The following is a 57,671-nucleotide window of genomic DNA, read 5'->3' as shown; positions in this document are numbered from 1 at the left end:
CTGCAATCATTATGACACTGCCCAGCAGTGCGACATTCCGCTTTCCATATCTTTTGATGAACGGCGCTATGAAGAACAAACCGACAAGAATCGGCAGTAGGCTTGCCATGCCAACCAATCCTACGAGTCCGCTGTCCCCGAGGATATACTGGGTATAATAAACGTTCATTCCAGTGATGATACTGTACCCAATAAAGTAGATTAAGGAAAATCCGACTATCATGGCCCAGTATTTATTGCGGAACAAGGCATGTACGGCTTTCTTGAACGGGATTTCCTTTTGAACGACCGAAGGTTTGACTCGCTCCTTCGTCGAAGCGAAGGTAGTCAGGAATAGGGGGACGGACAGTACGGCGAACACCACGAACGTTAAGACCCAGCCTGTTCTGCCTCCTCCGAATAGATTTACGAGCGGCATGGTGGTAAAGGTAACGAATAAGGCACCAGAAATCGTCATGACCATCCGGTAAATATTGACCAATGAGCGCTGGTACGACTCCTGTGTCAGCAAGGAATTAAGAACGCCGTAAGGCACGTTGATGCAGGAGTAAACAATATTCATCAGTAAATAAGTGATATATGCGTAAATCAAAACTCCGGACGTTCCGATATCGGGCACCGTGAATAGCAGCACGCCTGCTGCACCGAAGGGTACTGCCATCCACAGTAGCCAAGGCCGGGCTTTGCCGTGACGTGACTTCGTCTTGTCGACAAGCGCGCCGACGCCAATGTCGACAAATGCGTCCATCAACCGAGCGATCAGCAGAAGCATGCCGACAGCCGCTGCCGACAGTCCGATTACATCCGTGTAATAGAAACTCAGGAAGGTCCCTGCCGATGTCCAGATCAAATTGCTCGCGAAATCACCTACGCTATACCCCAATCTTTCTTTCATTCCAAGCTTTGCCAACTGCTTATCTGCGTCCGCAACGGCTTTTGCCCCGGACATGTTGAGACTTCTTGATAAAACCGCTGTGTCTTCTGAACTCATCCTCGTTTGTGCTCCTTTTAATTCCGGTTCGCTTCATCAAGCGAGGCCAATAGCTCCTCTTCGCTGTCAAGTCCTCTCCGTATGCGGGAAGGCTGCGAGCGGCACATCATTTATTACGACCTATGCCATGTCCGTTTGGGCATTCGAGGTTAGATCCGCGTAGAACGAGTCTTCTTGGAACGTTCCCCTCGAATCATTATGTCGCTGACATAAATAACTTTATCTTTTATTCAAATGATTTATAATACAAAAATTCAACAACTCATGTTTAAAATTTCAATATCTTTTCCACATGAAAGTACATCTATCATTTTCAAGATTTTATTAATTCCATGTAATTTGCTATATCCCTTTCTGACATAGAACCGGTTATAACCTTTAGAACTTTTCCATTCTTATCGATTAAGAATGAAGTCGGAATTGGGGTAATATCATAAGCTTCAGTGACAGCTTGGTCTTTATCCTTCAGAACGGGAAATGTAAGTCCATGTCTTTCAACGAAAGAATCAATGGCAATGTCACTTTCCGCAATATTAACAGCAAATATTTCTATACCAAGATTTTTGTATTGATTATACTGGATCTCCATATAAGGCATTTCCTGCTCGCATGGTTTGCACCATGTTCCCCAGAAATTCAAAAAAACTCCTTTTCCCTTTAAGTCTGATAGCTGAACTTTATTTCCATCCATATCTTCAAGTACAAAATCAGGTGCTTGATCCCCAACCTGAACCTGATTTTTTTCAGTAAAGAATTGTTGATAAAGTGTGTAAGTTATGGCTGAAATCATAATAAGCAGCAGACTCAAGCGAAGAATAAATCTAGTCTTTTTGTTCCTCATTTGAACCTCCATTACTTATTTAGGTGTAAGAATGCAATCCGGCGATTATCAGGTTAACAAAAACCAGGTTGAAAATAATGATTCCAAAACCGATGACTCCGAGCCATGCTGATCTTTCACCTTGCCACCCCCTGGAGAGCCGCAAATGCAAATATCCAGCATAAAATAACCATGTAATCAGAGCCCATACTTCCTTGGGATCCCATCCCCAAAAACGTGTCCAGGCTATTTGAGCCCAAATCATCGCAAAAATAAGTGCGCCCAAAGTAAATAACGGAAATCCGATTGCAACCGACCTATATCCAATTTCATCAACCAAATCAAGCTTAATATTCTTCGTTAATGGCTGAAGAGTCGCAGAAATTCTTTTCCTAAAAATCAGTCTTAGTATTAGGTATAAAAGTAAACCCGTGATAGCAGACCAAATAACTGTATTTAGTTTTCCTGCGTCAATAACAGCCGGTACTTGGGCTAAAGCCTCGATTTTGCCTTCCGTAAGCAACTCGCCTTGATTAGGCCCTATAAGTGAAGGAAGTCTGTAAGTAATCTCCGTCTCTTGGCCATTATTATCGACCCATTTATAAACAGCTTCATAGTGCAATCCTCTAAAAACCAATGTAATCACTATAAAAGCAAGTATTGTCACAATGTAGTACATGATCACCTCAAGCCAGAAGGTTTTCATTGATGGTTTCGTCTGGTCAACTGAACGAAGTAAATAAATAATACCTGCAATAAAGCTGCTGGCTAGGACAGCTGAACCTAGTGCCGTTGTAGTTACATGAATAGCAAGCCAATCCGATTGCAATGCTGGGATTAATGGAGAGGCATCTGTCGGGAACAAGCTTCCATAGGAAATTATTAATAATGTTATCGGCAAAGTGAATAAACCTAAGATTGATACTTTATACAAAAAATAAAGGATGATGAACGCTAACACAAACATCATGGAAAAAGCTGTTACAAATTCGAACATATTGCTCACTGGTGCGTGTCCGGAAGCCATCCATCTTGTGATAAAATAACCCAGATGTGTAACAAATCCTAGAATGGTCACACTAATTGCGACTGCAGCCCATTTACTTGGTTTTTCATATTGTTTTCTCCGATCACGAATAGCTCCGCCAAACAGAAAGGTAGAAACTAAATATAGAAAGAATGCTGAGTAAAGCAAGTTACTGCTAAAAGCGATCATTATTCTCCTCCCTCTAACTAGTTCCGCTTTTCCTGTTTGTTTGGTCAGTTAATTTTTGTAAGCCGGTTTCTTTTAAAATATTGTCTATTTCATTTTGGATACTATACCAATTTTTATTTGTATGGCCTGCAATTAATATAGCGTCACTACTTCTTCTGATCCATATTCTCCGATGGTTCCAGTACATCCCTTGTACTACTCCAAACATGAAAATGGCTCCTCCTAATCCAAGAAACCATAATGTATTGTCTTTACGAACGGTAAGGGCTGAAAGATTTTTCATTTCAACGCTTTCAAATTTCATTTGTAATTGATTATCTCCGCTTGTTTCAATTGTGTTTCGTATGGCAACAAAGCTTTTTTCACCATCCGGGTTTCCCGGAGATATCATGTTAAAATAAAAAGCCGGATTGTCAGGAACTTGTGATCTTGTTGCAGGCCGGCTTTCACGATCAAAATAGAAATTGGGAAAATATGATAAAACCTCAACGATATAATCATTGCCCAGATCATATTCCTTTTCTGGACTTAACAAATTTATCTTAATCTGGCCAATGCTTTTTTCAGTTTTTTTATCAATTAAACGAAAGGTCATCTTATTTAGTTCATTTAATTTATAGGAACTCTGGTATAGAGCAAACGAATCATGTTTTAAAGGCTGGTTCACTTTGATTTGCTCATCTTTCACCTTTACGAGCTCGGGTGTGTCTCCATAAAGGATCTCACCTTTACGTTCATATAAGGTCACATTCGTTTGATAATTTTTAACTACATTTCCATCTCCAACTTGTGAAAGGGCATTTGCAAATACTTCATCCTCTTTATCTTTTTGATAAGTTTCCAAAATAAACTTGTCACTGTTTAAGTAATACTTTGCATTGGTTCCTGGAATAACTTTTGTTTCACCGTCACTAATCCAAAGCCTTTCGTCTACATACATACCCGGTACAAATCTGAGCATTCCTCCAATAAGGAAGATAATAAGGCCAGCATGATTTACATACGGTCCCCATCTTGAAAATCGATTTTTCTCAGCCAGAAAATTCCCGTTTTCTTTTCGAATACGGTACCGTTTATTCTTTAATTTGGATATTACAAATTCTAGCTGTTCATCTGAATTCTCTTTCACTCTTGTTTCACTGAAAAGACGTTGTCTGCGTATGAAGCTTTCATGTCGCGTAACCCCTTGATTTTTCAAAGCAAAATATAATGGAATAACCCGGTCCAAACTCGCGATAACAAGTGATATTACCAAAGCTGCTAGCAGCAGAAAATACCACCAAGATTCATACAGCCTGTTAAAACCTAATTGATAGTATATTTGGCCGAAAAATCCGTATTGATCTTGATAAAATTCTTCCGGTACTACATTTGGAGGAATATACATCTGCTGAGGAAAAATTGTTCCAATCGCAGACGCGATTAATATAAGTGCAATAATCCAGATCCCTACTTTTACGGATGAGAAAAAGTTCCAAACCTTATCCAGTGGTGTTTTATTATACGTTTGGGAACGTCTTGAACTTCCTTCATAACGCATATCCACTGACTTTTCCGAAAGATCTTCACCAACTTGTTTCCCGCATGATTCGCATAGAATTGTTCCGTGTGCATTAACATGACCGCAATCGCAATTTACACGTTCCATTTTAAAAACCCCTAATTAGTAATCCTCATTTTTGAACCTATATCCTTGTTCTTGAGTTCTCCTTTGTCCTGTTTTTGAACAAATTTCAAAGCATAGTGTATACCACAAATATAGATTCCCATGATGGAAAGGTGGTCAATGATAAATTTAATGGCGGAATCATCATTCACCCAGGTACCAAATGGATTATAAATCGTTAGCTTCGTACCAATCTCTCTTTCAAAAGAAGCATATACCCCATAAAATACAATCAACGCTGCAAGAACACGTAAGCCCATGGTGCGAATACGGTTAGTGCCGGTAATTCCCGTCATTCTCCGTACTGAATTGATAATCATACCCCAAGAAAATCCTACGTGTAATGCCATGATGATGAATCCCCAATAGGCTGTCTGAACATGTATTTGCCGGAAGATCGTGTCATCATTTATTTGAATAAAGGTGAATAATTCACTGGATATTAATATTCCACATATCATCATAACGGCCATTGTTACAAGAAAGAGCAGATTGAGTACGATTTGTACAATACGCCGTAGATTATACTTTCCCTTCAGTATCGTACTAAACCACCGTCGATTTAAAAAATTATGGATGACAAATAGTACAAGTACTGAAACGCCGAGGAATTCATGAAATGTATTGCCGGTAATATAATAAGCCATTTCTATTAACATGAGGATTGTCATGGTTAGGTCAATTATCAGCTTGAATAACATCTTAGGATTCAAAGCACTCTCCTCTTTCTATTTTGACTATTCAATAAATTGTTTTTCTTTCATAGCGGCTATACCCTTATTGACGTAAATACATTTTCAGAAGAACGTCCTGAAGTATTCCCGCTTTTTCTTTTTCACCTATTGATCTGCTTTCTTCATTAGATACACCCTCAGAACCATTCAAATGAGCAGGTATCTCACTTACCATCCAGTCCTCTGTAGGCATGGCTGCGATTGAGGTTTCTGTACTGCTGTTCTCTGATTGTGCAACTTCTTCTAAATTAAACTCTTTCATTTGATCCATTGAATTCATAAAGTCATCCCTTTCCTGATTTGCGTGGCAGGAAAAGCAACGGCCAATATCATCTTCAGCCACCTCTCTGTCAGGAGTAAAATGCTGGTATTCCCAATCCCCATTACGTTCTTTGGGCGAGTACTTGGAACCCCAGCCGGTACGCTTTTCCATCACTAAATAATGCTCAATCTCTCCATCCTTATATCCTTCGAGAGTGATTACGGTGCCGTTCGGAAGCTCCTCTCCATTCTGCACGGCTTCAATCGCTTCCTTGCTATTTACATAGATGTTTTCATGAATATCTCCTCGATCGTAAGTCGCAAACACGATCCCCTTTTCAAAATCAGGGAATTGTACAAGGTTTGCCCCAGACCCGATCTCAGCGTATTCCCCAGACGCCCCGGAAGAGTTCTCCTCTTGTTGAGAATTATCCATTGTATCCGTTTGTTGAGGAGTGTCCATTGTATCCGTATCATCGTTGCTACAAGCTGTAAGGATAAGGCAAAGCAGTAATCCAAGTGACAGAATTAATCGTATTTTCATATTGTTTCTTCCTCCTGGTTTCGTTTTATAGTTTCGTTATTCATCTCGTAATGACCAACGAACAAAACTAAGCAATAATAGCTGTAAGTGCATGTTTGTACAAAAGTAGCTCATTCCCAAAGTTAAGCTTTATTCATTCCAGTAGATCCCTCCTACTCGATTACTCAATGCATAAACATAAAAAATTCGAGTGATAATAAAAAAGATCCACACTACAGCTGTTTAAGAACTACCCCTTGTTTTTCAATAACTGTTGGTAAGTATTCACTTCCCATTTTCTTTATAGTTAAACAATACATCAATAAAAAAACTCAATGCATTACTGAACACATGTCTATAATTATAGGCAGATTCAGAATACAAGCAATGGTTAGATGAGCGCGATATGTTGAATAGTTAACAAAGTTATAATAATTGTTAATTATTTTTATGAAAGTTTGCTTCCCACACCATTCATGCCTTCTAATGTTTAAGTAGGGTGGTGCGGAAGGTGCACGTGTACTTGCAAGTTTCCGTCCTTGACTCTACGAATCGCTGATTGATCCGGTTGATCGGCCTTATCCATCCAATCAACGGCCTTGTCGTCGAGACATTCCTGAATGGCGTTCTTCATCTTGTCTTGTTAAAGGGTTAACGCAAGAAACCAGCGCCCATCGGCTACTGGTTTCATTTTGACCGAATTTATTCAATTCTTTCAATTGTAACTGTAAAATCACTACTAATATTTGCAAGCTTTTCTATTCCGGATTCGATCTTGCCTAATTTAATAAGTCCATCTGAATAATGAAAATCTTTATAATAGAAGATCACATTTCCCCAAGGGGAATAATAAGCGAAATCTCCAACGGAAGGATCACTGCCAGATGGCGCATCTTCTGTAGATAAGCTTTTTTCTAAATAACTAATTTTTTCGGTTCCTGCATAATCTTCAAATGTTAATGTTTGCGGGAGTCTACCCAAAAAATCCTTGCTCGTTGGATTATCATACATGTTCACAATCACTTCTTCGTTATCAAAAGTCAATTTTATTCGTACATCTTCTGCAATATCTGAACTTTCATCATCCATTGTAGAATCTTGATTATTCCCTTTGTTTGATTCATCAGTTGTTCCTGCTTGTTCATTGCTTGAATTATTACCTACAGTAACACCGCCATTGATATTAGATCCATCATTATCATTACTGCTGCAAGCAGCGAGGGTCAAGACCATCACCAAAGCGAGACCCAGAGTTAACACTTTTCTCATCATGTTTTTCCCCTTTTGAATTATTTAATGAACAAAAACGAATAGCTGTCGATTCTGTCAGTAAGGATGCTCATTTTGAACTATCTTATGCATCACTTGTATAGCATTTCATTCAACTATAATGTTACCAATCGATTCGTTTTCCATCATTGAAGAACCCCCCATTAGGTCCTTCAGGTCCAATAGTCGCTAACCAAAGGATAGACTCAGCTGCTTGCTTTGGAGTTCTTGGAGCTGATGGTCCACCCATATCTGTACTTACCCATCCCGGACAGACCGCGTTTATTTTGATATCTCCTTTGATTTCTGCAGCTACCAATTGTGTCAATCTATTCAATGCAAGTTTAGATCCAATTCCTCGATTCCCGCCGGTGACAAGAGCAACTCGTTTATCCTGTATCATATAAATCCTCCATTTCTCGATACGTTAAGTGATCAGTAAAACTACCCCATTCATGTGTCCCTGCGTCCTCAAATTACTTGATTAATAGGAAGAAGATCTACCAAATTAACATTAAATCAATAATAATTCTTGATGTATTAATGGACATACGTCTATAATTACAAACAGACTCAGAATATCTGCAATTGTTAAATGACGTGATTTATTAAGAAATGAACATATCTCTAGAAAGCTTGGTGACCCACAATGTCTAAAGTGGATAGAAGAATACTCAAAACCCAAGAAGCATTAAAAAAAGCCGTTATTGAACTGATGTCTGAAAAAAATTTTGATGACATTACTATACAAGATATTTCCGACAGGGCAAATGTGAGCCGCGGGACCATCTACTTACATTACTTGGATAAATATGATCTGCTGGATAAGCTCATGGAAGAACATATAAACAATATGAGTAATTTTTGCGAGTCGGCAACTGAAATGGATTTTATAGAGTCGACTGTACACTGTATGGAATACTTTGAGAGTAATTATTTATTCTTTTCGACGATGTTAGCTAGTGAAGGAGCCAAATATTTTCGTAGTCAGTTCCTTAAGTTTAATATCGAAGAGTTCAGGAAAGATGTGGACATAACAAAAGGAAAAAATTATGGTCGTAATGAAGATGTAATTGTGCAATTTGTTGCAAATGCTTACGTAGGGTCAGTGGAATGGTGGTTAAAGAATGGAATGCCTTATCCACCTCGTGTTATGGCAGAACAAGTGGGAGACTTGTTAGAGCGGATTGTATAATTATTTCCTCCGCTCTACCTTATAATCCATAGAGCTAAAAGATGGGTTAACCAGCTCAACTGGTTGACCCATCTTTTATTTATCGGTTTCACTTAAAGTACCATTGGAACACAAAGCTCTCCACGATCTTCAACACAAGCCTTATCTTTTCTTTAGATTTTCTTTAAAGAAGGACTCGAGCTTTTTGAACGGGATGTACTCCATTTTGTCGTACAGATCCACATGCCCTGCGCCTGGAACAATATAGAGTTCCTTCAATTCGCCCGCCAGCTTGTAGGCGTCTTCGCTGTAGTATCTGGAGTGGGCATTCTCACCTGCGATGAACAGAATTGGACGCGGAGAAATCGTCTCAATCTGTGCGAACGGGAAGTAGTTCATGAGCACCCCGGTGCTGGTAAGGCTCATAGCCGCTGAGCGGGGGTGATATCCCCTAGGCGTACCGTAGTAATCAGAGAACTCTTTGGCTGCTGCTACTTGTGAGGGTTTTAGTTCCACAGCAGTTGGGCTGCCGTATTTTTTCTGTCCGCCCTCAAATTCGGTCCAGCGCTGTTCAGCGACCTCGTCAAGAACTTTTATCCGATCTTCCTTGGTCATCATTTCGCTAGGTACTGGTGCATACCCCAATCCCTCACGGGTGGCGCGGCCCATGTCGTACATACTAACTGTCGCGATGGCTTTCAGCCGGGGGTCTATCTGCGCAGCGTTGATCGCAAACCCGCCACTGGCACAAACGCCGATGACGCCAATACGGTCACGGTCCACAAACGGGCGTGTACCCAAAAAGTCAACGGCGGCGCTGAAATCTTCGACTAACGCTTCCACAGAAGCAATATTGCGTGGTTGCCCGCCGCTTTCTCCATTATAGGAGGCGTCAAAGGCCAGGGTTACAAAGCCCCGTTCTGCCATCTCCTGGGCATACAAGCCGGACGTCTGTTCCTTCACGCCACCGAACGGGTGTCCGACAATGATTGCGGGAGCTTTCTTTGCTCTATTCATGTTTTTAGGAAGGTACATATCTGCGACCAGGTTAATGCCCAGTCTGTTATTGAATGAGACTTTTTCGACTGTCACCTTGTCGTTGGGAGCAAAGGTCTTGTCCCATGCTAGGCTGTTGCTATTGTTGGCATTGCCGACATTGTTGCTGTTGGTTCCATTACTAACATCATTGGCATTGATAATATTGTTGGCACTCAATGTCATGAATAATACGACCACCACAAGTCCTAGCGTTAGAAGTGATCCAGCTTTAAACCATAACTTTTTTCCACGCATAATACATTCCTCCTATGATCATATCTGCGCATTCGCTGCTTTGGTTCGACCACATTCGTTTAGATCTATTTATTCCCCCTTTCTTCACAATAATTAAACACGGATTCATTAATATTCATAAATTCATTAATGAACGCCCGTTTACGATTATGAACGAAAAACAAAATGCTTTCAATTGTTAATTGCTCTCGATTTGTTGAATAGCGAACAAAGTAATGATAATTGTTGATTAGCGATACAATTTAATTTAATTTAGAAAGCGGAATTCTGTATAGCTTATCGTCATTTTCCTGTGGATCACCACGCCCGTCTGTATTATTGCTAATGAAGTATAGGGAGTTATCTTCAATCAGCACATCCCGAATTCTGCCAAGTCCCGTTATTACTTCTCGTTGTTCTCCTGTTTCAAGGTCAAATTCCAAAACTGCAGTTCCTCTTAATGCGGCAACGTACAATTTGCCACCATAATAGCCCATTCCGGATGGTGCCCAAGTTGCTTCATCTCCGGAAGTAATTAACGGTGAAACAATATCTTCTTGTTCCTCATCACCTTCAATAATCGGCCAGCCATAATTTTGACCCGCTTCTATTTTGTTGACCTCATCATTTGCATCGTTACCATGCTCACTTGCATATAACGTGCCGTCAGGCGACCAGGTAATTCCTTGAGGATTTCGGTGTCCAAAACTATAGATGTAGGAATTTGGAAATGGGTTATCATTTGGTATAGAGCCGTCAAGATTCATTCTTAAAATTTTTCCGCCTAATGAACCAAGATCTTGTGCAATATCCGAATCAGACGCATCACCGGCTGTTGCATATAGCTTTCCATCCGCTCCAAATTTAAGCCTTCCTCCATGATGGTAAGAACCGCTTGGGATTTTATCCAGAAGCAGACTCTCTTCTCTCCAAACGTTATTTTCCATGTGGAGTGTAACAATACGGTTAAATTGTCCGGAGTTGTCTTCATAAGTATAGTAAACATAAGCCAGATCGGATTCCGGAAAGTCGGGAGCGAGTACAAAGCCTAATAGCCCTGCTTCTGAAGCTGTCGCAAGTTCTTTCTCGAGTTCTACGCTCTGCCGTTCGGTTTCCCCATTTTCTATTATCACGATGTTTCCTTGTCTTTCTGTCAAATAGAATGTATTTTCAAGTTTCTCAATAGACCAAGGAACCTCAAGATTTTCAGCAATCACTTCCTGTTCTTCAATGGACACGTTTGTCTGTTCTTGTTCTTCTTTTTGCTGCTCATCAACAGAATTTTGCTGTTCATTTACAGAACATCCAGTGATTAAAAGCATTGCTAACATAGATATTTCCAGGATTTTTTTCAACTCTAATCACCTCTGCCTTTATAAATAGTTTTAGAAACGTATAGCTGCATCAAGCTGAAGCGCATCCGCATAGCAGCAATTGTTCCTTTAGCCGGTTTCGGAAGGCCAATTCTACCTCGAACAAAAACACCTTTGTACATCCAATGAACGGTTATTCCGCTCCACCAACCAACGCCTCCCATGAAGTTGCGTTTTGGCAATAACACATTGCTCAATTGTTTCTTGCTGCGCTGGATGCGCATGTGCTCGTTGTGCAATTCGTCAACCTCTTGGGATAACTTCAAGGTTTCCAGGTGCGACAATCCCAACCGTATCCCCGACTCTATCATTTGCTTCCGTTTTGCTTCCAACTCGGTCCTCACCGCTTTCAAATCACTCATGCCGGTATGTCCTCCCCATGACTACCCAACGATATACCTCAACTTCCGAGCAAACGCCTCACCGCAAGTTCTTGTCAACTGTCACTCCCTTTCATAACCTCCCGAAAGAGCTGAAATTTCTGCGTTACTGCCGACAGCTCCTCAGCCCGTAGCTGCGGCGCCGCCAGCAGTAACGGAGAGATCCCGCCACAAATTGAAACGGAACAATGTAAAATTTCATTAACATTTATTTTTAAAGATACGGAATATGCCCCGGCAACCACCGGGGCTTCTTCTATCCTTCATACCGGTATTCTTCTACAATAACTCTCGCTTCCATGGACGGATGAACGGAGCAAAATAGTACTTAACTTGCGACTTCAAATAAATGGTTACGCAGATACGCATCCCTGTTATTTCTTGGATCCCCCTGACCTTATGTGAGCGAACGACCGCTATCGTTCTTGATTGTACCTTACAAAGTGGCGAGATACCTGAGAACTAACTTTGAGAAACCTGAGAATTACCTTAACGTTGGCTGAAATTTCGTGTAAAATTGTAGGGGAAGACGGAGCTCAATGTATCCTCCAGTACCGCTATTCTTCTAAAAAGAAACAGCGGTGGCCTTGTGAACTGCACCCAGGCAAGTAGACAGTACAAAAAAAAATCAATTAAGCAGCCTTAGTCCTGTATTGCATCGGGCTGAGGCCGTTTAATTTCACTTGTAATCGTTCGTTGTTGTAAAAGTGGATATAGGCCTCGATGTCCCGCTCGAGCTCCTCAAAGGTATGGTACGTGTGTTAATTGTATTTCTCGCATTTTAGGGTCCCCCAGAAAGATTCCATTGGACCGTTATCGATGCATCGTCCAACTTGGGACATGCTCTGGGACAACAGGTGGGTTGTTATTTGAACTCCCTAACACATAGGAGACGATGGATTTATCATAAAGGTCCAATATAGCGCTTAAATACGCTTTTTGGCCAGGACCGTACTTGAATTCCGTTACATCGGTAAGCCACATTTCATTCGGTTCATCGGCATGGAATTCGCGGTTTAGCACATTCTCGGCCACCTGCTGCGCCGTGGTGATTGCATATCTTTTTTTAAATTCCGCAAAAATTAAACTTGCAATCTGCACATACCAAAAAACCGTTTCGCGGTAAATTCCGCGAAACGGTTTTTTCAAAATCAGGCGCCCGTGATGCATCACTTTATGGGTTTCTGGAGAAAGCCCATCCCGAGTGTACGTTTGATTTCATGATGCCAAACGAATGTTCACGTTTAATGCATCGGCTTTTCCCAGTCTCCCCTGATTACTATACCTGTCTTATTTGCTCCTGCTTCAAGATCATGGATTTCCTGTGCTGTCAGTATGATTCCAGCGGCTTTTACAGCATCAGTAATATGGGAAGTTTTCATAACGCCGATAATCGGAACGGTTCATTTCGCAATAGCCCAAGCCATTGCAATTTGTACAGAAGTTGCATTGTGCTTATTGCCGATTCCCTTCATTACATGGATCAAGCCTTTCAGTTTCGCAATCACATCTTTATGAAATACCTCACCTCTTCTGGTGCCGAGAACTTGTAACCATAAATTAAAGGCAGCTGCTAATCAACAATTCTCTTCTGACTGTTCGATAATGCACATTTTGCGGCCATTTGACGATTGCAAGCATCCTGTTTACATCTATAATAGTGAATACAAGTTCATTAATCAAACATAGTTGTATAGGATAAACATGTCTCATTGATTATGGATTTGAAAACAAACAGAGGAGTAAATCGAAGAAATGAGTAACACCTGGAAAATTTATATGCTGGCCTTCATTGGCTTCATCGTCGGTACATCGGAGTTTGTCATTGCAGGTATTTTAGATAAAGTCGCTTCCTCGGCTAATATTTCAGTATCGGCGGCAGGACAATTAATCACCGTGTTCTCCATTGCTTATGCGTTTGGTCCACCACTTGTCATGATGGCGGCGGCGAAAATGGATCGCCGTAAGTTACTAATGCTTTCTCTCGCTATCCTTGTGCTCGGCAGCGTTTTGACTGTTGCCCTTTCCAGCCTCGTTTATTTAATTGCAGCTCGCGTTGTACTTGGTGTTGGAACAGGCGTTTTTATCATCTCCGCTATGACTGTCGCGCCAAAACTAGCATCCCATGAACGTCAGGCTAGGGCGATTGCCACCGTTATATCGGGGTTTAGCGCCTCTCTTATTATTGGTGTCCCGATTGGCCGTGTAGTGGCCGAAGCTTACGATTGGAAAGTGATCTTCTGGGGCATCGGACTCATCAGTCTGCTGGCGATCTTCGCCATCGCACGAACGATTCCGGCCTTTGAAGCTGAAGCTCAAGTCCCTCTAAGCAAGCAACTCGCCCTCTTGAAGAAGCCCAACATCGCTATCGCTCTTGGCGTAACGTTCTTCGTCTTTATCGGATACTCGGTGGTCAATACCTTTTTGACCCCTTTCCTGTACACCGTTTCGTCCATGAGTGAACGGGAAATCAGTGTCGTTTTCTTCGCACTCGGTATCGCGAGCTTGATCGGCTCTAAGTTTGGCGGCTTCTTGGCGGATCGGATCGGTGCCACTCGCACACTCACCGGAAGCATGGCCATTCAAGTTGTCGCCCTCGCGCTGCTGTCCACCATGTCTGGATCGGTAGTCGCCACCATCACATTGATTATGCTCTGGACGATCGCCGCATGGTCGTTCGGTACGACCCAGAATTTCAACCTCGCCTCGCTTGCTCCGGATGCTTCCGGTATCATGCTGAGTCTAAACAGTTCCTTTCTTCAGTTTGGCATTGCCGCGGGAGCCGGCATCGGGGGAATTGTCGTGGGAAGCTCATCAATACTAGCGATTTGTTGGATCGGGGCAGCCTCAGTCGCAATCGCCGTGCTTATTTGGGCGATTTCAATTAGTCTTACTCAAACCTCCAGACAAAGTGTATTTGACTGATCCCACAACGAAAGAGCGGCAGCCTTGGACTGGAAATATAAAGTCTGAACTGCACCCCGTCAAGTAGACAGTTCAAAGAATAAAATCAATTAAGCGGCCTTAGTCCTGTATTGCATCGGACTGAGGCCGTTTATTTTCGTTTGATCGTTCGTTGTTGTAAAAGTGGATATAGGCCTCAATGTCCCGCTCGAGCTCCTCAAAGGTATGGTACGTGTGTAAATAGTACTTCTCGCATTTTAGGGTTTCCCAGAAAGATTCCATTGGGCCATTATCGATCTCATCGTCAAACTCGGGACATGCTCTGGGACAATTTATTGTCGTCCAGAAGCTTTTTGAAGACCAAAGATGTATATTGGCCTCGATCGCTATGAAGCATGGGACTGCTTCCTGGAGCTGCTTGCAATGCCAGTTTCAACGTCTGGAATACAAGTGGGTTGTTATTTGAACTCGCTAACGGACAATCCGCCTTCCTGGTAATCTTTCACTGCCTGAAGCTTGAGTTCGGCCGTATAGCTTCGGTTTCGTGTATGACTCTCCAGCCCTTCATAACCATAGAGTTTGTAACGACGCTCCCATTTCATCAGAGTCGTTTTATTAATCCCATAATTCTTTGCTGCAGCCATAAACCCAATTTGTCCACTTGCTACTTCTTCGAGAATTGTGAGTTTCTCGAAAGCACTGTATTTTCCTCTAGACATGAAAAGCTCCCCTCACAGTAACAGGCTTTTATTATTTCACCTGTCTACCGTATGGGGAGCATATCAGTCCTAGACTGCCGCTGTTCTTATTTGATCTATCAGGTCCCGTTAGCAAGAAACTTTAACCAAGGAAGAGTAGTACCGGAAATTACGTAACCGGCAGACAAACACGAAATAACGTGCCTTCCCCTTCCCTGCTTTCCACTTCGATTCGGCCGCCGTGCAATTCCACGATCGATTGGGTGATGGCCAGCCCCAAACCGGCCCCGCCGTACTTTCTTGCCCGCGACGGTTCACCTCGGTAGAACCGTTCGAATAGATGCGGAACTTGAATCTCCTTGATCCCGATACCATTATCTTGGACCGAAAACCTGATTTCCCCGGTGCTTTTTTCCAGGCCGATACGGATATCACCTTTGGATGGATCGGTATACTGAACGGCATTTTGAAACAGATTCAGGATGACTTGTTTCATCTTGTCCGGATCAATAGCAATAGCCGGGTCATCGATCAAATCGAACCGAATCCGCCTCGCTCCGGCGATCATTTGCAACTGTGGCTCCATCTGACGAATAAGTTCGCCAAGGTTGCCCGGAGTCATGTGGACATCCGGACTGCGTTCCATTCTCGCCAAAGAGAGCAGGTCTCCGACAAGCTTATTTAACCGCTCCGATTCGCTATACATGCTTTCTAGCGCTATTTGCAGTTGATCGGGTTTATCCGCGCCCCCCTCGAGAAGTACTTCCAGAAACCCGTGGATCGAGGTCAACGGGGTGCGTAGTTCGTGCGAGGCGTCAGCGATAAAACGGCGCATTTGCTCTTGAATCTCTTTTTCCAAAGCAAACGAGGTTTCAATTCGCTTCAGCATTCCGTTGAAGGCAACAGCCAGCCGGTCGACTTCCACGGGGCCCTGTTTGTTCGGCAAACGCTCATCCAAATTTTCGCTGTGGATTCGTTCCACGGTGTTCACCATATTTGACAGTGGAACCATGGTCCGCTGCAGGACGGGACGGAAGGTAAGCATCCCCACAATCAGTGCGATCAGCGAACCAATCACGATAATGGTTAATAAATTCATCTGCAAAGCCAACGTTTCTGTCAAATCGACGGTTGCTTGAACGATGCCCTTTTCCGCATCTGCAGGGTCGACTAGCTGGAAAATAACCATTTGAACGTTGCTCTTTTCGTCCCGGATGATTTTATAACCATCCGCCATCTTGCCGGTTTCAAAAATTTCGCGGTATTCCTGCTTTGACAGCCGGGGAACCTGTAAATGGTAGTTTGGATCGACGTACAGATCTGATATATTCCCGTTTTTTTCGATGAACGCGATCGTCACCACGTTGTTTTGCAACGATTTAATCGCATCAACATCGTCTTTTTCCCATGAACTGTCCTCTTTCCATCGGATCCAGATCTCGGGTGAGACGGAGCTGATTTGATTTTGAATCCCCCACTCCTTTTTATCATACAAAAACTTCTGCATCGTGAAATATTGAAAAACGCCAATTAAAATAAAAAGTCCAGCCATGATCAAAATGGAACGAGAGAGGAGCTGGAAGCCAAGAGAATTGGGTTCGACACGACGGAAAAAGCGGAACCGGGCCTTCATTGGAAATTCATCCGGTAACCGGAACCCCGAATCGTACGGATCAATTGATGCGAGCGATCCTCAAGCTTTTCCCTTAAATATCGGATGTATACTTCCACGACATTTTCATCTCCGACGAAATTGTGTCCCCATACCGCATCCAGAATGGAAGATTTGCTCATGACGCGATCGTGATTCAACACGAGAAACTTAAGCAGTTCGTATTCGGTGCGCGAAAGCTCAAGCAGGACTTCTTGATACCAGAATTCTCTCCGGCTGTCATCAATCCGGAAAGGTCCCCGAATCACTTCACCAAGTAACTCTGGAAACATGTTGCGCACCCTGGCATGAATACGCGCAATCAACTCTTTTAAGCTGAAAGGTTTGATCATGTAATCGTCGGCTCCCAGATTCAGCGCCTTGACCCGATCATCAACTTCTTCCCTGGCGGTAAGCATGATGATCCCCATCTTATCCATCTTTTTCAACAGATTGCAAACCTCGAACCCGTCCATGCCTGGCATCATCACGTCAAGGACGACAACATGCGGAAGAAACTGCTGAGCCTGGACGACGGCTTCTAATCCGTCTGAAGCGGTCCGCACTTGGAATCCGCCGTTTTGAAGCCCTAACTCCAAAAACTGCAAGATGTTTTTTTCATCGTCTACAATCAACACTCGAATATTGCCTGGCTGCAACAAGAATAATCACCTCTGCCTACGTTATACATAAAGTGGACCATTAAATATAAACTGGTTGCGAATAATAATAATGATGACACCTTAGCGATATGGTTCTTCACGTTTGTTCTCGCCCTGACTTTGCACAGCGACGTCCGCACTCATCGCGAAGATTGTGAGAAACAAGCTGGCTTAAACATCGCATATAAATCAGTGAGGTATCCCCCTTAGGAGATACCTCACTTTGAAGCTTTGCTTTTTTACAGTACCCCAGCGCATAAAAGCGGATTGGCTACATCCAGTTCAAGCCTGGCCGAAGAGAATGTATTAAATTAAAAACCAAAGGAAGCCGATATTGATTTTATTAATAGACATCTGTTTATTATTATAAAAGGAACCAGGATGTTTTCAATCGTTAAATTAACGCGATTTGTTGATTATTAAACAAAACAATCGAAATTATTAAATATCTTTTTTTGGAGCTAATATTTCTATCCTATATAGCCGTGTGGAATTTTATTCAGACAAAAAAGTGTGAATCCCGACAAGATATACGGGATTCACACAGCGGTTTCACTCAAAGTACGATTGGTCGAAGCTCTCTACGCTCTTCAATACAAGCCTTATTTTTTGTTCAGATTTTCTTTGAAGAAGGACTCGAGCTTGTCAAAGGGAATTAAATTCACCCGGTCGTACAGATCCACATGACCTGCGCCCGGAACAATGTAGAGTTCCTTCTCTTTGCCCGCCAGCTTGTAGGCTTCTTCGCTGAACTCTCTGGAATGAGCGTTTTCACCCGTGATGAAAAGCATTGGACGAGGAGAAATCGTCTCTATGTCTTCGAACGGGTAAAAATTCATGAATTTGACGTTGCTGGTAAGCGTCGGATGCGTTGTAAGTTCTGGCGACTGACCTTTAGGGGTGTATTCACCTCTTGGAGTCCGGTAGAAGTCATAAAACTCACGCTCAATGGCGGTAGAGTTTTCATTTAGTTCATGCACTGTCCCGCTGGTGTATTTGGTTTCACCGCCCGTAAACTCCTCATAGCGTTGCTCGGCTGCCTCTGCAATGATCTGCTTTCTTTGCTCAAGTGTCAGGGAATGATTAAGCGCATTACGGTTGGCACCGCCCATGTCGTACATGCTGACTGTCGCAATGGCTTTCATGCGCGGGTCGATCTTGGCTGCGCTGATGGCAAAGCTCCCACTGCCACAAATCCCGAGAATACCAATCCGATCCCTGTCAACAAACGGCCGGGTGCCCAAAAAATCCACCGCAGCACTGAAATCCTCGGCATAGATATCCGGCGAAACAGCATTGCGAGGCTGACCCTCACTCTCTCCCCAGAAAGATAAATCCAAGGACAAAGTAACGAATCCCCGTTCAGCCATTTTCTGGGCATACAGATTCGAACTTTGTTCTTTTACTGCGCCCATAGGATGTCCGACAATGATCGCGGAACTTTTGGTGTTCTTTTTCAAACCTTTGGGAGTATAAAGATTCCCTACAACTTTCATGTCGTATTGATTTTTAAACGAAACCTTCTGCATGGTTACCTGGTCGCTCTTATAAAAGTTGTCTGCTCCATTGGACATGTCCGGCGTGTATGCAGCGCTAACGACGGTCGTGGTTAATACTAAGCCCAGTGCCATAACGGTGAGTTTGAGGAAATGAGCGATAGTAAATTTTTTTTTCATTTTAACACCTTCCAATAAGTAGTTTTTCCTAAAATCCTATCTCCTTGTCTACACTATAACCTCCTTGTCTGAGGACGGAACTGCACTTGCAACTTCGAATTTATGGATACGGACCCGGTTATTTCGCGGATCACCCCCTGACCTTATGTGATGAATGACCGCTTTCGTTATTGATTTTACCTGACAAATTGGCGAGATACCTGAGATTCATCTTCGAAATACCTTAGAATTACCTTATAGTTTTCTGGGATTTATTATTAAACGAAAAGACCGTCAGATAACGGCCCTTAAGTTTGCGTATATCAGAGATGTTGTACCCGAGAACTCGAATCCGCCTTTTCAATCGACAGAGGAATTCCACCGGAATGTAACCGCCGATTGGGAAGGCAGGGTGTAAGCGAACGATTTAGCTTTCCAGCGTACATTGAATGAAGTGGCTTCGGGGCCGGTATTCACCGCGATCAGCACAATAGACCCGTCCGGATTTTCATACGCCACAGTCTCAATACTTCCATCATCATTTGTGGAGTCGATCCGCGTCGCTCCGGACAAGACGAATTTACTGCTGTGACCGATCGCAAAATATTCCACGTTTTTCGTCACTGCGCCGTTTTTCGGATCAACGGTGACTACGCCTCGACAATTCCCGCAACCTCCATTTTTGGGCCCCCCGTCGGGATCAAGGGCAATATTCCATAATAGTACGGACTTTGCCCAATTCCGGGGCGCACCGATAATGAGATTGGACATGAACCAGCTTAGATTATCGCCGAAGTCGGTACTCCACTCTCCCCCGCTGCACTCGGTGAAATAAACATGTTTACTAGGAAAAGCACGGTGAACACTCGTCATCGCATCGGATGTTCCGCCGTAACAATGAAAGGCGGTACCGTCGATATACTGGCTTGCGCCGCTGTCACTGAGCACCTGCCCGGTGTAACTCACCCCTTTGTCCCAATTGTGGTCGAAGGCGATAATTTTAGCAGGAATTCTATTCCTGGTAAAAGCGGGACCCAAATATTCGCGGATAAACATTGCTTGTTCGGGAGCGCTCATGTTCATGCTCGGATAATCCGGGGTGGAAAACTCCGGTTCGTTCTGGACGGTAATGGCATAGATCGGGATGCCATTTTGGGCAAAAGCATGGATATATCGGACAAAATAATTAGCATATGTTTCATAAATACGCGGATCCATATAATTCAAATACCAGCCGTTATAGGTTTGAGAGCCGTATTTCATCCAGGGCGGTGCCGTCCATGGCGTACCGAGCACTTTGATGCTTTTATTTTTGTCCACCGCCGCCTTCAGCAGGCGAATGACCTCCTTGTCTTTCTCAATCGAAAAATGCTGCAGTTCGTAGTCCGTCCCTGAAGGAATATCGTCATACGTATAGCTGCTTGGATTACCGTATTGATCCACTGAATAATCTGACGCCCCTATGGTGTGGCGAATAAAATTCAAGCCGATTCCTCGACTCGTAAATAAATCTTCTATCAAAGCGTCCCGCCCAGCAGACGACATTTTTTGGTTAATCAAATAGGCGGAAGAACCCGTGACCGCCGCGCCAAAACCGTCCATCGTCTGATATCGGACATCCGGGTTTACATCGATGACCTGTAAGGAGTTTCCGTTATCGTCAGCAAACACGGCTGAAGCTTGCGGCGATAACAAATGGGACCGGTCCTCCGTGGTTAACCAAACCTCTGCTTTATATTCGGGAACGGTATTACGATTAACGAGAATGATCAACAGTCCGATTACGAATATAGTGAGAATCCATCCTGTCCGATGGCGCATCTTTTGTTCCTCCATTGAGATTAATTTCATCCCCTTTGGCTCATTCGCTTTGCCAGACAAAATATGATCCGCCTGTTGTCCGCTACAGTTCTGCGAAGCTGTTTTAAAAAAATTTCCCCACAATTATTATTGTGGGGAAAAGCTCAATCTTCTGAAACGAGGGTCCTCAATAAAACGTGGTGCTGGGAATTCTGGCTGAGTTTAATTCGTCTGATTTGTTTTTGCGTCCGCGATATTTTTTTCTCTTATTTTGCATTGCTCACTTCATTGAAGTTTTTGCTAATATCACCGGAAACCGTAATCGAACCTTCCAAGCGAATATCTGTGGAAGAACTACCTACATAGATGGGTACTTCACCGGAAGGCATTACCCATTTATTTGTAGCTTCATCAAAATAAGAGAACGATTTAGGATCAAGTTTGATGGTTACTTTTGTTTGTTTGCCCGGCTCTAATTCAACCTTTTGGAAACCGGCCAATTGTTTCGGAGCAGTGTCTACTTCTGTAGGCAGTTTCCCTGCGTACACTTGCACGACCTCAGAACCTTTTACTTTCCCTGTATTTCTAAGGTTTAATGTTACTTCAAAAGCAGGTTCGTCCGAGTTTTTCGTAGAAGAAACTTTTGCTTTTAAGTTCTTATAATCAAAGCTTGTATAAGAAAGACCATGTCCAAATGAGTATGCTGGTTGAATGCCATTTTTCTCATAACCGCGGTATCCGACAAAGACGCCTTCCAAATATTTTGATTCATCGAAGCCATATGCGCCGTCAAAGGATGTCGGTGTTTCATTAACATTCACCGGGAAAGTTACAGGCAGTTTGCCGGACGGGTTCACATCCCCGAATAATACATCGGCAATCGCATTCCCTTGTTCATCCCCCGGGTACCAAGCTTGAATAATGCCGGCAACGTCATCTTTCCAGTTCATTTCAACCGGATTACCAGTTTCATTGACAACAACAACGTTTTTATTGGCTTTGGCAACTTCTCTGATCAGTTGGCTTTGGTTATTCGGAAGTTTCATATCGGCACGGTCGATCGTGCCCTCGCTTTGATAATCTCTTGTTACGATTACGGCGACATCGGATTTTTTCGCCAACTCAACCGCTGCAGCAATATTACTGTCTACAACATCATCCGCAGGTTTCCAGCCGAAACGCAGCTTGGATTCTTTGTCGCGTCCTGGGCCAGTTTCCATAGGATAATCTGATTTGAAATCAATCTGAATCGGATATTCTTTACCAGCTTCTAAGGTTACCGTTTTTTCTACAGTGTTAAGCGTTTGTCCCGCATTGTCGATAACCAGATTTCCATCGATATACACTTTGCTGGAACCAAGGCTGGTCGTGGAAAGCGTGTAATCACCTGTTTTTGGAACATGGATTACCCCGGTATATCGAATTGAATTGTTCGACGTGACGTTCCAAGGAAGCTTGCCGATTTTAGGTGAATTCGCGTTCAATCCATCATAGTTATAGAAGCCAAGCTGCAAGTTCGGTTGTTTTACCACATTTTCATGTACCGGGTTTCCTTCCATTCTGTCATTATCCCAGTAAACTGCTTTTAGACCTTGCTCATTTGAATCTGCAGATGGGGATAAGAAAGCGGATGGAACAGGCTCTGGGCCAGGCACAAGATCTCCTGCGCCAATAGGATCTGTTCCTGGAAGATATTCTACTTTGATATCTCTTCCTGCACGGTTTTTAATCCCTTCAAGCGGGCTCACTCCATTGGAAGCAAGGACAATGGAACTTCCGCCGCCTTGCGCGGAAGTATTATCCGCATCCGGTCCGATAACAGCAATAGATTTGATTTTATCGGTTTTGAACGGCAAGACATTATCCTTGTTTTGAAGAAGAACCATCGATTGAGCAGCGATTTCTCTGGAAACTGCCCGGTGTGCTACTGTGTCGATTTCATTATTTTGTACAGGATGGTCAAATAATCCTTTATCAAACATTTGATATAAAATACGATATGCGGCTTCGTTTACTCTAGCTTCAGTGACTTCACCGTTTTTAACGGCTTCCACCAATTGATTGCCCCAATGACCCCAAGGTGCCCCGGGCATTTCAATATCCAAACCAGCATTAATGGAACCTGCAGTCGTTTTCGAAGCATAGTAATCACTCTGAACAAAGCCTTTAAAGCCCAAATTGTCTCTCAACAGCTTGTTCATTAAATCTCCATTCTCACAAGCAAATACAGAGTTTAACTTGTTAAAGGAGCACATGACACTTGCTACGTCAGCATTATTAATGAGATTTGTGTAAGGTCTTGCATAGATTTCGTTTAGGGCCCGATTACTGACTTCGACATTATATTCGAAACGGTTCAATTCCTGATTGTTGGCCACAAAATGTTTTGCGGTTGCCATTACAGGGTAGCTTTGGATCCCTTTTGTATAATTTTCACCAAGTACGCCAGCCAGTAACGGGTCTTCACCGAGACCTTCAAAGTTTCTTGCGCCGATAGGAGTTCTGGCAATATCCACGGCAGGCCCGAGCATGCCATTGTGGGTTGTATTAAAAGCCTCATTCCCCATTACATCCCCGTATTCTTTAGCAATTGCCGGGTTCCAGGTTGCAGCCAGTCCAATCGTGGCCGGCATATTAGTCACTTGTCTGCCTCTCAAATTCGGATTCTGAATACGAATGCCGAGCGTTGCATCTGCCAATCGCAATTCAGGAATACCGTATTTGTCTAAGCCTTTATTGTAGAATGCGGCAGCTTCTGGTATATTATCACCGGTAATAAATTCGACTTTGTCTTCTAATGTCATTACGTTAAGCAGCAGCTGAGTACGTTGTTCAGCTGAAAGGGATGTATTCATCCAAGGACGGTCCTGATCGCTAGCAGCCAAAACGGCGGAACTGAACGGCGAGACGACTAAAGCAAAAATAACGGTTAGCATAAGAAGACGTACAAAAGAAAACGACGACACTTTCATTATTTATTCCTCCTCGAGTATAATTCTGACTAAACTTTGGCCAAATACCTTTTTTTCACTCTTTGGGCCCCCTTTTGAAAATAGTTCTAGCTTACAGAATATAACGTTACCGTTTATTCAGATGATATGTAATACAAAAATTCAACTAGTCATGTTTAAAATTTCAACAACATCAATAAGGCGATATGCTTCTCCAGAATTGTTCCCGCCCAGACTTTGCACCATGACGACCGCACCCATCGCGAAGATTGTGAGAAAAAGCTGACTTAAACATCGCATATAAATCAGTGAGGTATCCCCATTAGGATACCTGCATGATTCGTGATACTCGCTTCCCAGCGGCAGAAAGGCAGGTGCCTATCGAAACAACACCCGCAGCCGAGGCAAGGGACAGTATGTCCCTTATTTCGTTTCATCAAAAAAAGAGTTTGTGATCAAACCACCATGTCGGATTTTGACCTCAACATCAACTTGGATATCCGCTCTTGTAAATTCTTCATCCCAATCATCGCGGACCTTTTTAAATTGATCGAAATGCTGCCGCTCCATTTCTTCGCCAAAACCAAAAATATCGACCCCGTAACTCTTTTGCACTTTGTGGATCGTACCTTCAACCATTTTATTAATGTAATCATTTGTTTTCTTCTCCAATGCCTGATAGGTTGCGATCTTCGTTGTATCCTCTTTACATTGATAAGACTCAATACGACCCTCCATACGAAGGCGAACCTTAATATGAGGCTTTTCATTTACATAACGGGCCTTTATCCCGGTATGTGAATGGTAGACCGTCACGATGAATTTCTTTTTATTGCCGCATGACTGCGTAATATTTGTAGTTTTTAATTGGTCTTGCGTCCATAAGTAGCTTCGTATATCTGTTAGGGGTACAAATCCCAGCAGTTTTTCTTTTTTAAAAATACCCATTCCGATAATTTCCAAAATCGCAGGCGGCTTTATTTTTCTGTCAGCCTCCATTGTCCCCCCTTCTTCTATGGGCCCTCTAACGGTCACAGCCGCCATAACCGGCTGACGCCCATTGGATATCATGTCTGCAATGACTGTTTTCAGCATCACATCGGGGTACATCCCCCAATCGCTTTGTCCGCTCTCAAGTTGGCTGCTGAGTTTTTTACTTGCTACCGTATCAATTGGAAAGGCAATACCAAGTATATCTCGAGCTTGAGCCCCCTTTGCCAAAAAGACTTTGGCAGTATCCCTAATCTCCCTGCTTGCTTGAAGGTATTTTAAAAATTCGAGCGTTCCTTCCCGTGCCAAGGCTTCGCCGATGACAATGATCCGCGTATGGGTATATACAAGCCTTCGAGAAAGCCCGACATTCATTTTATTGCTTAGCTCCGCGATGGAGTCGCCTTCTAAGCTATAGAGAATGCTGGGCGAATTTCCACTTGTTTTTTTCACTGAAAATTCGGAAGGGCTCGATAATTCAACGGTAAATTGATACATATGTTGTTTCCCTTTATCGATCGCAATGCCGGTAACAAGGCCGATTTCATTCAGCTCCAAGTTGTCCCAGCATCCCGTTTGCATCAATAAGATTATGGCCAGGCAGACGAAGCGTATTAAGAAGAGTCTCATGAAGCCCCCCCCTTCTGTTGTGGAGGAGAAGGTACCTTCGCGTGGTTGGTCTTGTTCGGAGTTTTCGATTGCAGATAACTTGGCCTCTTTTTGTTCGACCAGATCGGAAAACGGAAAAAAACATCGTCCATATCTTCAACAATGAACGGAGCTATCGGGGCCAGATACGGAACGCCGAAAGAGCGGAGGCTAGCCAAATGTCCAATGATGACGACAGCACCTAATAATACGCCATATAAACCCAGAAATGCTCCAAAGAGGAGCATTAATAATTTTAAAAGCCGTGAAACAGCGGCAAAGTTGTAAATGGGTGCGACATAACTGCAGATGCCAGTTAGTGCAACTACAATGACCATCGCATTTGAAATAATTCCGGCTGATACCGCCGCCTCACCAATAACCAAAGCACCGACAATCGATACCGTTTGGCCGATCGTACGCGGCAACCTTGCACCGGCTTCGCGCAATATTTCAAAAGTAGCTTCCATCATCAGGGCTTCCAATACAGCGGGAAACGGCACACCTTCTCGCTGGGCCATCAAACTCATTAATAAGTCGGTTGGGATCATTTCTATGAAAAGTTGTTACACTGACATATATAGCAGGAAGAAATACAGCAATTAGATAAGCGACGTAGCGAATCATCCTTATGAATGAACTGATCCAAAATTGATGGGAATAATCTTCCGATACTTGAAAAAAATCGGTAATTACATTCGGAATAAGAAGAGCAAATGGGGTTCCATCGACAATTACCACTACTTTTCCTTCTACCAAATTGGCTGCCACACTATCAGGTCTTTCCGTGTTGTATACCGTTGGAAAAGGCGTCCACTTATTATCGGAAAGAAATTCTTCGATGTTACCTGATTCAATGATGGCACTTGTTCTGATCGCTGACAATCGTTTGCGAACTTCATCCACTATTTCATCGTTGGCAATTCCTTCTATGAAACCAATGTTTACGGCCGTGCAAGTATCTTTTCCAATGGTAAACGATTCGAATCGGAGGTTCGGATTTTTGACTCTTCGCCGAATCAAGCTGATATTCGTTCCAAGTGATTCCGTGAAACCATCTTTCGGGCCACGCACAACGGATTGCGTCGTCGGTTCGGAAATCGATCTCATTTCAATGCCGTTTATTTTAATAGCTAACAGCTTTGGAATATGTTTGATGAGCAGAACGACATAGCCCGACAAAATGGACCATACCGCCTCATGTTCATAATAGGCATACTGAAAGCCAATCCCAGCGAAAACTTCTTTGCGATAACACTCTAAATCATTTTCATCTACAATTTGTTTTGGCTGTTGCGAAGCTAATGCGAGTGGTTTCATTACTTGTTCGACAATCAATTTAGAATCGGTCATGCTTTCCAAATAGAAGATTAGTCCCTCCTGGTCACCGATGTGAACCGACTCAGAGCGAAAGTCTGTCGAATCACCGAATATGCCTTGAAAGCGGGTTTTATTCTGGTTTAGGTTGTCCGTGCTTATAGACTCAGATTGCCCCTTCGTAATGAGTTCAGAACTTGTTGTTCGTTGTTCATGACTATGATTCTTTGATGGTGTAAACCATTGTAAAAAATTCATTCGTCGCTCCCTCTTTTCCGAACAGGAAATCTGTTTCTTTGTTTCAGTCTTACCACAAGGAAGGTTAGCAGCGGAATATAAATTTGAAAAGGCATGTGGACGTATGGCGGTAGTATTTTAAACCCTTTCACCATTAGCTCCGCAATATTTTCCGCATGTACAATTGAAGTAAACGCAACAATCATGCTCATGGGAACTACGAAAGGACGGTAAGGTAAGCGAAAGACATACTCCAAACCCTTTAGGCCGATAAAATTAAAGACACAAATTTTAAGCATGATTCCAATCATCATCAGGAATACAACAACTGCATCAATCCGCTCAAAAAAATGAGCAAAGGAAACAAGCCTTGAGATAAACATCAGTGGAAAAGGATAACGGCTCCTAGCCTCGAAGCCCATGACGGATATTTGCAAAAAAACAGTAAAAATGATAATGAAGCTACCTGTGGCCAATGCCGCCATCCCGACCTTGCGTGCATAAGAAAAATGACTTGTGCTCGCCATCAGAACAGTCAAAATAATCGTAACTTCTCCAATTGGGAAGCTAAGAAGAGTAGGAAATATAGCTTTCATGATCGGTTGGATCCCTTCAGCTAATACCGGCTGCACATTACGCAGATCCACTTCTCCGATTACCAGTAGCAATAAGGCGAGGAGAAAAATAAACATAACCATATATGGGAACAACACCTCGGCAACACGCGCAATTACCTCTAATCCAAGATAAAGAAGATAGGAAACAACGAACATCATGACAATAGCGATGACTTCAGAAGGGGTGTTGGGTAGAATCGCGACTCCCATCAAGTCAACAAAATCACGCATAACAAAAGCAGAAAGGTAAAAGAAGTAAACTGAATATGCAATGGTCAATCCAACCGTTACAATCCTTCCATAAGAAACTTCGAAAATGTCAAAGAGGTTTTTACCCGGAAAACGTGATAGCAGGGAATGGAATATCCATAGGAGGATAAAACCAGGTATTGATGCAATGAATACTGCAAACCAGGCATCACGTTTTGCATCGCTACCGATGTTCATGACGATCGCGTCACCCATTTCAAAGATTACGGTTAACACAAACAACTGCCATAACGATATCTTTTCTTTCCACTGCCCCTGCATAACGACCCTCACTTCTACTTCTCAGGCGAATTCAGTTTATTTTTTGAAAGGCGGATGTCATTTACTACACTAAAAACCAACCCTATCCCGCATGCTATAAATATCATCGCTCTTTCTGCTAATAACCCTTGTAACGATTGGATTATGTCTGACTTAGAGGAAGCCATATCGATCCCCGTAATTACAGCAACCATGATAAAAAGAATCATGAAGAAAGCGAATGTAACCATGAGATTTCCACCTGCCAAATGTGTTATTTCATTTTAATGTATCCAAAATTCATGCTTTTACCCGCACTATCTTAAATTGCACAAGAAGCATGTTCAGCAACTCTATATACTATCGAAGTCTTGTCCGAAAACTACTTGTCTTGAAACAAAATAAGCCGTATCCCAAATTGGAAACGGCTTGGAGCTTAATAAAATGAGCAGGCCACCGCAGTGCCTGCTCATCTGTGTATGTTATATAACTATCATGTCCCTCTTAGTTCAACGATTAACTGATAACTATCTGCTAGTCTTCTTCAAACAACCGTTCGCCTTTATGCAGCCTCCAGGCAATTTTAGCCGTATGCGGGAGCTCTCGTGCGGTTGGCGCATGTGCCGCCAAATATCGGGTGCAAGCTAGCAGCATCGTTTCCTTGGCCTTCTCCGCTAAAGAACCTGCTGCCGCTTGCCAGCGGTCATATTCGGCCACTGCTGCCTCAAACATTTGGAAAGAATGGAATTCCGCATCCTCCCGCAACAGCGCATGGCCAAGCGTGTTAAGCAGCGCCCCCGGCTCACCACCGCCATGAATGTAGTCCACCACCCATTGCGCGGCCGGTCCGACCTGCTGTCGCAGATCGAGCAAATCGAGCAACTCCTGATGGTTGGCCGGCGCGGTGGAGCCGGAAGGCTTCGGACGCGCAGCTGCCGGCACGTTTAAGAAACGATCAAGATATACGCTGACGGCTCCGTGAAAAATCGCCCGCTGCAGCAGCGGCTCATCCGATTGCAGCAGCCTTTCATGCACGGCGTGAGCATAAGTGAACGTATGGAGCACTGCAATCCAATCGCCGAAATCGTTCTGCGTATGGAAACGAACGATCCGTTCCGCGGCCGCCAAAGCAACGAGCTGTGCCAATTGTGCCGGAGCTGTTCCCGCGATGAGCAAGTCGCGCAGCAAAGCTATCGTCTGCTCTGGCGTATCGCTCAGCAGCTGCTTCAGCAGCTGCTCTTCCGTATCAGCAGACAGCCGCACATCCGTTGACCCGCCGGCGGGCTTCGCCTGCGCCGCATTCTGCTCCAGTTCGTTAACCGCTTGTTTGATCGGCTCTACGAGGTTCAGCGGCGCCTGCCACTGGTGTAGCTCCTCGCTCCGTGTCGGACGAGCCATCATTGGCACGAGTGAAGTTAAAATCTGTTTCTTTTGCGACACCTCCGCCCACTCCAGCGCCTCAAAAGCTTTGCTGTGGAAATCGAACACATGCCCGCCGTCCAAGTAAAAGTGATCGGTTGCGGCGACAAGCATCATATCCGACAACCGCTTCGTGTCAATGCCTTTCAAAATGGCGGTGATCAGCACTTTCTCAGCGCCCTGTGTATCCCGCACCTCTATGCAGCTGCGATACCACTCGGTCAACCGTTCGAACGGCACGTCCGCCGAAGGCAGAGCCGACAGCAAGTGGCGGGTTCCTCTGCCCGAGCTGCCTCGAGCGACATGGACAAGGCCTTGGTACAAGGCGAGTATTTTACCGTTCTTATCCAGCTTGTCAACGCTTTGCGCCATCGCAGTAAGAATCGTAAGTCCGGCGTTCCAGCCCGTTCCATAGGTCGTTCCGAATTCGATGCCAATGCGGGCGATGTCCTGCTCCGGCACTCCCGCTTCGATCAGTCCGACGACCGCTTTCGCGATGACGATGCCGATATTTTGCTCGAGTCCTTCTTTCAGTTTATGCTGATATTTTGCCGCGCCTCTCGCACTTCTAGGAACCGGATTTACCCACACTTCGCCGCCGTCGACTCGCACCTCATACGACGGAACATCGTCCGCCCACGGATCAAGAGTACCGCCACTGCAGACGTCAAACCGGGCATGATGCCAATGACACGTCAAAATCCCGTCGCACAAGCTCCCCATATGGAGAGGAAAGCCTAAATGCGGGCAGCGGTTGTCCACCGCGTATACATGGTCTTCATGGTAAAAAACAGCGATACCGCCTCGTATAACCTTTGCGCTTTCTTCTTTAAGCGCTTCCAAACTGCCTGCTGAAATCCAGTTTAAACTTACACTCATCCATACATCCTCCTTTATTTTTTCAAGCTGCACTCCAAAGTACAACAATCGTATCCGGTCAGAACCCACTGCGTTCTTTCCATATTTTTATAATACCTTAATTCCCCGGCCATGGAATTAATTAGTTTGGTCAATCACCATGGAAAAGATTTTTGAAGCTTCGCTGCGGATAAGGCTATCCGCCGGGGCAAATAGATTTCCTTGTTTGCCGATCATGAATCCTATTTTTGAATGCTGTTCACGCGAGGCTCCATGCAACGATGTCCTTTGACAGCAAGCTTTTCGACAGATGCAAAAAAAGATCTCCCTAAAAATCTAGAGAGACCTAAGCAGTTACGAGAATTGTTTTTTTGGGTTATACATGGAATTCCTTAGAAAAATAGATACAGAACTTAATATCAAAAATAGAATTCCCCCAAAAACAACGTATTGTATGCCTATTCCTGATATAAATAATCCACATACACTTGTACCAATTGTTACTCCTAAGTTAGCGGATGATAAAAATAATCCATTGGCGAAATCAGGAGCTTCTTGAGCTGCAGATGTAATCCAATATTGATTAATATTAGCTCCTATACCAGCCACTATTCCCCAAAGCAAAATAATTAAGGCCATCGGTACACTGAACTGTCCTATTAAGAATAATACGATATAAACTGCTCCTAATGCGAAAGGAAAAGCTACTACAGTTTTGACGGCGTTTTTAGTAAGCAGCTTCCCCGCGATAATGTTTCCAATAATATTTGCCGCACCGAATATTAGTAACATCAAACTAATTGTGTTCCAAGAAATCTTGGTAATGATTTCTAGATATTCTGCAAGGAAACTATAAACCCCGAATACTGCTCCATTCATTAAAATAACACCGGCAATGGAAAGCCAAGTAATTGATTTTTTTAATACGCTTAGTTGTGCTCCATAAGAAAGTCTTTCCGTAACAGGCATAGATGGTACAAATAGGAGTGTGGCAATGAATACTAAAACATTCACGATAGCAAAGAAATACATTGCCATTCCTAACGAAGTCGCACTCGCAATTAAGCTGGTGACAGGTACACCAAGTACCATCCCTGCAGATACTCCAATAAATACCTTTGATACGGCTTTTGGTGCATCTTCCTTGCTAACTGACGTGGCAGCTACTGTAAAAGCCATTGAAACATAAATCGGGTGAAAGAAGGCTGGAACCACACGAGCAATTAATAATATTGTAAAGTTTGATGTTATTGCAGAGACAATGTTACCCAGAATAAAAATACCGAGTACAAGTAACATTACCTTCTTACGATTTATGCCCGAAAACAATAAAGGCAATGTTGGACCAGATATTGCAACAGCAAGTGCAAAGAGGCTCACTATCAACCCCGCTTTGGTTATACTGACATTAAAGTTATCAGCAATTAATGGCAGTATCCCAATAACGCCCATTTCGGTATTTAGAATACCAAAAACCCCAAAAGTCAATATCAATATAAGCAAATTATTTCGTCTAGCTATCATAATTAAACTCCTTACTTTATTTCTTATTTTAAAGATCTAATATGTTGCGAAATGTATTTCGATAATAAATCATTGGATACACCACTTGTTCCATGTAACTATTCTGCACAATTTTACCTTCCATATTCGACACATGAAAACGATACAGGAAGGACGAATTAAACGCCTTCTTATCAAAAACAGCTCCAGATCGTCCCAGAAAACCGGAGAAAAATAATTCCCCGGTTTTCTAAGGTGTGTTTTGCATCATTCCAACTGGTCTTTTTCGCTTACTTGATTACGGCTGTCTCCAATTCGTTCAACTTCGCCAAATCCTCTGCCAGCATTTCCTCCGTATAAGCCCCCTGCCCGAGAGCAACCAAACATCGAATCGGGAAATACCGAATAATCGCATTCAACATGTCGGGGTTATCAGAGAGCTGATCCACAATCCCGAACTCGGCAAATTTGTCCATACAAAATTTCGCCATTTCAGCTGCCTGAGGGTTATCCAATAAGTCGCCGATCATCGTGTTGCGGTGATATCTGACGGGTAGAGCCGTGCTTCCTTCGACTTTGACTGCGGTTTGCAGCACAATCTGACGCGACGAAGCGCCGATCAGGATGTCGAAAGCGCCGCTTTCCACATGCCAATCTCCAAGCTCCGTATTGTAATAGGAGAACGCTCTGCGATCCAGCACGAATTCAACGGTTTTCTTCTCTCCCGGCTGCAGCTCGACTTTTTTGAAGCCCTTCAGCTCCTTCAACGGACGAATAACAGTGCTTACGACGTCCCGCACATAGAGCTGTACGATTTCCTTGCCGGTGATTTTACCGGTGTTGGTTACCGTGACTTGAACGTTTAATGTTTCCGAATCTTTCATAGAAGTACGGTCCACCCGAAGATCGCTGTAAGCAAACTGCGTGTAACTAAGTCCGAAGCCGAACGGAAAGAGCGGCTCCAGTTCTTTGGCGTCATAGTAGCGGTAGCCTACGAACAGGCCTTCGCGGTACTCGACCTTGTCGCCCTCGCCCGGGAAGTTCAGGAAAGACGGATTGTCACTGAGTTTGACCGGGAACGTCTCCGCAAGTTTGCCGCTCGGACTCACCCGGCCGAATAGCAGGTCAGCCACTGCGCCTCCGAACGCCTGTCCGCCGAGATAGCCTTCCAGCACGGCCTTAGTCTTGTCAAGCCAAGGCATCTCGACCGTTGAGCCGTTGCTGAGCACGACGACAAGGTTGCTCTGGACTTCCGCCACGGCATCGATTAACGCTCGTTGGTTCGCCGGAATCGCCAGATGCGTGCGGTCGTAGCTCTCTGATTCATAGCGCTCAGGCAAGCCGACGAACAACACCGCAACACCCGCTTGCGCCGCCGCATTCTTGGCCTCTTGCTCAAGTGCAGAGTCGACCTCATCGCTGTCCAGCTTATAACCTCGGGCATATTCAATTCGGACTCCGTCTCCTGCCGCGTCTATCAATTCTTTGAGGGCTTCGTCAAGCTTTGTCGGATTGACATGGGAACTGCCGCCGCCTTGATAACGCGGCTTTTCGGCAAATTCCCCGATGACGGCGATCGTGCCCTGCTTTTGCAGCGGCAGAATTCTATCTTCATTTTTCAGCAGCACCATGCATTCCTGCGCGGCTTCTCGCGCCAAACGATGATGCGCCTCGGCATCAAACGACGCATCCTTCTGCCGGTTCCGGACCGCTTTGAAGATAAAGTCCAACAACCGTTCTACCGCTCGGTTTAACGTATCCTCGGACAACTGTCCATTACGTATGGCTTGGACAATCTTGGAATCGCCAACCCCATGGCTGGTCGGCATCTCCAGTTCCAATCCTGCCAGAAGCCCCTTCACGCGCTCATTTACAGCGAACCAGTCGGATATGACAAAGCCTTCGAAGCCCCATTCCTTGCGCAGCACTTCCGTTAGCAGCCATTCATTCTCCGACGCGAATTCTCCATTCACCTTGTTATACGAGCACATCACGCTCCAAGGCTTCGACTGCTTAACAGCGCCTTCGAAGCTGGCCAAGTAAATCTCTCGCAGCGTCCTTTCATCGACAACGGCGTCAACAGTCATGCGGCGGTGCTCCTGATTGTTCGCGGCGAAATGCTTCAGCGACGTGCCGACGCCTTGGCTTTGCACCCCGCTAATATGGCTCGCTGCCAACTCCGAGGATAAATACGGATCCTCCGAGAAATATTCGAAGTTCCGTCCGCAAAGCGGAGACCGCTTGATATTCGCTCCCGGCCCGAGCAGAAGGGCGACATTTTCCGCTTGGCACTCCTTGCCGAGCGCCTCTCCGATTCGAACGATCAGCTCGCGGTTCCAAGAAGCAGCCATACCGGCAGCCGACGGAAAACACGTTGCAGGTACACTGCTATGAAGCCCTAAGTGATCGGCACCTTCCATTTGCTTCCTTAATCCGTGTGGACCGTCCGTCACCATCAGCGAAGGGATGCCGAGCCGCTCGATTCCTTTCGTATGCCAGAAATCAAGCCCCGAGCAAAGGCTTGCCTTCTCCTCCAGCGTCATTTGGGCTACCATCCCTTGAATATCCTCATGTACATTAGAACTCGTCATTTTGATCTCCCTCTTTCCTATTTGTTGTAGTACCCCCGCCAGATTCTATTACGCATGCAGCAAAGTATATAAACAATATGACTTGGTGCTGCTAATTACATTGAACTTGCATATCATCTTGCTTTTCCCCTTCGAAAAACTAATGATATCGCTATAAAAATAACTTTAACGTTTATTCAGATGATCCGTTATACAATTTTTCAACAAATCATGTTTAAAATTTCAACAGCATTTGAAAGGAGAGTCGCCATGAATCGAGGTTCATTACCGAGGGGTCATCTGCTGGCCAGCCAGACCAAGCGGAGTTTTTTAACTGTCCACGTACCGGTTCGCAGATCAGACTCCATTTCTCAGCTATTCATCTTGGATTGGGTGTTTTTTCTCCTACAAGTAAAAAGGCACACCGATATAGGCGTGCCCCTAATATTTTGCTGGAATTAATTTAAATCCTCATCTTGCTGATGTCGATCACAAATCGATACCGTGCATCTGAGTAGTACGCGCTCCAAGGATTCATGATTTCTGTTATTCCAACAGTACGTAGTTCAAAATAAAAACCTTCTATTCAAGACCGACCACTGGATGTGGTACATACGGCTCTTCCAGAAACGCAAACTCTTCCGTACTCAGCTTAATCGAAAGTGCAGCTACAGCGTCTTCTAGATGAGACACTTTCGTGGACCCGATGATTGGAGCAGTAATCGGTTCCTTTTGCAATAGCCAAGCCAACGCGATTTGGGCTCGAGAAACGCCGTAGTTTTCAGCCACTTCCTGGACGCGTTCAACCACTTTTCGGTCTGACTCGGACGTTGCGCCATAAAGCATTTGAGCCACTGGATCGTTCGCTGAGCGAGATGTGGTTTCGCTCCATTCACGCGTTAATCTTCCTTGCGCAAGCGGAGCCCACGGAATCACGCCGATCTTTTCTTCTATGCAGAGCGGCAGCATCTCGCGTTCCTCCTCTCGGTACAAGAGGTTTAAATGATTCTGCATGGATACAAATCGCGTCCATCCGTTTTGCTCTGCAACATGGAGCGCTTTTAAAAATTGCCACGATAACATGGAAGAAGCTCCGATATATCTGGCCTTGCCCGCCTTAACGACGTCGTGTAAGGCCTCCATCGTTTCTTCAATCGGGGTTTGATAATCCCAACGATGAATTTGATACAAATCGACATAGTCCGTTCCCAGTCTTTTTAGACTGTTGTCGATTTCGCTCATAATTGCTTTTCGGGAAAGACCAGCACCATTGGGACCATCATGCATACGATAATAAACCTTTGTAGCCAAAACGATCTCTTCCCGATTTGCGTATTCCTTAAGTGCCCGTCCGACGATTTCCTCACTCGTTCCCGCAGAGTACATATTCGCCGTATCGATAAAATTAATGCCTAACTCAAGGGCTTTCTTGATAATCTCACGACTGTTTTCTTCATCCAGTGTCCATGCAGGGAACCCTCGATCCGGTTCACCAAAGCTCATGCACCCGAGACAAATCCGCGAAACATCCAAACCGGTGTTTCCAAGCTTCATGTATTCGATGTTATTCATCCCCTCAGTACAATACTTCTCATACGACTCACATTGTGCTGATATCGATCACGAAGCGATACCGGACATCTGATGCAAGTACGCGCTCCCAGGCTTCATCAATCTGGTTGGCAGAAACAGTCTCGATCTCAGGAGCAATGTGGTGTTCAGCGCAAAAGTCAAGCATTTCCTGCGTTTCACGAATGCCACCGATCATTGATCCAGCAAACGACCGACGATGAGGGATAAGTGAGAACACTTGAACTGGCAACGGCTCCGATGGCGCACCGACATTGACTAGTGTACCGTCCAGCGCCAGCAACGAAAGGTAGGCATTAATATCGATCGTCGCACTCACTGTATTTACGATGAGGTCGAACGAACCAGCTAATTGCTTAAACGTCTCTGGATCGCTCGTGGCATAATAATGGTTCGCGCCAAGCCGCAAACCATCTTCTTTCTTCTTCACTGTTTGTGATAAAACCGTAACCTCTGCCCCCATGGCATGAGCGATCTTCACAGCCATGTGTCCAAGCCCGCCAAATCCAACAACAGCTACCTTCTTACCAGGAGCAGCTCCCCAATGGCGCAGCGGCGAGTACGTTGTGATGCCTGCACACAGCAGCGGAGCAGCGACGTCAAGTTCAATACCGTCTGGAATTCGGACAACGAAGTCTTCCGTTACGACGATGTGGGTGGAATAACCCCCTTGCGTAAATTGCCCGTACCTGTCGGTAGCCCCATAGGTGCCCGTCATTCCATTGAGGCAATACTGCTCCTCTCCCTTATGGCAGTTATCGCACTCTCTGCAGGAGTCAACCATGCAGCCTACCCCTACCCGGTCGCCAACGGCATGCTTTGTGACATCCGAACCAACCTGAGTGACAATTCCGGCGATCTCGTGTCCTGGAACGAGAGGATAGTTTACCGGTCCCCAATCGCCGCGAGCTGTATGGATGTCAGAGTGGCAAATACCAGCGTACTTAATCTCAATGAGAATATCATGCGGCTGGAGATCCCTGCGTTCGATCGTGGTCAGTTTGAATGGACCTTCAGGACTGAATGTAGCGCGTGCATTAGCTGTAATCATTATATAACCTCCTGCAATTTTTGAATTTATGGTTCTTACAATCCTATTGGCTGTAATCCAGCCAAAAAACACAACAAATCAACTCTTTGTGTTTAATAAACATCTGTTTATAATTATATATAGAACCAAAATACTTTCAATGGTTAAAAGAAAACGATTCGTTGATTATTCAAACAAATCAATAGAATTGTTGATTATCATTTGGAAATTCAAGTTGTCGAGTGAGTGCAACCCTATAGTTTCTTAGTAAAATGGCAACAAAACTTAATAATAATGATACTAATCCCACGAATACAACGTATTGTGTACCCATTTGTGATAGGAATAAGCCTCCTACTGCTGCACCAAAGGTTGTTCCTACGTTACATGATGATATAAATAATCCATTAGCGAATTCAGGTGCTTCTGGCGCCGAAGACATCATTAAATATTGATTAATATTACCCCCTATACCGGCTAAAATACCCCAGATTAACGTGATGATCGCCATTGGTAGGCTAAACTGTCCAAATAAGAATAATAAGATGTAAACAGCTCCCAATATAAAAGGGAAAGATACGACAGATTTGATGGCATTATTCGTAGTAGCTTTCCTGCGACTACGTTTCCAATAATATTAGCTCCACCGTATATAAATAACATGAAACTGATTGTATTCGGAGACATATTCGTAACCGTCTTCAGATACTCAGCAAGATAACTATAAACTCCCAATACGGCTGAATTTAATAAAATGACAGCCACAATGGAAAGCCAAGTCATTGATTTTTTTAATACGGATAATTGTGCTCCATAAGAGAGTCTTTCCTCAACAGGCATAGATGGTACAAATAGTAATGTAGTAATGAATAATGATATTTACAACAGCAAAGAAACTCGCGATGGGTACACCGATTACCATGCCGGCAGACACCCCAATAAATACTTTCGAGACAGCTTTTGGTGCTTCTTCCTTGCTCACAGCCCCAGCAGCTACTGTAAATGCCAAAGAACAATAAACCGGATGAAAAAATGCGGGTAAAATACGAGCAGCTAATGCAAGGGTAAAGTTTGACGTAAATATGGAGACAATGTTCCCCAAAACGAAAACACCAAGTACAAGTAACATGACCTTCTTCCGATTTATACCCGAAAACAATAACGGCAAGATTGGTCCTGACACTGCAACTGCAAGGGCAAAGAAACTCACCAGCCATCCTGCTTTGGAAACACTCACATCATAGTGTTCAGCAATGGAAGGCAATAATCCAATAACCCAGGGGCAATGTCTCACTCACTAAGATCAACAGAAAGTGCATAAGCAAGAGAGATTGCATAATCAACCTTCGTCTATTATTATAGGTGTAAGAAGAATACGTTCAATGGTTAAAAAAACGCGATTTGTTGATATATCAACACAGTAATCAAAACTGTTTATTATCTAAGAAAGTTTGGTGAAATTTACGAATGGCAAAAGTAGACCGGAGAATTCTTAAAACACAAGAATCGATGAAAAAGGCTGTCATTGAACTGATGACTGAAAAAAACTTCGATGACATTACAATTCAGGATATTGCCGACCGGGCAAACATTAACCGCGGAACCATTTATCTTCATTATCAGGACAAATATGATTTGTTGGATAAACTGATAGAAACACACCTGGATGAATTAGGCGAGATGGATGAATGGGCATGTAAGCTGGATTGGAGCAATGGGCTTGTACCTTTTTTTGAGTACTTTGAGAAAAACTTTTTATTTTTTTCGATTATGTTAGCGAGTAAAGGGGCCCCATCTTTTAGAACTCGGCTTCTTGATTATATTATGGAAGGATTTAAAGGTGAGATTGATAGAGAAAGCGGAAGAAATGCGGATTTAAGTGAAGATGTTATGTTACAATATGCCGGGACCGCTTATGTAGGGGTAATTGAATGGTGGATTAGGAATGAAATGCCGTATCCGCCGCAAATCATGGCTAAACAAGTCGGAGCCTTGTTAGGAAGAAGTCTATAGTCCATGTAAAACAATAGCGTCCTGCTTAATTGCTAGGACGCTATCGAGGTTTACTCATCATTTTGGTAAGGGCAAGTTGGAGTAATATTCTGGATTTGTGGGGATTCAATGAATTACTTCCAACCATTGCTCCTGGATCGTACAGACTTTGACCTGTAGCTTGATAGTACGATTGTGCAACAGCCCTTCTTGTCGCAGCCATTTGTGTAAGCTGAATTTTTGCCCAAGAAACGGTTGGGCCATTTGCTATTATTATTTTCGTCAAATATTCAATTTGGTTTTGGTCTGTTACGCTGAGCCCTCTTTTGGCAATGTTCTGAATGACATCAATTGCCCGCCATCTGGAAAACCTGCTAAAATCGTAGGATTCATACAAATTTTCAACTTTTGGCGAGAAGTGAGTTCCGAAATGTCGAATTCCGTCTGATTCGTATGTTTAATTAAGGGCTTCTGATAATATCTAACTTTGGCAGCTACGATATCCCCTCCTGATACTTCTCTAATAGTCGTTTTCCTTTCTTTTCAAACGTTCCTTCAAGCCAATATAAATCTGATCTGGATCATCTGGATTGTATTTCTTGAGAACGGCCTTATTAATCTAATTTCTCTAGCAAAATAATAAGCATTTAAATAAAATCCAAAAGAACGTTTCACATGCCTGTAATATCGCGAATGGCTGTCTGATGCCGTCCGATTAAAACCGCGGAAACCTTGTCCTGTCTGAGCTTTTGCCGATCGCTTTCGGATCTACTCCGATGGCGTAAGATGGTTGGGGACGAAGTTCGTCCCCAATTCGTCCCCATGCAACCGATCAAAACTACAACCTGTACTTCGAGAGGCTTGTTTGCAATTCAAGCGACACTTGCTTAAGACCATCTGTCGAGACCGCTGTTTCCTGTATCGCGAGCATCTGCTCTTGAACAGCGGCAATGACCATCCTACTTTCCTCGAATGCATTCTTGGAGATATCAGCCAGTTCCTTCACAGAAGCATTGACCTCCTCTGCACCTGCCGTCATCTGCTCCGTAGCTGCGGAAACTGCCTGTGCCTGTTCCGATATATCCATAGTAGCTCGCATAATATGGTCGAATGCTTCCCGCGCGGCTCGGATTGACTCGCTGCTGCGTTCAATTTCAGCCTTTCCCACTTCTACGGCGGCGACTGCGATTTGTATATCCATTTGCATTTTTGCAATTATCTCAGAATGTTCACCGTTTGGTTGTGAGGAAAAATAAAGTTGATTAATTGAGGCTCAGTAAAACCAAGGTTTGGGGACAAAAATTGACGGCAACTATATTAAAGTTGTTTAATGGGCTCGACTTTCAATTTTTAGCGGCAGAAATTCCTGAAAATAATGTTCTTTAATCAGAGGTATGCAAAATGTTTTGAATGAAAATAAAGTTGCTTAATAAGTAGTTGCAGTTGAATCCTTTAATAACCGACTGAAATCAGCTTTGAGCTTGAGGCTAGCTGCACGTTCACCGCATCGAACTGTTCGAGTGCCTTTTGTTCACTAATGAATGCCTTCATAACGACGTGCCCACCGTATATCTCTTCTACCTGTCCGTTTAATCGGCCAAGGAACTGTTGTTGATCGTAAAAATGCTTTTGTGATACCCGAACGAGGCCGATGACGAGCAGAAGCGATACCGGCATCATGACGAGGGCGATCAGTATCAGTTGCCAGCTGATCATCAGCATCATTGCAGTGACTCCTGCTACGGTCGCAAATGAAGTAAGCAACTGGGTAAATGTCTGGCTGAGCGACAGTTCCAGCGTATCGACGTCATTCGTGATACAGGATAACACGTCGCCTTGGCTATTGCGGTGGAAATACCCGAGCGGAATGCGATTCATCTTGCGCATCTTTCGCTCGGTATTGTCGCATAACCCAATCCCTCACGGGTGGCGCGGCCCATAACGTACATACTAACAGTCGCGACGGCCTTCAACCGAGGGTCAATCTGAGCAGCGCTAATCGCAAAGCCGCCACTGGCGCAAACGCCGATCACGCCAATACGGTCTCGGTCCACAAACGGACGTGTACCCAAAAAGTCCACAGCGGCGATGAAATCCTCTAGCTACGCTTCAGGAGAAGCAATATTGCTCGGATGCCCACCGCTTTCACCATTATTGAAGGCGTCGAAGGCCAGTGTCACAAAGCCCCGTGCTGCCATCTCCTGGGCATACAAGCCGGACGTCGGTTCCTTCACGCCGCCGAATGAATGTCCCATAATGATTGCGGGAGATTTCCTTGCTCTATTTATGTTTTTAGGAAGATAGATATCCCGACTAATTAAATGCCCAGTCTGTAATAGAATATAACTTTTCCGACAGTCACCTTGTTGCTAGGAGGAAAGGTTTTATCCTATGCCGCTCTGTCTGCTGCGTATGTTACAGAAGTCGTGTATGCAACGGAAGTCATGGCTAAAAAAAGCCAAGCACTCGCGATTTTTTTATCAATTTATACCCTCCAGACAAATTAAGTATTTCCTTATCATTGAACTATAATTAACTATAATTACGCTGTGGTCTTCGCGATCGTAAAGTGCACGATCATAGTATTTTTCTATTGAAATCTTACCTCCTGTCTCGAATGTAATCTACGAACTGCACGTGTTTTTTTATCCATAAATGGTACAGCATAACTAAAACCAACAAGTTGCCCTAAAAAAACTTAAGGCAACTTGCAACGTTAAAAGCTATATTCATTTAGAGAACTTGCTTCGTTGGGCGAATCATAATTTCACTTACAGCAACAGTATCAGGGGTGCTAATTGCATAGGCTACTGCATCGGCAACATCACTCGCCTTCAATCCCACACCTGGTATTTTTGCGTTCTCCTTTATCCAATTACTAGTTGCAGGGTCGTTGACCGTCGTGTAAAGTTCCGTATCCACCATTCCGGGAGAAATAAGAGTGGAACGGATATTATTTTCTCTTTCCTCTTGACGAAGCCCCTCCATAATCGCTCGTACAGCAAATTTTGTACCACAGTAAACAGCATAACCAGGAGTCACGACGTGCCCTAAAATGGAGTCGGTCGCAATAATTTGACCAGATTGCTGTTTTTTCATGACAGGTAATACCGCAGCAATGCCATTTAATACACCCATGATATTGAGATCTAGCACTTGTCGCCATTCATCAAAGCGCGCTTCCGAAATAGGCGCAGTTGGCATGATACCGGCGTTATTATATAGCACATCTACATGGCCATATTTTTTGACTGCCAGTTCAACAACTGCTTGAACTTCCTCTTTTTTTGTTACATCAGCAACAGCATATGAAATTTCAGCATCCGGCAATGTTTCAACAAGAGCTTTCAAGCGATCTTCGCGGCGAGCCGCAATGACTAATTTTGCTCCTTCTTGCGCAAGTTTCTTGGTAGTTGCTTCACCAATTCCACTTGACGCGCCCAAAATAATGACAACTTTCCCTTGAATATTTGACATAAGAGGCTCATGTTCCTTTCTTCAGAAAATAGATTGGTTTGCTATCAGGAGTTGCTTTCACGTGGCACAACCTTTACTGTCGCAGAACGGGCTCGCGTGCTGATCATCGAGTTTAAATAGGGGTCGCCGTTGTATTTCCTACGGTACGCATTGTCAATGAGGTCGTTGATCTGACCAACGATCGGTTCAAAAGCGACTTCCTTCATTATGCCAGCGACAGTGATACGCCCCGCCTTCTGTCGTAGTGCTGCTTGATACCAGCGGGAGTTCTGTCCAAAGTAGGCGCGCACATAAACGGAGTCGCCTACCACAACGGACCAAATCCAAGTCGGGGTGCCATAGGTTACTCCGTCTTCTCTGAACGGGGAGATGTGCAGGTCATCCGCTTCAGCAATCTTTTGCAGTTCTTCTTTCAACCAGGTGCCCATGAATTCATCCTCCTTAAAAACTGACTTATGACGAAACAATCATTGCGTGCCCATGCCGATCAAACGCTCATCTCGCTTCTTGATATGGGACCATTAAGATTACCCATCCCCATTCCTGCGAACTTGTCATTGCATTAATAGAAAGCCGCCGGCGATGCAGGTCGGGCGGCTTCGTCACGAGCCAATAACGTTCTCAATGGAGCTGATGTCGATCACGAATCGATACCGGACATCCTATAATCTATCGTTTCTTTCTACCAATCGATTGGTTTACCATCCCTGAAGAACCCTCCGCGAGGTCCTTCCGATCCCTTCATCACTAACCCGAGGATCAACTCCGCAGCGCGTTTCGGAGTTCTCGGAGCAGATGGCCCTCCCATATCCGAGCTTACCCAGCCCGGATCGACTGCATAAACTTTGATATCTCCTCCGACTTCTGCTGCTGCCAGTCGGGTCAATGCATTCATTGCAAGTTTGGAGATCTTGTACGCACCCGCTTCCGGGGACGACATTGCACTCATGGCGCCATATTCCGAGGAAATATTGATGATCCTTCCAAATCCCCGTTTTTCCATAAGCGGAAGAAATGAACGCATGACATGGTAAACGCCGAAGAAATTCGTGGACATCGTTCGCTCCAGAATCGCAGGATCCATGGTCAACAACTTGGAATTCCCATCCAAATATACACCCGCGTTGTTAATCAATACATCCAAGCGGTGAGCGTTCTCGGTAACGGTCAATGCCGCTTGACGGATGCTTTCTGGGTCCGTGACATCCATGACGACGAACGAAACATCCAATCCGGACTCGGTAAGTCGTTGGGCTGCTTCAGCCCCCTTCTTCGAATCCCTGCTTGCCAACATGACCTTGAACCCCATCGAAGCCAATTGTTGGGCCAATTCATATCCGATTCCCCGATTCGCGCCTGTGACAAGCGCCACTTGCTTATCCTGCAACTTTAGACCCCTCCAATTGTTCAGACATTGAAATTCTTGGATACACCGTCGCGATGCTTAAAATGAGGAACCAAAGAGACTCACGATCAACCCTGCGGTGGAGATGCTGACCTGGTAGTGGTCCGCAATCAACGGCAAGATTCCGATCACGCCCATCTCGGTATTCAAGATACCGAATACACCCAAAGTCAGTATATAGACAATTATATGATTTCGATTAGTCTTCATAGGCCATGGACGTCGAGAGATCTCGGTAGGCATCGATCTGCGACCGGAGGTCAGCAATCTTCTGCTCTGCAATGCCGATCGCGTCGGCGCCTGCAATAAAGCGTCGCGGCGGTTCCGCTTCGCTTGCAATCATGAGGAGCGCCTTGGCGAGCTTGTTCGGATCGCCAGACTGTTGCCCGTTTTGCTTATTAAAAAAGGTCATATAACCGGCTCTACGGTCCGCATAGTCCTCGATTGTCGGATTTGCGAAAGTCGACGATGCCTCCGTAAGAAGTTCCGTGCGGAAGAATCCTGGGTTTACAATGGTCGTATGAATACCGAACGGTGAGACCTCAGGTTGTAGTGAGTCCATCCAACCCTCAAGCGCAAATTTCGATGCAGCATAGGCTGAATTAAACTCGAATCCAGAAATGCCGGCGCCCGAAGAGATCGAGATGATGTGACCGGAACGCTGCTTGCGCATCGCGGGCAACACAGCCCGGGTAACGTTCATCGGGCCGATCAATGCCACCTGCAGCTGACGTTCGATTTGGTCCGGGGCCAGTTCCTCGAAGAAGCCGCCATAGAAGTGCGCGGCATTATTGATCAGCACATCGATGGTACCGAACCGATCGACGGCCGCCTTGACTGCGGACTGTGCATCGACAGGCCGGGTAACGTCCAATTGGACAACCATTAGATTCTCGGCTTCGCCGATCGCCTTGGCCACCGCATCCGGATTGCGGCCCGTAGCCACAACCTTGTGTCCTGCGTTCAAAGCAGCTTTCGCGAAATTGGTGCCCATACCTCGACCTACTCCCGTGATAAACCAAACCTTTTCCATGTTATTCATTCCCTCCAGCCTTCTTCCAAATATATTGTGAATGATAAAGTTTGTTTATTCGACTTACAACGAAGCAAAAAAGCCGAATGGTCTGCTTTGCTTAAGCATCTCTGAGATGATCGGCCGCATGACCAGATCCGCGAACAAATCCCCGACGGCCGAGTTTCGGTTCGCCTTCGCTTTTTTGCATGTTACACAGCCGACCTTATCTAGACAATTAAAAGATCTTGAACATGACGCCCAGTTATGGGTGGTGTGTTAAAACAAATGAGAGGAACGCACGAAATGAGACTACACTAACTATTTAATCTCTTGGGAAAGAAGTTCCTGTCTTAGTTTCATATGCTTCAATTAACTGGTCCTGAGCAGCTGCATCATAGATAACTGAATTAACATTTAGATCTTCCTCACTTTGGAAGAAGTATTTTCCTGTAGCATCCGTGCCTTCTTCGATACCTTCAGCAAGCCAAACATAAGTCATGTATCCAGCACGTAAGTCATCAGGTGTAGTAGTATTACCGTTATGGAATCCCATTAGAGTCGGAACCCATCCTGGTTGAATTGCATTCACTTGAATGTCTGGCCAGTAACGAGATACTGTCATTGCTAAAGTAAGAACTTGAAGTTTAGAATCATTGTAGTTAATATTGGGAGTATCACTTACAATTTCTTCAACTTTAAGATTTCCTCCTAAATGTTGATCTGACGAAATGTAAATCAGATGCTGTGGTTTATTTACTAAACTAGTCAGAATATACGGGGATAAAGAATTAACATTTAACATCTCTTCTGATGGAGCACCGTATACACCTGCATTATGAATAATGACATCGAACGTACCGAATGCATTAATTTGATCCGCCAACTGCCTTGTTTGTTCTAGGTCAGAGAAATCCCCAATAACTACACCAAGTGCTTCTGGTAAGTCTCTTCGAACATCTTCTGCACGACTTTCATTTCTAGCGTGTACGACAACCTCATGACCTCTCTCTATTAGATACTTAGCTGTCAGTTGTCCTAACCCACCTGTTGATCCGGTAACAAAAATTTTCTTTCGATAGGCTTCATCAATTGGCTCGGTGTTTTCTTCTATATATAGGAGTTCTTCAACCACTTCTTCTGTATTGTATGTTCCCAAACCGAATCTCCCTTCATTTTGGCTGTTGTTATTTTCACTATCTCCGTTATCAGGAGTTTCATTATTTACAGTTTCGCTAGGATTTTGATTAGGCTGATTTGATTGAATAAGTGTATTAATAATTAATCCTCCAACAATCACGATAAACAATCCTGCTATTAATAGTTTATATCTCACCATTTTGCCTCCATAGATTTACTAGTATATTTTATTCCATTCCCGTGCCCTTATTTTGCTTGATTTTTTATTTAACAAAAATCTATTCAACTCGTTCTACTGTCACCATTACTGGTTCAGTATTACCTCTCAAAATAGATAAGTCACCCTCAATCCGTCCTAATCGAACAGCACCCGCCCATTCTCCAAGATCAGAATATGTCAGCGAGAGTGCATTGCTCGGTGCATAGTAACTCAAATCTCCAGCTTTTGGTGAATCTCGTTCAGGCATACCTTCCATTGTAATCGATTGTGGTGGTTCTGCGATAAGCTCACGACCTCCATAGTCTTCAAAATCTAGTGTTAGTGGCAACTGTGCAAGGAGTGACTCTGAAGCAGGATTTTCCCATAAGACTGCGGTAAGTGTCTGATCGCCTACCACGATTCGAAGTGTAGCCGAGTTTTCAGTTTCAGAAGAAATCGGAACTTCTTCTGGGTTTTGTTCAACATCTGGAGTTTGATTATTATCAGATTCTTGAGTAGTTCTGATGAATCTCGTTGCTGATAAATAAATAAAGTAAGAGCTTCCTGTGATAAGTATTGCGCAAGCAATATATATGGTAATAACTCTGTTGCGTTTCATGTTTTTTCTCAATGGCTCCTTTACAGTATTAATTAAAAAGTTACTTTGAATTGCATTAATCCTACTCACTACGACACTCTGATATACGAAACAATAAACGTACTATTAGAAATATATCGAATCCAAGGCACTCCTTATATAAAATAGACTCTGAATCAAAGCAGCTTCTGCGAAAAACCGGTTATCTTTGCTGTGTATTATAACGTGCTTTTTTGCGCATAGATAATACTTATATCTTATATCTTGATATGCTTGAAAGGCATTTCTGAATCATGTATTGTAAAACATAAAGGAGGAGAATAGATGGAAGTTAGAGTTTTGCGTTATTTTCTTGCTGTTGCAAGAGAAGGAAGCATTACGGGGGCTGCAGACACATTGCATGTTACACAGCCAACCTTGTCTAGACAATTAAAGGATCTTGAACAAGAGTTGGGAAAAAAGCTATTTATACGCAGTAGTCACAGTATCATACTCACAGATGAAGGAATGCTCTTAAGAAAGAGAGCAGAAGAAATCGTGGAAATGGTCGATAAATTAGAGGCAGAATTTAGATCCATGGAGGAAACAATAAGCGGAGATGTGTATATTGGCGGTGGAGAAACGGACGCCATGAAACAGGTTGCACGCGTTGCAAGGGACTTACAGGTACAATATCCAAAAATACGTTATCATCTCTACAGCGGGAATGAAGATGATGTTACGGAACGACTCGACAGGGGACTTCTTGACTTCGCTATATTAATTCAACCGGCTGATGTGTCAAAATACAATTATATCAATATCCCAGCCAAGGATGTTTGGGGCGTCGTTTTGAGGAAAGACAGTCCTCTTGCTTATAAAGATACCATTCAAGCCGCAGATTTAGTAAATGTTCCGCTAATCTGTTCACGACAGGCTATGAAACAGACATTTTCTAAAAATGAATTTGTGGATTGGTTTGGTGAAGCTTTTGATAAATTAAATGTCGTGGCTACATACAATCTTGCATATAATGCTGCCATTATGGTTGAAGAAGGCAATGGATATGCAATAACTCTTGATAAAATAGTTAATACGTCTGATGATAGTAACCTTTGTTTTAGACCGTTAGAGCCAAGACTTGAAACCGGCTTAAATATCGTTTGGAAAAAGCATCAGGTCTTTTCGGCAGCTGCCGAAATGTTTTTAAACGAGATTCAGGAGAAATTTAGTGGCAAAAACAGTTTTGAACAGAGGAGCTCCAGAACTAAAGAAATTGATCTTACATAAATACCATAATGAAAATGATCAGTCGGTTCAATTACAAAATAGTATCTGAAGAGAGGAATCCATCAGGAAAGTCAAGCATTTTGTGGACGTCAAGGTCATACAGTTATTGGATGACAAGAACAAATATCGTTCCTACATGTTCATTGGCGTTCAGATATAAGTCTTATCGTACGTGCAATGATTAAGGGATAACTCACCCGAGTTGTCCCTGATTTTAAGCTTGTTGCGCTCCGATTACAGAAAACGAACAGAGCCAGGGAGAATGATTGCTCGATTCGAAGGTGGGGCGAGATTGACGTTTACGTAAACGCCCTATTAATAAGGCGTGTTCTTGGTGTAACCTTAATTCCTGTGACGCATATGGGAGCGGCTGAGTTGGCCGATTCGAACCGATAATACCCAATTGAAGTAGCAGCAACAGAGCAAAACTACGATATCCGCCGCTGCAAATAACCACAGACACCACCACTCCCGATAGCAGCATTCCTGTTAGTCCCCTATATTAAATGTGTACCTTGCCTATCATTCCTGCTCCATTCGCACAACCAGCCGTTCCATGGCTTTCGCCATTTCGTCCCGGGGAAGCTTCGTACGCGAGCCGTGACCCGGTAGCACCCATTCGAACGACTCTCGGGCAAGTTTTCTCATCGATTTCGTTTGTTATGTCCACGAGTACCAACAATAATCTTTGTAGGCGCCACGCTCCCGACGGTCCCGATTCCACTCCAAATGGTCACCGGTAAACAGGAACTTAGAGCGATACAACAACACCAAATGGCCCCGAGTATGACCCGGCACCGGGATGATGCGAAACTCGTCCATCCACTCGACTGGTTCCTGTCCTCGGATGACGTGCTCTGACTCCGGCTGTGCGGACAGTTCCGCCTCGTGAATGATCCGCTTTGCCCCGAACCGTTCCGCATACAAAGCGGCATCAGCCACGTCGTCGCGGTAAGTCAGGAAGATCGTATCGATTCCGCCCAACTCCTCCATTTTGCGTACCAGCGACGGCACCCAGCGCGGTGAATCGACCAACCAGTTGCCCCGACCCGGACGATTAATGAAATAGACTGCTGCCGCCGTACGATTGGCTGAGGTGAAGCCGCAATAATAAACATTCTCCTCCATTAGAAGTGGAAAGTCAGCCGTGGTAGCCGCCAAGTCTTCCTTGCTTTCGCTAACGATTGCCGCAGTCGGACATGTGGTTAGAGCATGGCAAGCGTGCCGCCGCTCCGCTTCTGTCGAAGGTTGTTGCGTGACTGCCGAATATCCGCGTACAGCCCGAAACGTCTTCGGGGGCAGCTGTCTGCACGTATCACAGTTGATGCAAGCTGAGTTCACGTAAAAATCGCCGGTACAATGGTGTTGAGCCTGAGTTTCGCTTCCACGTTCTTCCCTCCTTTTTTAATAACGTAATGAATAAAATCAAGGTTGGCTAATAGACAGCACCAAAAGCAGCCTACCCCGTTAGGAATAAGCTGCTCATCACATCCTCCGATATTTACTTCTGCGCACATTGTACGTAAGCCTCCACGCTGCCTTTGCTCCTGTATAGGATGTCCGTGATCTCCGCGAAGGAGAAGCAATCCCCCTGTTTCTGCACATACTCGCGCTCCCGATCGGTCGAAAGGGACAACGGGTCTTCGAGGTCTGCCCGCATTGTTGCCGCTGACAAATGACTGCATCCGAACTGGATCCATGAGTTTCCCTCTCAGATAAGCAGCTCGCCGTTCAACTCCCCGTTTGTTGCCCGGTCGACGGCCGGTATGAGTCCATTCGATAGCGAAATTGACGTCCGAGTTCATGCCTATACGCCAGCGGGGCAGCCTTCTGTAATTCATGCAACGTTTGGTATAACCTGGATGGCGGGCTTTCACCTTCGCATAAAATGTAGCAGCTGCGATTGTCACCGCATTTCCCGGCTTGAATTCGTATAATTCGCGTAAGCTGCAGATGCGACTGCCTGTCGCAAACAAAATGCCCTCTCCATGAAGAGAGGGCATCTAACTCTATTTAATTCTTCAACGACTGGGTAGCCAGCCATTCCATAAGAGTTGTCTGTTTTTCGTTGATCTTTGCTTCGATGTCATTGTTATATACGTAAATCCATGACCAATGTCCGTCATATTCGAATGGCGTGCCGTCTGCCTTTTTGTACAATCCGGAGGTATCGATCACATTATCAAATAAGGACAGATGAACGTTCTTTGCTCCCGCTTTGACTAAACGCTCATAAGTCGGAACTGCGTACTCATAAGCGTTAATGAGCTTATCCGTCTTCGCCGTGATAAACCAAATCGGAAGGCTTTTTATGCTTTGAATGTTTTCATCCTTAATAAGCGTATCCTTCAAAGCCTCGCATGTCGGGAAGGCTGCCGCAAAGTACTTTGGATAATCACGAATCATAAGCATGGTCATGTACCCGCCGTTGGAATCTCCGCCGATATAAATCCGATTTGGATCGATGTCCTTGTTTTTTTTTACATAGGTTTTAATTAATTCTATAAGTGTTTTTTCATACTTTGAAGTACCGTCGCCAATTTCAGTAAAACCATCCATCCAGTAAGTTGGTGTTTGAGGCGCTAATACGTAGGCTCCTCCAAAATAGGATTGAATCTTCTTCGAAGCAAAGTTTACGGCTTTATTTCCGGCAATCGCAATCGTCGGGTCCGTGCCGCCCTCTCCCATGCCATGCAGCCAAATAATCAGAGGATTCTTTTTCTTATCTTTCGCCGGCGTATAGTCTGCATAAGTTAATGTAACGCCGTCATGGGAAGCTTTACCCGTTTTGAAGTCATCAACAAGCTCTTTTATTCCGCCTTTAAACGTATCGACAACCAATCCGGAAACTTTCCCTTCCGGTGTAACGATATCTTTTTGCTGAGTTATCGTATATTTGCTGTCAATCCAATCGTTAAGATATGTTTTCATATTGAAGTTCATGGCTGATCCTAAAGATACTGCCGGACCGATTTCCATTTCCAACATTACGAACTTTTCCTCTTTAGCGGCAGGCTTCCCGTTTTTATCCGCAACATACGCTTTGGTGACTTTTCGGTACCCTTCCTCTAATATAGGGCTCTCCATTCGGTCGTCGATTCTGACTACATGGACTTTGAACGTATCGGTTGTTATCGAGTTTACCGGAATCATCTTCCCAACTTCGATAATTACCTTTGATATTGCAGGTCCCCAATCTTCAACTTCCGTTACCGTTTGATAAGTGTTAGGACTCCGTTTTCTATTCATCGCCATTACCCCCGTGCTGAATGAAAGGACTGTACTTGCTGCTAACGCGCATAACATGGATGTTTTCGGTGCTTTGTGATGCTTCTCATAAAAAGATCAACCTGCCTCCTGCATAGTTTTTGAAAACCCTTACAGGAAGATAATAGATCAATTGTCCCTTTCGATTCACGTCATATTATAGCTTGTTTATCGTCGAAAACTGACATCTTGATTTTTGCGTCCAGCTGCAGTATAAGCATGCACTGGGCAAAGAAAAGAGCATCCGAACAATATAGGTTTGCTCTGATACACACATAAGAAAAGAAGGAAGGCAATCGCCTCCCTTTTTTCTTACCAAGTTACTTCAAGGAATTTACCACTCATTTAATTCTTTCGTGATCTGGTCCCCGCCCGACGATTTCCACTTCTTCACGAAGTCGTCGAAAGCATCGACCGAGCTTGTGCCGTAAATGATCGATGAGTAGGTATCCATCTGCATTTTGTTCAAGAAATCGTTCCGGGACACTTGTGTTTTCGTGGCAGCTCCACGGAACATATTGGGCTTGTTGATATCCGGCTGCTGCTCCTGAACCGCATTCGCTTTACCCCGCATGATCAGCAACGGATCAGTCGGGTCCGAACCAAGGCTTACAGCCAATTGAACTTTGTCGTTTCCTGTGAGCTCTTCGCCCTTTGCCAGCTTAGCGTAAGCTTCCAGCATCTTTTGAGGATAGACGATCGACGTGCCAAACATTTTCCGCCTGGCTTAGCCCGGACATGTTCCATTAGGCTAAGACTCTTTTACTCAGACATTATTCTCATAAATAGGCAGTTGTTTTTCCTATTTCACTTTTACCCATTTCCCTGTTGAATGACTCTCGAGAATCGCATCCGTGATACACATTGATAAATGCCCTTGTTCAAATGTTGCAAAATTAGCTTGATCCTTCAAAGGATCTTTCCCATCCCGGATAAAGGAATAAAAATGTAACATCATATTCTTCAAAGCGTCCGGCCAGCCTTCGTTATGGCCTCCCGGGTGATGAATAGAAGCGCGCGCTTCCGGCGAAAATAAAGATGGGTCTGCCAAAAGAACTTCATTTGCTTTATCCCGATATCCGATCCACAACTTTTCCGGTTCTTCTTGGTTCCAGTAGGCCGATTTATTGCTGCCGTTCAGCTCAAAGCTAAGTCTATTTTTCCTGCCTGCGCTTACTTGTGAAATCGTAAATACACCCTTTGCGCCATCATCAAACCGAAGCAGGACCGATGCGTAATCCTCTGTATGGATCTGGACATCTTCATAACCGGCATCCTCTTGACTTCGTCTTTCATAGGTGGCGACATGATGCTTGGCTTTTTTCCTAACCGGAATGACCGTCGACAGATCGGCAAATACCTCGACGATTTTCTTCCCTGTCACGTACTGAACCGTATCGCACCAATGGGAGCCGATGTCGGCGACTGCCCTTGATTTTCCGCCCACCTCGGGTGCCAACCGCCAGTTAAAATCCGTTTCATAAAGAAGCCAGTCCTGCAAATAGCTGCCATGAATGATATTGATCTTACCCAATTCCTCACATTGGACCATAGATGCGAGCTGCCTCAATATAGGAAATTGTCTATAATTAAAGTTCACTCCATGTACAATGCCGCTTTCCTTTGCCAATTTCAACAGTTCCGCTGATTCGCTGCTTGAAACAGCTAAAGGCTTTTCGGATAATATATGCTTCCCCGATAAGATAACATCCTTATTGATTTGAAAATGAAGATGATTCGGGGTACAATTATGCACCACTTGAACTTCAGAATCCTGGAGCATCTCGTGATAATCTCCGTAAGCTTCTGGAATCCCTAGTACTGCTGCATTCTTTTCGGCATTTGCTTTATCAGATCCAGACAATGCCACCACTTCAACAAACCCTAGTCTCCGGATTGCTTCAATATGAGTTGGGCCGATAAAACCGGTTCCGATAATGCCTACTTTAATTTTTTGCATATTGTTCTCCCCCAAAAAAGCCACCATAGTATGAATGTAAACGTTTAGATTTTAGTTTTTATTTTTTTTTTCAATAACGGCATCGATGATCATTTTGAAAACAGCCAAATCTTTTTTGTAATCTTCCGGTGTTGTTTTCGGAGTTAAGTCCTGCGTAATTACATCATACAAATTTTTAAGTTCCAAGGTATACGGATCTGTTAAGGTCGGCCGGATCACAGATTCAGTATAGTTCTCTCCAACCGTTTCATTGACATACAATTTCGTGGGAAGATGACGGATATATGGCGTATCGTATTGGACTCTGACCGACTTGTTGGTCGAATAAACTTCCACATGCGCATCGAAACGACCTTGACCGTCAATGCCGGTTTCAAAAGTTACAGAAAACTGATCATAATCAAAGATTACGCTAAGAAACGGACTGCCATTGTTTGTAAGTTTAGCTCCAACGACGCCCTTAGGCATGCCAATAGCTTCCCTCATAGCAGAGAGATCGTGACTGGACAATCCGCATAGGAGCCGGTAGAACGAAAAGTAAGGAGAACTGGCATCGATTCCTGTTGCTTCTTTAACCAATCTTTCTGCGCGGTCCTGTTTGTCTTTCTTTAACTCTTCCGGAATGTCATCAAAAAAGACGACATGGCTTGTGGGTTTAACAAAATAGCTGTTCGGTCCAATAATATCCCTTACTCTCGCATATTGAATCTTGTCGAACCCTCCGATTTCTTTCACAGCTTCTACGAAGGAGGAGGCATAACGTCTCATGTAACCGACCATCATTTTCACATTATTTCTTTTTTGTGCTTCGATGATAGCATCTGCTTCCGCTTCGGTGAGAGACATCGGCTTTTCAATCAGTACATGCTTTTTATTGTCGGCTGCCGCAATGGCGCATTCCGCATGATATTCATCGCTGTTCAAGACAAAGACAACATCCAGATCCGCTTGCTTCACCAGTCCGGAAGCGTCTGTATACAGACTATCGACTCTATATTTCTCCCCCATATATGCTACAAGCTTTGGTGAAATATCGCATAATGCCGAGATCCGGTACAACTGAGGCAACGATTCCAAAACAGGCAAATGGAGCACCTGGGCTACTTCTCCAAGACCGATAATTCCGACGTTCAGTACTTTCTGTTCCATGAATGTTCTCTCCTCTTGTAATTAATTTGTCCCTCTTACCCTTTTACGGAACCGGCAGCGGCGCCATAAGCCATGTGTTTCTGTACGAATAACAGGAAGATGAGCACGGGAAGGCTGGATAACCACGACGCGGCGGACAGGGCTCCCCATTCGGTGCCATACTGCTGCATGAACATTTGCAGGCCGACCGGTACCGTCATTAAAGCTTCATTCTTAATAAAGATATTTGCAATGATGTAATCGTTCCAAGTGAGAAGAATCGTAAAAATAGTTACGGCTGCGATTCCAGGCCCCGATATTGGAAGTACGATCCGGGAAAACGTCGTCCAGCGGTTACAGCCGTCCATCCATGCGGCCTCTTCAATCTCTTTGGGTATCGTGTCAAAAAAACCTCTAAACATCAGTATGGCAAAAGGCAAATTTATCGTAGTGTTGATGATAATAAGCGCAGCAAGCGTATCGTTCAGATGCAAAAAACGAAATGTCATAAATAGCGGCAGCATGACGATGACGAACGGAAACATTTGCAACAGCAATAGTCCAATGGAAAATGAACTGGACATGGCGGTGCGAAAACGGGAAATGGCATACCCCGCCAAAGCTCCGACCAGAATGACCAGGAATACAGTCGAAATCGTCACAATTGTACTGTTCAAAAATTGCTGCCAAAACGCGGATTTCTCGTTCACATATATATAATTGTCCAGCGTCCATTTCTCAGGAAAAAGACGGGATGACGTCACGATCTCCGAACTCGGTTTAAAGGAGTTTAAAAGCATCGTTATCACAGGTAAATTGGTGACGAAGGCTGCCACAAAAAGTACGATAAATACGACTCCGCGAGTCAAATTGCTCTTCATGTTACCCCTCCTCACTCATCTTTCTTCTGTACTCTTAATAGAATCAATGCAAGTGTCAACAATACAATCAAACTAAGGATTCCAAGTGCAGCCCCCATACCTGTGGAACTCTTGATAAAGGCATATTTGTAGCTCATGATGATCAAATTTTGCGTGGCATCCAAGGGGCCTCCTTCGGTCAACAGCCACAGGACATCAAAATCGTTAAAGCTCCAAATGCTCATTAAGATCCAGCAAACAAACGTTACGGTTTTTAACTGGGGTACAGTAATCCGGATAAACATTTGCCATTTGTTTGCCCCGTCAATGCTTCCAGCCTCATATAAGTCATGATTGATCGTTTGCAGCGTCGCAAGCAGCGAAACCATCATGAACGGAAAGCTTTTCCAAATCTTCACCATAATGACGGAAAACACGGCCCAATCTTCGTTGCTCAGGAAAAGAATCGGTTCAAATCCCAGCGATTGGATGACGGAATTCACAATACCCGTCTGGTCGCCAATGATTGTACGCCAGCCCGCCATCGATACAACCGATGATATAACCCAGGGAACCAGTAGGGCTACCCGAAATATCCCTCTGCCCGGAATATTCATATTTAAAAGTACTGCCAGAAAAAGACCCAAAAGGTAACTACCAAGTACGGAACAGATCGTGAAGATGACACCAAATTTGAATGCAGCCCAAAACTCGCTCATTTTAAAAATTTCAACGAAGTTCGCAAATCCGATGAACGATCCCGCGTTTAATAATGAACCGTCTTTTAAACTGTAGATGATCCCTGAAATGAACGGATAGATGCTGACTAATGAAATAAAGAGAATCGCCGGTAACATGAAGCGAAGTTGAACCCATTTGATCCCCTGTTGAGTATGCATAATTACCTTCCCTTCTGATAATGTTCTGGAGAATACCCATTCGGGCATTCTCCAGAACAATCAATCGTTTTACTGCTCCTTCATGATTTTCTTGAAGCTTCGTTCCATCTCTATCATGGCGTCGTCTACCGGTTTCTTGGCAATAACTTGCGCGATAATATTTTTAGATGAACCGTCTCCTTCAATCTCATTCAGTTGAGGAAATCCGCCTGCAGCCTTGCTGCCTGTCGTTTTCATGATTGGCAGGTATTTTTCCGTGATCAGCTTCAAATTCTCGTTATTTTGATAGAACGGATCTTGCGTAAAGGAAACGCGAGCCGGGAATGCGCCTGCGCGGCCTTCGGTAAACAGAGCTTTGTTGTTCTCAGACCACCATTTAAGGAAAACTTTTGTTTCCTCCGGGTGCTTGGTACCTTTATAAATCATGATGTTATTAACCCAACCCAGTGTCGCTTTATCACCGTTAGGAGAAGCAAGCGGATCCAATACTCCGATCTTATCTTGCATATCAGGGAATTGACCGGGAAGGGCTAACCCATGGAAATATACTGCCGCTCGGCCGGTTCCGAAGTCTCTCATAGCGCTGTCATCATTGAAACCAAGCATAGCCGGATTAATGGAGCCATCCTTCGCTAGGTCTGATAAGAATTGCAAAGCTTGCTTGTTTAGTTCGTTCATGACGTCGACTTTCTTATTGGAATCAAAAATGCCCCCGCCATTATTCAGCATCATGGTAAACATACCCTGAATGCCCAAATTGTCATTCCCCGGAAGTGCAAGACCATAATTCCCGTTAGTACTCAACATTTTTAGATCCGCTCTCAGCTCATCCCAGTTTGTCGGCAGCGTCGTTATACCCGCTTGTTCAAATAGATCCTTACGGTACCATGGGACGCGAATATCAACTTGCCAAGGTAGTGCAACATAATGCCCGTTATATTTAAGTGCATCTATGCTGCCAGGTACAAAGTCATCGAGTTTGCCTTCTGCGGCCAACTCTTCAATCACATCGTCGATCGGAAGAATGGCATCTTGATCGGTAAATTGAAACGCTTGGTAGCCTGCACCGGTACTGATGTCCGGTTGAGTACCGGAAGCGATGGCACTCGCGAACGTTTGATACCAGTTACTCCACGGCGTAGATTGATATTTGACTTGAATATTAGGGTGTTCTTC

At 44.2% G+C, this 57,671-nt stretch carries 47 protein-coding genes and 5 pseudogenes (2 of these 52 running past the window's edge); 4 read left to right on the top strand and 48 right to left on the bottom strand.

The window, feature by feature from the left end:
• The 8 genes and pseudogenes from MRBLPE1_RS15450 to MRBLPE1_RS15415 all read right to left on the bottom strand — a co-directional run.
• Nucleotides 1-991: the 5' portion of an MFS transporter gene (locus tag MRBLPE1_RS15450; protein ID WP_364146650.1), read on the bottom strand. It extends 422 nt beyond the left edge of the window; 991 of the gene's 1,413 nt are visible here — the first part of the coding sequence; it begins with the start codon at nucleotides 989-991; the stop codon falls past the left edge of the window.
• Between the two features lie 313 nt (nucleotides 992-1,304).
• Entirely contained in the window at nucleotides 1,305-1,832 is a 528-nt protein-coding gene (resA, locus tag MRBLPE1_RS15445; RefSeq protein ID WP_364146648.1) for a thiol-disulfide oxidoreductase ResA, read from the bottom strand.
• 19 nt (nucleotides 1,833-1,851) lie between these two features.
• Entirely contained in the window at nucleotides 1,852-3,027 is a 1,176-nt protein-coding gene (gene ccsB / locus MRBLPE1_RS15440) for a c-type cytochrome biogenesis protein CcsB (protein WP_364146646.1), read from the bottom strand.
• A 13-nt stretch (nucleotides 3,028-3,040) separates the two neighbouring features.
• Entirely contained in the window at nucleotides 3,041-4,675 is a 1,635-nt protein-coding gene (gene resB, locus MRBLPE1_RS15435) for a cytochrome c biogenesis protein ResB (protein WP_364146645.1), read from the bottom strand.
• Nucleotides 4,676-4,686: 11 nt separating this feature from the next.
• On the bottom strand, nucleotides 4,687-5,406 hold the full coding sequence (locus MRBLPE1_RS15430) for a DUF4405 domain-containing protein (RefSeq protein ID WP_364146643.1): 720 nt from the start codon (nucleotides 5,404-5,406) through the stop codon (nucleotides 4,687-4,689).
• A 64-nt stretch (nucleotides 5,407-5,470) separates the two neighbouring features.
• Complete coding sequence (locus tag MRBLPE1_RS15425; RefSeq protein ID WP_364146641.1) at nucleotides 5,471-6,232, bottom strand: cytochrome P460 family protein; 762 nt, start codon at nucleotides 6,230-6,232, stop codon at nucleotides 5,471-5,473.
• A gap of 681 nt (nucleotides 6,233-6,913) precedes the next feature.
• Nucleotides 6,914-7,480: a cyclophilin-like fold protein gene (locus MRBLPE1_RS15420; RefSeq protein WP_364146639.1), complete on the bottom strand. Its 567-nt coding sequence runs from the start codon at nucleotides 7,478-7,480 to the stop codon at nucleotides 6,914-6,916.
• Nucleotides 7,481-7,604: 124 nt separating this feature from the next.
• Nucleotides 7,605-7,829, bottom strand: a pseudogene (locus MRBLPE1_RS15415) (short-chain dehydrogenase); the annotation flags it as partial.
• A gap of 300 nt (nucleotides 7,830-8,129) precedes the next feature.
• On the opposite strand from MRBLPE1_RS15415, the gene MRBLPE1_RS15410 reads away from it, so the two are divergent.
• Entirely contained in the window at nucleotides 8,130-8,675 is a 546-nt protein-coding gene (locus tag MRBLPE1_RS15410; protein WP_364146637.1) for a TetR/AcrR family transcriptional regulator, read from the top strand.
• Between the two features lie 141 nt (nucleotides 8,676-8,816).
• Here the strand turns inward: MRBLPE1_RS15410 and MRBLPE1_RS15405 are convergent, their stop codons facing one another.
• The 4 genes and pseudogenes from MRBLPE1_RS15405 to MRBLPE1_RS15390 all read right to left on the bottom strand — a co-directional run.
• Nucleotides 8,817-9,947 (bottom strand): alpha/beta hydrolase, encoded by a 1,131-nt coding sequence (locus MRBLPE1_RS15405; RefSeq protein ID WP_364146635.1) that lies wholly within the window; start codon nucleotides 9,945-9,947, stop codon nucleotides 8,817-8,819.
• A 242-nt stretch (nucleotides 9,948-10,189) separates the two neighbouring features.
• The gene (locus MRBLPE1_RS15400) at nucleotides 10,190-11,281 is read right to left on the bottom strand and encodes a PQQ-dependent sugar dehydrogenase (RefSeq protein WP_364146633.1); all 1,092 of its coding nucleotides are present in this window, start codon (nucleotides 11,279-11,281) and stop codon (nucleotides 10,190-10,192) included.
• 2 nt (nucleotides 11,282-11,283) lie between these two features.
• Nucleotides 11,284-11,661 carry an aspartyl-phosphate phosphatase Spo0E family protein gene (locus tag MRBLPE1_RS15395; protein WP_364146631.1) on the bottom strand — a complete coding sequence of 126 codons (378 nt, stop codon included), beginning with the start codon at nucleotides 11,659-11,661 and terminating at the stop codon, nucleotides 11,284-11,286.
• Nucleotides 11,662-12,311: 650 nt separating this feature from the next.
• Nucleotides 12,312-12,723 (bottom strand): annotated as a pseudogene (locus MRBLPE1_RS15390) (IS3 family transposase); the annotation flags it as partial.
• 711 nt (nucleotides 12,724-13,434) lie between these two features.
• Between MRBLPE1_RS15390 and MRBLPE1_RS15385 the strand changes: the two are divergent.
• Nucleotides 13,435-14,604 (top strand): MFS transporter, encoded by a 1,170-nt coding sequence (locus MRBLPE1_RS15385; RefSeq protein WP_364146630.1) that lies wholly within the window; start codon nucleotides 13,435-13,437, stop codon nucleotides 14,602-14,604.
• Nucleotides 14,605-14,703: 99 nt separating this feature from the next.
• Here MRBLPE1_RS15385 and MRBLPE1_RS15380 read toward each other — a convergent pair whose 3' ends face one another.
• The 17 genes and pseudogenes from MRBLPE1_RS15380 to MRBLPE1_RS15300 form a co-directional block, all read right to left on the bottom strand.
• Entirely contained in the window at nucleotides 14,704-14,865 is a 162-nt protein-coding gene (locus tag MRBLPE1_RS15380; RefSeq protein WP_364146628.1) for an IS3 family transposase, read from the bottom strand.
• Nucleotides 14,866-15,041: 176 nt separating this feature from the next.
• Nucleotides 15,042-15,302, bottom strand: coding sequence for a transposase (locus MRBLPE1_RS15375; protein ID WP_364146627.1), 261 nt, complete (start codon nucleotides 15,300-15,302; stop codon nucleotides 15,042-15,044).
• A 148-nt stretch (nucleotides 15,303-15,450) separates the two neighbouring features.
• Nucleotides 15,451-16,914 (bottom strand): sensor histidine kinase, encoded by a 1,464-nt coding sequence (locus MRBLPE1_RS15370; protein ID WP_364146626.1) that lies wholly within the window; start codon nucleotides 16,912-16,914, stop codon nucleotides 15,451-15,453.
• Nucleotides 16,911-17,594 (bottom strand): response regulator transcription factor, encoded by a 684-nt coding sequence (locus tag MRBLPE1_RS15365; protein WP_414698876.1) that lies wholly within the window; start codon nucleotides 17,592-17,594, stop codon nucleotides 16,911-16,913. The genes MRBLPE1_RS15370 and MRBLPE1_RS15365 overlap by 4 nt, the downstream gene beginning before the upstream one ends.
• A 602-nt stretch (nucleotides 17,595-18,196) precedes the next feature.
• On the bottom strand, nucleotides 18,197-19,270 hold the full coding sequence (locus MRBLPE1_RS15360; protein ID WP_364146624.1) for an alpha/beta hydrolase: 1,074 nt from the start codon (nucleotides 19,268-19,270) through the stop codon (nucleotides 18,197-18,199).
• A 339-nt stretch (nucleotides 19,271-19,609) separates the two neighbouring features.
• A complete protein-coding gene (locus tag MRBLPE1_RS15355; protein WP_364146623.1) occupies nucleotides 19,610-21,070 on the bottom strand; it encodes a glycoside hydrolase family 30 protein in 1,461 nt (486 codons plus the stop codon).
• A 245-nt stretch (nucleotides 21,071-21,315) separates the two neighbouring features.
• Nucleotides 21,316-24,021 (bottom strand): beta-glucosidase, encoded by a 2,706-nt coding sequence (locus tag MRBLPE1_RS15350; protein ID WP_364146621.1) that lies wholly within the window; start codon nucleotides 24,019-24,021, stop codon nucleotides 21,316-21,318.
• Between the two features lie 402 nt (nucleotides 24,022-24,423).
• The gene (locus MRBLPE1_RS15345; RefSeq protein ID WP_364146619.1) at nucleotides 24,424-25,620 is read right to left on the bottom strand and encodes a Ger(x)C family spore germination protein; all 1,197 of its coding nucleotides are present in this window, start codon (nucleotides 25,618-25,620) and stop codon (nucleotides 24,424-24,426) included.
• A pseudogene (locus tag MRBLPE1_RS15340) lies at nucleotides 25,617-27,213 on the bottom strand (spore germination protein). The gene MRBLPE1_RS15345 and the pseudogene MRBLPE1_RS15340 overlap by 4 nt, the downstream one beginning before the upstream one ends.
• Nucleotides 27,210-28,340, bottom strand: a complete 1,131-nt coding sequence (locus tag MRBLPE1_RS15335) for a GerAB/ArcD/ProY family transporter (RefSeq protein WP_364146617.1) — start codon at nucleotides 28,338-28,340, stop codon at nucleotides 27,210-27,212. The pseudogene MRBLPE1_RS15340 and the gene MRBLPE1_RS15335 overlap by 4 nt, the downstream one beginning before the upstream one ends.
• Before the next feature lie 14 nt (nucleotides 28,341-28,354).
• Nucleotides 28,355-28,570, bottom strand: a complete 216-nt coding sequence (locus MRBLPE1_RS15330; protein ID WP_364146616.1) for a hypothetical protein — start codon at nucleotides 28,568-28,570, stop codon at nucleotides 28,355-28,357.
• A gap of 283 nt (nucleotides 28,571-28,853) precedes the next feature.
• Nucleotides 28,854-30,617: a Rieske (2Fe-2S) protein gene (locus MRBLPE1_RS15325; RefSeq protein ID WP_364146614.1), complete on the bottom strand. Its 1,764-nt coding sequence runs from the start codon at nucleotides 30,615-30,617 to the stop codon at nucleotides 28,854-28,856.
• 333 nt (nucleotides 30,618-30,950) lie between these two features.
• Nucleotides 30,951-32,120 (bottom strand): MFS transporter, encoded by a 1,170-nt coding sequence (locus MRBLPE1_RS15320; RefSeq protein WP_364146612.1) that lies wholly within the window; start codon nucleotides 32,118-32,120, stop codon nucleotides 30,951-30,953.
• Nucleotides 32,121-32,389: 269 nt separating this feature from the next.
• A complete protein-coding gene (locus MRBLPE1_RS15315) occupies nucleotides 32,390-34,690 on the bottom strand; it encodes a beta-glucosidase family protein (RefSeq protein ID WP_364146610.1) in 2,301 nt (766 codons plus the stop codon).
• Between the two features lie 561 nt (nucleotides 34,691-35,251).
• Complete coding sequence (locus MRBLPE1_RS15310) at nucleotides 35,252-36,232, bottom strand: aldo/keto reductase (RefSeq protein WP_364147328.1); 981 nt, start codon at nucleotides 36,230-36,232, stop codon at nucleotides 35,252-35,254.
• A 37-nt stretch (nucleotides 36,233-36,269) separates the two neighbouring features.
• Nucleotides 36,270-37,310 (bottom strand): NAD(P)-dependent alcohol dehydrogenase, encoded by a 1,041-nt coding sequence (locus tag MRBLPE1_RS15305; RefSeq protein ID WP_364146608.1) that lies wholly within the window; start codon nucleotides 37,308-37,310, stop codon nucleotides 36,270-36,272.
• A 178-nt stretch (nucleotides 37,311-37,488) separates the two neighbouring features.
• A pseudogene (locus MRBLPE1_RS15300) lies at nucleotides 37,489-38,583 on the bottom strand (MFS transporter).
• A gap of 173 nt (nucleotides 38,584-38,756) precedes the next feature.
• On the opposite strand from MRBLPE1_RS15300, the gene MRBLPE1_RS15295 reads away from it, so the two are divergent.
• Entirely contained in the window at nucleotides 38,757-39,302 is a 546-nt protein-coding gene (locus MRBLPE1_RS15295) for a TetR/AcrR family transcriptional regulator (protein ID WP_364146606.1), read from the top strand.
• Nucleotides 39,303-40,119: 817 nt separating this feature from the next.
• Here MRBLPE1_RS15295 and MRBLPE1_RS15290 read toward each other — a convergent pair.
• The 10 genes and pseudogenes from MRBLPE1_RS15290 to MRBLPE1_RS15245 all read right to left on the bottom strand — a co-directional run bounded on the left by MRBLPE1_RS15290 (nucleotide 40,120) and on the right by MRBLPE1_RS15245 (nucleotide 47,133).
• Complete coding sequence (locus MRBLPE1_RS15290; protein WP_364146604.1) at nucleotides 40,120-40,488, bottom strand: hypothetical protein; 369 nt, start codon at nucleotides 40,486-40,488, stop codon at nucleotides 40,120-40,122.
• Nucleotides 40,489-40,733: 245 nt separating this feature from the next.
• Complete coding sequence (locus MRBLPE1_RS15285; RefSeq protein ID WP_364146602.1) at nucleotides 40,734-41,159, bottom strand: ABC transporter transmembrane domain-containing protein; 426 nt, start codon at nucleotides 41,157-41,159, stop codon at nucleotides 40,734-40,736.
• Complete coding sequence (locus MRBLPE1_RS15280; RefSeq protein ID WP_414698888.1) at nucleotides 41,156-41,371, bottom strand: alpha/beta hydrolase; 216 nt, start codon at nucleotides 41,369-41,371, stop codon at nucleotides 41,156-41,158. The genes MRBLPE1_RS15285 and MRBLPE1_RS15280 overlap by 4 nt, the downstream gene beginning before the upstream one ends.
• Before the next feature lie 643 nt (nucleotides 41,372-42,014).
• Nucleotides 42,015-42,758 (bottom strand): SDR family oxidoreductase, encoded by a 744-nt coding sequence (locus tag MRBLPE1_RS15275; protein ID WP_364146599.1) that lies wholly within the window; start codon nucleotides 42,756-42,758, stop codon nucleotides 42,015-42,017.
• Nucleotides 42,759-42,802: 44 nt separating this feature from the next.
• Entirely contained in the window at nucleotides 42,803-43,186 is a 384-nt protein-coding gene (locus MRBLPE1_RS15270) for a DUF2255 family protein (protein ID WP_364146597.1), read from the bottom strand.
• A gap of 254 nt (nucleotides 43,187-43,440) precedes the next feature.
• Entirely contained in the window at nucleotides 43,441-44,145 is a 705-nt protein-coding gene (locus tag MRBLPE1_RS15265; protein WP_364146595.1) for an SDR family NAD(P)-dependent oxidoreductase, read from the bottom strand.
• 72 nt (nucleotides 44,146-44,217) lie between these two features.
• Nucleotides 44,218-44,373: pseudogene (locus MRBLPE1_RS15260) on the bottom strand (MFS transporter); the annotation flags it as partial.
• Nucleotides 44,363-45,196, bottom strand: coding sequence for an SDR family NAD(P)-dependent oxidoreductase (locus MRBLPE1_RS15255; RefSeq protein ID WP_364146594.1), 834 nt, complete (start codon nucleotides 45,194-45,196; stop codon nucleotides 44,363-44,365). The pseudogene MRBLPE1_RS15260 and the gene MRBLPE1_RS15255, both read right to left, overlap by 11 nt.
• Before the next feature lie 304 nt (nucleotides 45,197-45,500).
• Nucleotides 45,501-46,511, bottom strand: a complete 1,011-nt coding sequence (locus tag MRBLPE1_RS15250) for an SDR family NAD(P)-dependent oxidoreductase (RefSeq protein WP_364146592.1) — start codon at nucleotides 46,509-46,511, stop codon at nucleotides 45,501-45,503.
• An 82-nt stretch (nucleotides 46,512-46,593) separates the two neighbouring features.
• Nucleotides 46,594-47,133, bottom strand: coding sequence for a cyclophilin-like fold protein (locus MRBLPE1_RS15245; RefSeq protein WP_364146590.1), 540 nt, complete (start codon nucleotides 47,131-47,133; stop codon nucleotides 46,594-46,596).
• Nucleotides 47,134-47,436: 303 nt separating this feature from the next.
• Here MRBLPE1_RS15245 and MRBLPE1_RS15240 point away from each other — a divergent pair, with 303 nt between their 5' ends.
• A complete protein-coding gene (locus tag MRBLPE1_RS15240; RefSeq protein WP_364146588.1) occupies nucleotides 47,437-48,381 on the top strand; it encodes a LysR family transcriptional regulator in 945 nt (314 codons plus the stop codon).
• Nucleotides 48,382-49,041: 660 nt separating this feature from the next.
• Here the strand turns inward: MRBLPE1_RS15240 and MRBLPE1_RS15235 are convergent.
• From MRBLPE1_RS15235 to MRBLPE1_RS15195, 9 genes are all read right to left on the bottom strand, one after another.
• Nucleotides 49,042-49,722, bottom strand: coding sequence for an MBL fold metallo-hydrolase (locus MRBLPE1_RS15235; protein WP_364146586.1), 681 nt, complete (start codon nucleotides 49,720-49,722; stop codon nucleotides 49,042-49,044).
• 160 nt (nucleotides 49,723-49,882) lie between these two features.
• Complete coding sequence (locus tag MRBLPE1_RS15230; protein WP_364146584.1) at nucleotides 49,883-50,056, bottom strand: hypothetical protein; 174 nt, start codon at nucleotides 50,054-50,056, stop codon at nucleotides 49,883-49,885.
• A 338-nt stretch (nucleotides 50,057-50,394) separates the two neighbouring features.
• Complete coding sequence (locus tag MRBLPE1_RS15225) at nucleotides 50,395-51,687, bottom strand: prolyl oligopeptidase family serine peptidase (protein ID WP_364146582.1); 1,293 nt, start codon at nucleotides 51,685-51,687, stop codon at nucleotides 50,395-50,397.
• Nucleotides 51,688-51,982: 295 nt separating this feature from the next.
• Nucleotides 51,983-52,363 carry a hypothetical protein gene (locus MRBLPE1_RS15220; RefSeq protein WP_364146581.1) on the bottom strand — a complete coding sequence of 127 codons (381 nt, stop codon included), beginning with the start codon at nucleotides 52,361-52,363 and terminating at the stop codon, nucleotides 51,983-51,985.
• Between the two features lie 87 nt (nucleotides 52,364-52,450).
• Complete coding sequence (locus MRBLPE1_RS15215) at nucleotides 52,451-53,608, bottom strand: Gfo/Idh/MocA family protein (RefSeq protein WP_364146579.1); 1,158 nt, start codon at nucleotides 53,606-53,608, stop codon at nucleotides 52,451-52,453.
• Between the two features lie 51 nt (nucleotides 53,609-53,659).
• A complete protein-coding gene (locus MRBLPE1_RS15210; protein WP_364146577.1) occupies nucleotides 53,660-54,757 on the bottom strand; it encodes a Gfo/Idh/MocA family protein in 1,098 nt (365 codons plus the stop codon).
• 35 nt (nucleotides 54,758-54,792) lie between these two features.
• Nucleotides 54,793-55,617 carry a carbohydrate ABC transporter permease gene (locus MRBLPE1_RS15205; protein ID WP_364146576.1) on the bottom strand — a complete coding sequence of 275 codons (825 nt, stop codon included), beginning with the start codon at nucleotides 55,615-55,617 and terminating at the stop codon, nucleotides 54,793-54,795.
• Between the two features lie 11 nt (nucleotides 55,618-55,628).
• Entirely contained in the window at nucleotides 55,629-56,495 is an 867-nt protein-coding gene (locus tag MRBLPE1_RS15200; RefSeq protein ID WP_364146574.1) for a carbohydrate ABC transporter permease, read from the bottom strand.
• A 69-nt stretch (nucleotides 56,496-56,564) separates the two neighbouring features.
• Nucleotides 56,565-57,671, bottom strand: the 3' portion of a protein-coding gene (locus MRBLPE1_RS15195; protein ID WP_364146572.1) for an ABC transporter substrate-binding protein. Its footprint extends 213 nt past the window's final position; 1,107 of the gene's 1,320 nt are visible here — the last part of the coding sequence; its start codon lies off the right edge, out of view; its stop codon occupies nucleotides 56,565-56,567.

It is taken from the genome of Paenibacillus sp. LPE1-1-1.1, assembly GCF_040676435.1.
In the GTDB taxonomy this organism is placed as follows: Bacteria; Bacillota; Bacilli; order Paenibacillales; family Paenibacillaceae; genus Pristimantibacillus.
Note: the sequence above shows the minus strand (reverse complement) of the source record. Positions and strands in the feature narration are given on the sequence as shown.

Excerpts from the sequence above, each read along its gene's own strand:
- MRBLPE1_RS15290 (WP_364146604.1), bottom strand. The coding sequence starts at position 40,488 with ATGCAAATGGATATACAAATCGCAGTCGCCGCCGTAGAAGTGGGAAAG.
- MRBLPE1_RS15200 (WP_364146574.1), bottom strand. The coding sequence starts at position 56,495 with ATGCATACTCAACAGGGGATCAAATGGGTTCAACTTCGCTTCATGTTA.
- MRBLPE1_RS15270 (WP_364146597.1), bottom strand. The coding sequence starts at position 43,186 with ATGGGCACCTGGTTGAAAGAAGAACTGCAAAAGATTGCTGAAGCGGAT.
- MRBLPE1_RS15325 (WP_364146614.1), bottom strand. The coding sequence starts at position 30,617 with ATGAGTGTAAGTTTAAACTGGATTTCAGCAGGCAGTTTGGAAGCGCTT.
- MRBLPE1_RS15375 (WP_364146627.1), bottom strand. The coding sequence starts at position 15,302 with ATGTCTAGAGGAAAATACAGTGCTTTCGAGAAACTCACAATTCTCGAA.
- MRBLPE1_RS15385 (WP_364146630.1), top strand. The coding sequence starts at position 13,435 with ATGAGTAACACCTGGAAAATTTATATGCTGGCCTTCATTGGCTTCATC.
- MRBLPE1_RS15210 (WP_364146577.1), bottom strand. The coding sequence starts at position 54,757 with ATGGAACAGAAAGTACTGAACGTCGGAATTATCGGTCTTGGAGAAGTA.
- resA (WP_364146648.1), bottom strand. The coding sequence starts at position 1,832 with ATGAGGAACAAAAAGACTAGATTTATTCTTCGCTTGAGTCTGCTGCTT.
- MRBLPE1_RS15205 (WP_364146576.1), bottom strand. The coding sequence starts at position 55,617 with ATGAAGAGCAATTTGACTCGCGGAGTCGTATTTATCGTACTTTTTGTG.
- MRBLPE1_RS15395 (WP_364146631.1), bottom strand. The coding sequence starts at position 11,661 with ATGAGTGATTTGAAAGCGGTGAGGACCGAGTTGGAAGCAAAACGGAAG.
- MRBLPE1_RS15405 (WP_364146635.1), bottom strand. The coding sequence starts at position 9,947 with ATGCGTGGAAAAAAGTTATGGTTTAAAGCTGGATCACTTCTAACGCTA.
- MRBLPE1_RS15215 (WP_364146579.1), bottom strand. The coding sequence starts at position 53,608 with ATGCAAAAAATTAAAGTAGGCATTATCGGAACCGGTTTTATCGGCCCA.
- resB (WP_364146645.1), bottom strand. The coding sequence starts at position 4,675 with ATGGAACGTGTAAATTGCGATTGCGGTCATGTTAATGCACACGGAACA.
- MRBLPE1_RS15355 (WP_364146623.1), bottom strand. The coding sequence starts at position 21,070 with ATGCGCCATCGGACAGGATGGATTCTCACTATATTCGTAATCGGACTG.
- MRBLPE1_RS15350 (WP_364146621.1), bottom strand. The coding sequence starts at position 24,021 with ATGAAAGTGTCGTCGTTTTCTTTTGTACGTCTTCTTATGCTAACCGTT.
- MRBLPE1_RS15220 (WP_364146581.1), bottom strand. The coding sequence starts at position 52,363 with ATGTTTGGCACGTCGATCGTCTATCCTCAAAAGATGCTGGAAGCTTAC.
- MRBLPE1_RS15245 (WP_364146590.1), bottom strand. The coding sequence starts at position 47,133 with ATGAAACGCAACAGAGTTATTACCATATATATTGCTTGCGCAATACTT.
- MRBLPE1_RS15315 (WP_364146610.1), bottom strand. The coding sequence starts at position 34,690 with ATGACGAGTTCTAATGTACATGAGGATATTCAAGGGATGGTAGCCCAA.
- MRBLPE1_RS15225 (WP_364146582.1), bottom strand. The coding sequence starts at position 51,687 with ATGTTATGCGCGTTAGCAGCAAGTACAGTCCTTTCATTCAGCACGGGG.
- MRBLPE1_RS15420 (WP_364146639.1), bottom strand. The coding sequence starts at position 7,480 with ATGAGAAAAGTGTTAACTCTGGGTCTCGCTTTGGTGATGGTCTTGACC.
- MRBLPE1_RS15275 (WP_364146599.1), bottom strand. The coding sequence starts at position 42,758 with ATGTCAAATATTCAAGGGAAAGTTGTCATTATTTTGGGCGCGTCAAGT.
- MRBLPE1_RS15295 (WP_364146606.1), top strand. The coding sequence starts at position 38,757 with ATGGCAAAAGTAGACCGGAGAATTCTTAAAACACAAGAATCGATGAAA.
- MRBLPE1_RS15335 (WP_364146617.1), bottom strand. The coding sequence starts at position 28,340 with ATGCAGGGGCAGTGGAAAGAAAAGATATCGTTATGGCAGTTGTTTGTG.
- MRBLPE1_RS15370 (WP_364146626.1), bottom strand. The coding sequence starts at position 16,914 with ATGAAGGCCCGGTTCCGCTTTTTCCGTCGTGTCGAACCCAATTCTCTT.
- MRBLPE1_RS15345 (WP_364146619.1), bottom strand. The coding sequence starts at position 25,620 with ATGAGACTCTTCTTAATACGCTTCGTCTGCCTGGCCATAATCTTATTG.
- MRBLPE1_RS15425 (WP_364146641.1), bottom strand. The coding sequence starts at position 6,232 with ATGAAAATACGATTAATTCTGTCACTTGGATTACTGCTTTGCCTTATC.
- MRBLPE1_RS15410 (WP_364146637.1), top strand. The coding sequence starts at position 8,130 with ATGTCTAAAGTGGATAGAAGAATACTCAAAACCCAAGAAGCATTAAAA.
- MRBLPE1_RS15320 (WP_364146612.1), bottom strand. The coding sequence starts at position 32,120 with ATGATAGCTAGACGAAATAATTTGCTTATATTGATATTGACTTTTGGG.
- MRBLPE1_RS15285 (WP_364146602.1), bottom strand. The coding sequence starts at position 41,159 with ATGAATCGCATTCCGCTCGGGTATTTCCACCGCAATAGCCAAGGCGAC.
- MRBLPE1_RS15255 (WP_364146594.1), bottom strand. The coding sequence starts at position 45,196 with ATGGAAAAGGTTTGGTTTATCACGGGAGTAGGTCGAGGTATGGGCACC.
- MRBLPE1_RS15305 (WP_364146608.1), bottom strand. The coding sequence starts at position 37,310 with ATGATTACAGCTAATGCACGCGCTACATTCAGTCCTGAAGGTCCATTC.
- MRBLPE1_RS15330 (WP_364146616.1), bottom strand. The coding sequence starts at position 28,570 with ATGGTTACATTCGCTTTCTTCATGATTCTTTTTATCATGGTTGCTGTA.
- ccsB (WP_364146646.1), bottom strand. The coding sequence starts at position 3,027 with ATGATCGCTTTTAGCAGTAACTTGCTTTACTCAGCATTCTTTCTATAT.
- MRBLPE1_RS15240 (WP_364146588.1), top strand. The coding sequence starts at position 47,437 with ATGGAAGTTAGAGTTTTGCGTTATTTTCTTGCTGTTGCAAGAGAAGGA.
- MRBLPE1_RS15360 (WP_364146624.1), bottom strand. The coding sequence starts at position 19,270 with ATGAAAAAAAAATTTACTATCGCTCATTTCCTCAAACTCACCGTTATG.
- MRBLPE1_RS15380 (WP_364146628.1), bottom strand. The coding sequence starts at position 14,865 with ATGGAATCTTTCTGGGAAACCCTAAAATGCGAGAAGTACTATTTACAC.